The organism is Nonomuraea sp. NPDC052129, from assembly GCF_040680095.1.
Lineage (GTDB): Bacteria > Actinomycetota > Actinomycetes > Streptosporangiales > Streptosporangiaceae > Nonomuraea.
The window spans coordinates 112,959-170,629 of the sequence record NZ_JBFAVX010000020.1; the positions used below are offsets into that span (position 1 = coordinate 112,959).

Annotated in this window: 50 protein-coding genes and 1 pseudogene (1 of these 51 only partly in view); 41 read left to right on the forward strand and 10 right to left on the reverse strand. The window is 69.7% G+C overall.

Features of this window, described 5'->3' with window-relative positions; translation table 11 throughout:
• A protein-coding gene (locus AB0L53_RS35535) for a DUF2786 domain-containing protein (protein WP_364003558.1) crosses the window boundary here: on the forward strand, window positions 1-560 show its 3' portion. 124 nt of this gene lie to the left of the window's left edge; 560 of the gene's 684 nt are visible here — the last part of the coding sequence; its start codon lies beyond the left edge, outside the window; its stop codon occupies window positions 558-560.
• 18 nt (window positions 561-578) lie between these two features.
• On the opposite strand, the gene pgm is transcribed toward AB0L53_RS35535, so the two are convergent.
• Window positions 579-2,216: a phosphoglucomutase (alpha-D-glucose-1,6-bisphosphate-dependent) gene (pgm, locus tag AB0L53_RS35540; protein ID WP_364003561.1), complete on the reverse strand. Its 1,638-nt coding sequence runs from the start codon at window positions 2,214-2,216 to the stop codon at window positions 579-581.
• Between the two features lie 76 nt (window positions 2,217-2,292).
• On the opposite strand from pgm, the gene AB0L53_RS35545 reads away from it, so the two are divergent.
• The 4 genes from AB0L53_RS35545 (at window position 2,293) to AB0L53_RS35560 (ending at window position 7,268) form a co-directional block, all read left to right on the forward strand.
• Window positions 2,293-3,186, forward strand: coding sequence for an LLM class F420-dependent oxidoreductase (locus AB0L53_RS35545; protein ID WP_358435488.1), 894 nt, complete (start codon window positions 2,293-2,295; stop codon window positions 3,184-3,186).
• Window positions 3,187-3,276: 90 nt separating this feature from the next.
• The gene (locus AB0L53_RS35550; RefSeq protein WP_357955611.1) at window positions 3,277-3,882 is read left to right on the forward strand and encodes a glycoside hydrolase family 25 protein; all 606 of its coding nucleotides are present in this window, start codon (window positions 3,277-3,279) and stop codon (window positions 3,880-3,882) included.
• Window positions 3,883-3,903: 21 nt separating this feature from the next.
• Window positions 3,904-5,886 (forward strand): threonine--tRNA ligase, encoded by a 1,983-nt coding sequence (gene thrS, locus AB0L53_RS35555; RefSeq protein WP_364003565.1) that lies wholly within the window; start codon window positions 3,904-3,906, stop codon window positions 5,884-5,886.
• Between the two features lie 518 nt (window positions 5,887-6,404).
• Complete coding sequence (locus AB0L53_RS35560) at window positions 6,405-7,268, forward strand: LLM class flavin-dependent oxidoreductase (RefSeq protein WP_364003568.1); 864 nt, start codon at window positions 6,405-6,407, stop codon at window positions 7,266-7,268.
• Between the two features lie 206 nt (window positions 7,269-7,474).
• On the opposite strand, the gene AB0L53_RS35565 is transcribed toward AB0L53_RS35560, so the two are convergent.
• Window positions 7,475-7,864 carry an Asp23/Gls24 family envelope stress response protein gene (locus tag AB0L53_RS35565; RefSeq protein ID WP_364003571.1) on the reverse strand — a complete coding sequence of 130 codons (390 nt, stop codon included), beginning with the start codon at window positions 7,862-7,864 and terminating at the stop codon, window positions 7,475-7,477.
• 289 nt (window positions 7,865-8,153) lie between these two features.
• Between AB0L53_RS35565 and AB0L53_RS35570 the strand changes: the two genes are divergently transcribed.
• Window positions 8,154-8,690 (forward strand): hypothetical protein, encoded by a 537-nt coding sequence (locus AB0L53_RS35570; RefSeq protein WP_364003574.1) that lies wholly within the window; start codon window positions 8,154-8,156, stop codon window positions 8,688-8,690.
• Between the two features lie 59 nt (window positions 8,691-8,749).
• Window positions 8,750-9,280, forward strand: coding sequence for an HIT domain-containing protein (locus AB0L53_RS35575; protein WP_308016238.1), 531 nt, complete (start codon window positions 8,750-8,752; stop codon window positions 9,278-9,280).
• Here the strand turns inward: AB0L53_RS35575 and AB0L53_RS35580 are convergent.
• The 3 genes from AB0L53_RS35580 to AB0L53_RS35590 all read right to left on the reverse strand — a co-directional run bounded on the left by AB0L53_RS35580 (window position 9,236) and on the right by AB0L53_RS35590 (window position 15,279).
• Window positions 9,236-11,290 (reverse strand): hypothetical protein, encoded by a 2,055-nt coding sequence (locus AB0L53_RS35580; RefSeq protein WP_364003578.1) that lies wholly within the window; start codon window positions 11,288-11,290, stop codon window positions 9,236-9,238. The genes AB0L53_RS35575 and AB0L53_RS35580 overlap by 45 nt on opposite strands.
• Before the next feature lie 145 nt (window positions 11,291-11,435).
• Complete coding sequence (locus tag AB0L53_RS35585) at window positions 11,436-13,010, reverse strand: family 10 glycosylhydrolase (protein ID WP_364003581.1); 1,575 nt, start codon at window positions 13,008-13,010, stop codon at window positions 11,436-11,438.
• A 130-nt stretch (window positions 13,011-13,140) separates the two neighbouring features.
• Window positions 13,141-15,279 carry an elongation factor G-like protein EF-G2 gene (locus AB0L53_RS35590; protein WP_358545939.1) on the reverse strand — a complete coding sequence of 713 codons (2,139 nt, stop codon included), beginning with the start codon at window positions 15,277-15,279 and terminating at the stop codon, window positions 13,141-13,143.
• 165 nt (window positions 15,280-15,444) lie between these two features.
• On the opposite strand from AB0L53_RS35590, the gene pgsA reads away from it, so the two are divergent.
• From pgsA to AB0L53_RS35695, 21 genes are all read left to right on the forward strand, one after another.
• Window positions 15,445-16,056 (forward strand): phosphatidylinositol phosphate synthase, encoded by a 612-nt coding sequence (gene pgsA, locus AB0L53_RS35595; protein ID WP_357955595.1) that lies wholly within the window; start codon window positions 15,445-15,447, stop codon window positions 16,054-16,056.
• Complete coding sequence (locus AB0L53_RS35600; RefSeq protein ID WP_364003585.1) at window positions 16,053-16,961, forward strand: phosphatidylinositol mannoside acyltransferase; 909 nt, start codon at window positions 16,053-16,055, stop codon at window positions 16,959-16,961. Before pgsA ends, AB0L53_RS35600 begins: the two co-directional genes overlap by 4 nt.
• On the forward strand, window positions 16,958-18,088 hold the full coding sequence (locus AB0L53_RS35605; RefSeq protein WP_364003588.1) for a glycosyltransferase family 4 protein: 1,131 nt from the start codon (window positions 16,958-16,960) through the stop codon (window positions 18,086-18,088). Before AB0L53_RS35600 ends, AB0L53_RS35605 begins: the two co-directional genes overlap by 4 nt.
• 28 nt (window positions 18,089-18,116) lie before the next feature.
• On the forward strand, window positions 18,117-18,659 hold the full coding sequence (locus AB0L53_RS35610) for a hypothetical protein (RefSeq protein WP_357955589.1): 543 nt from the start codon (window positions 18,117-18,119) through the stop codon (window positions 18,657-18,659).
• A 77-nt stretch (window positions 18,660-18,736) separates the two neighbouring features.
• Window positions 18,737-19,744, forward strand: coding sequence for a DUF3048 domain-containing protein (locus AB0L53_RS35615; RefSeq protein ID WP_364003591.1), 1,008 nt, complete (start codon window positions 18,737-18,739; stop codon window positions 19,742-19,744).
• Between the two features lie 108 nt (window positions 19,745-19,852).
• Window positions 19,853-20,773, forward strand: coding sequence for a pyridoxal 5'-phosphate synthase lyase subunit PdxS (gene pdxS / locus AB0L53_RS35620; protein WP_357654753.1), 921 nt, complete (start codon window positions 19,853-19,855; stop codon window positions 20,771-20,773).
• 220 nt (window positions 20,774-20,993) lie between these two features.
• Complete coding sequence (locus tag AB0L53_RS35625) at window positions 20,994-22,676, forward strand: alkaline phosphatase D family protein (RefSeq protein WP_364003594.1); 1,683 nt, start codon at window positions 20,994-20,996, stop codon at window positions 22,674-22,676.
• Between the two features lie 84 nt (window positions 22,677-22,760).
• Entirely contained in the window at window positions 22,761-23,183 is a 423-nt protein-coding gene (locus tag AB0L53_RS35630) for a MarR family transcriptional regulator (RefSeq protein ID WP_364003597.1), read from the forward strand.
• A 43-nt stretch (window positions 23,184-23,226) separates the two neighbouring features.
• A complete protein-coding gene (locus AB0L53_RS35635) occupies window positions 23,227-24,390 on the forward strand; it encodes an MFS transporter (RefSeq protein WP_364003600.1) in 1,164 nt (387 codons plus the stop codon).
• Between the two features lie 78 nt (window positions 24,391-24,468).
• Complete coding sequence (pdxT, locus tag AB0L53_RS35640; protein ID WP_357955577.1) at window positions 24,469-25,047, forward strand: pyridoxal 5'-phosphate synthase glutaminase subunit PdxT; 579 nt, start codon at window positions 24,469-24,471, stop codon at window positions 25,045-25,047.
• Between the two features lie 3 nt (window positions 25,048-25,050).
• A complete protein-coding gene (locus tag AB0L53_RS35645) occupies window positions 25,051-25,803 on the forward strand; it encodes a YebC/PmpR family DNA-binding transcriptional regulator (RefSeq protein ID WP_357654744.1) in 753 nt (250 codons plus the stop codon).
• A gap of 41 nt (window positions 25,804-25,844) precedes the next feature.
• A complete protein-coding gene (locus AB0L53_RS35650) occupies window positions 25,845-27,479 on the forward strand; it encodes a hypothetical protein (RefSeq protein ID WP_364003604.1) in 1,635 nt (544 codons plus the stop codon).
• 11 nt (window positions 27,480-27,490) lie between these two features.
• On the forward strand, window positions 27,491-28,648 hold the full coding sequence (locus AB0L53_RS35655) for a GNAT family N-acetyltransferase (protein ID WP_364003607.1): 1,158 nt from the start codon (window positions 27,491-27,493) through the stop codon (window positions 28,646-28,648).
• Window positions 28,649-28,832: 184 nt separating this feature from the next.
• A complete protein-coding gene (ruvC, locus tag AB0L53_RS35660) occupies window positions 28,833-29,390 on the forward strand; it encodes a crossover junction endodeoxyribonuclease RuvC (protein ID WP_364003610.1) in 558 nt (185 codons plus the stop codon).
• Window positions 29,387-29,992, forward strand: a complete 606-nt coding sequence (gene ruvA, locus AB0L53_RS35665; protein ID WP_364003613.1) for a Holliday junction branch migration protein RuvA — start codon at window positions 29,387-29,389, stop codon at window positions 29,990-29,992. The genes ruvC and ruvA overlap by 4 nt, the downstream gene beginning before the upstream one ends.
• Window positions 29,993-30,008: 16 nt before the next feature.
• Entirely contained in the window at window positions 30,009-31,040 is a 1,032-nt protein-coding gene (ruvB, locus tag AB0L53_RS35670) for a Holliday junction branch migration DNA helicase RuvB (RefSeq protein ID WP_357955567.1), read from the forward strand.
• A gap of 218 nt (window positions 31,041-31,258) precedes the next feature.
• Window positions 31,259-31,696, forward strand: coding sequence for a preprotein translocase subunit YajC (gene yajC, locus AB0L53_RS35675; protein WP_364003617.1), 438 nt, complete (start codon window positions 31,259-31,261; stop codon window positions 31,694-31,696).
• Window positions 31,697-31,738: 42 nt separating this feature from the next.
• The gene (gene secD, locus AB0L53_RS35680) at window positions 31,739-33,556 is read left to right on the forward strand and encodes a protein translocase subunit SecD (RefSeq protein ID WP_364003620.1); all 1,818 of its coding nucleotides are present in this window, start codon (window positions 31,739-31,741) and stop codon (window positions 33,554-33,556) included.
• Between the two features lies 1 nt (window position 33,557).
• Window positions 33,558-34,547, forward strand: a complete 990-nt coding sequence (gene secF, locus AB0L53_RS35685; RefSeq protein ID WP_364003623.1) for a protein translocase subunit SecF — start codon at window positions 33,558-33,560, stop codon at window positions 34,545-34,547.
• A 227-nt stretch (window positions 34,548-34,774) separates the two neighbouring features.
• Window positions 34,775-35,293 carry an adenine phosphoribosyltransferase gene (locus AB0L53_RS35690; protein ID WP_357955560.1) on the forward strand — a complete coding sequence of 173 codons (519 nt, stop codon included), beginning with the start codon at window positions 34,775-34,777 and terminating at the stop codon, window positions 35,291-35,293.
• 175 nt (window positions 35,294-35,468) lie between these two features.
• Entirely contained in the window at window positions 35,469-37,658 is a 2,190-nt protein-coding gene (locus AB0L53_RS35695) for a bifunctional (p)ppGpp synthetase/guanosine-3',5'-bis(diphosphate) 3'-pyrophosphohydrolase (RefSeq protein ID WP_358545904.1), read from the forward strand.
• Window positions 37,659-37,663: 5 nt separating this feature from the next.
• Here AB0L53_RS35695 and AB0L53_RS35700 read toward each other — a convergent pair whose 3' ends face one another.
• From AB0L53_RS35700 to AB0L53_RS35710, 3 genes are all read right to left on the reverse strand, one after another.
• The gene (locus AB0L53_RS35700) at window positions 37,664-38,779 is read right to left on the reverse strand and encodes a cupin domain-containing protein (protein WP_364003627.1); all 1,116 of its coding nucleotides are present in this window, start codon (window positions 38,777-38,779) and stop codon (window positions 37,664-37,666) included.
• A 144-nt stretch (window positions 38,780-38,923) separates the two neighbouring features.
• Window positions 38,924-40,153: a DUF349 domain-containing protein gene (locus AB0L53_RS35705; RefSeq protein ID WP_364003630.1), complete on the reverse strand. Its 1,230-nt coding sequence runs from the start codon at window positions 40,151-40,153 to the stop codon at window positions 38,924-38,926.
• A 60-nt stretch (window positions 40,154-40,213) separates the two neighbouring features.
• On the reverse strand, window positions 40,214-41,107 hold the full coding sequence (locus AB0L53_RS35710; RefSeq protein WP_357955552.1) for a peptidylprolyl isomerase: 894 nt from the start codon (window positions 41,105-41,107) through the stop codon (window positions 40,214-40,216).
• A gap of 139 nt (window positions 41,108-41,246) precedes the next feature.
• On the opposite strand from AB0L53_RS35710, the gene AB0L53_RS35715 reads away from it, so the two are divergent.
• From AB0L53_RS35715 to aspS, 3 genes are read left to right on the forward strand one after another with little or no spacing between them, the layout of a single operon-like run.
• Window positions 41,247-41,927 carry an MBL fold metallo-hydrolase gene (locus AB0L53_RS35715; protein ID WP_364003633.1) on the forward strand — a complete coding sequence of 227 codons (681 nt, stop codon included), beginning with the start codon at window positions 41,247-41,249 and terminating at the stop codon, window positions 41,925-41,927.
• Window positions 41,928-41,937: 10 nt separating this feature from the next.
• Entirely contained in the window at window positions 41,938-43,197 is a 1,260-nt protein-coding gene (gene hisS, locus AB0L53_RS35720; protein WP_364003636.1) for a histidine--tRNA ligase, read from the forward strand.
• Window positions 43,194-44,930 (forward strand): aspartate--tRNA ligase, encoded by a 1,737-nt coding sequence (gene aspS / locus AB0L53_RS35725; protein ID WP_358187193.1) that lies wholly within the window; start codon window positions 43,194-43,196, stop codon window positions 44,928-44,930. The genes hisS and aspS overlap by 4 nt, the downstream gene beginning before the upstream one ends.
• A 66-nt stretch (window positions 44,931-44,996) precedes the next feature.
• On the opposite strand, the gene AB0L53_RS35730 is transcribed toward aspS, so the two are convergent.
• Entirely contained in the window at window positions 44,997-45,914 is a 918-nt protein-coding gene (locus tag AB0L53_RS35730) for a peptidylprolyl isomerase (protein ID WP_364003639.1), read from the reverse strand.
• A 152-nt stretch (window positions 45,915-46,066) separates the two neighbouring features.
• On the opposite strand from AB0L53_RS35730, the gene AB0L53_RS35735 reads away from it, so the two are divergent.
• From AB0L53_RS35735 to AB0L53_RS35775, 9 genes are all read left to right on the forward strand, one after another.
• On the forward strand, window positions 46,067-46,546 hold the full coding sequence (locus AB0L53_RS35735; protein ID WP_364003642.1) for a hypothetical protein: 480 nt from the start codon (window positions 46,067-46,069) through the stop codon (window positions 46,544-46,546).
• 150 nt (window positions 46,547-46,696) lie between these two features.
• Entirely contained in the window at window positions 46,697-47,998 is a 1,302-nt protein-coding gene (locus AB0L53_RS35740) for a replication-associated recombination protein A (RefSeq protein ID WP_364003645.1), read from the forward strand.
• A gap of 283 nt (window positions 47,999-48,281) precedes the next feature.
• On the forward strand, window positions 48,282-48,656 hold the full coding sequence (locus tag AB0L53_RS35745; protein WP_364003648.1) for a DUF948 domain-containing protein: 375 nt from the start codon (window positions 48,282-48,284) through the stop codon (window positions 48,654-48,656).
• Window positions 48,653-48,883: a hypothetical protein gene (locus tag AB0L53_RS35750; protein ID WP_225298225.1), complete on the forward strand. Its 231-nt coding sequence runs from the start codon at window positions 48,653-48,655 to the stop codon at window positions 48,881-48,883. The genes AB0L53_RS35745 and AB0L53_RS35750 overlap by 4 nt, the downstream gene beginning before the upstream one ends.
• Before the next feature lie 17 nt (window positions 48,884-48,900).
• Entirely contained in the window at window positions 48,901-51,573 is a 2,673-nt protein-coding gene (gene alaS / locus AB0L53_RS35755) for an alanine--tRNA ligase (RefSeq protein ID WP_364003651.1), read from the forward strand.
• A 1-nt stretch (window position 51,574) separates the two neighbouring features.
• On the forward strand, window positions 51,575-52,057 hold the full coding sequence (ruvX, locus tag AB0L53_RS35760; RefSeq protein WP_364003654.1) for a Holliday junction resolvase RuvX: 483 nt from the start codon (window positions 51,575-51,577) through the stop codon (window positions 52,055-52,057).
• A 508-nt stretch (window positions 52,058-52,565) separates the two neighbouring features.
• The gene (mltG, locus tag AB0L53_RS35765) at window positions 52,566-53,876 is read left to right on the forward strand and encodes an endolytic transglycosylase MltG (protein ID WP_364003657.1); all 1,311 of its coding nucleotides are present in this window, start codon (window positions 52,566-52,568) and stop codon (window positions 53,874-53,876) included.
• A 226-nt stretch (window positions 53,877-54,102) separates the two neighbouring features.
• Complete coding sequence (mltG, locus tag AB0L53_RS35770; protein WP_364003660.1) at window positions 54,103-55,257, forward strand: endolytic transglycosylase MltG; 1,155 nt, start codon at window positions 54,103-54,105, stop codon at window positions 55,255-55,257.
• A 222-nt stretch (window positions 55,258-55,479) separates the two neighbouring features.
• Entirely contained in the window at window positions 55,480-56,337 is an 858-nt protein-coding gene (locus tag AB0L53_RS35775; protein ID WP_364003663.1) for a shikimate dehydrogenase, read from the forward strand.
• Between the two features lie 45 nt (window positions 56,338-56,382).
• Here the strand turns inward: AB0L53_RS35775 and AB0L53_RS35780 are convergent.
• Window positions 56,383-56,604 (reverse strand): annotated as a pseudogene (locus AB0L53_RS35780) (type II toxin-antitoxin system prevent-host-death family antitoxin); the annotation flags it as partial.
• Between the two features lie 363 nt (window positions 56,605-56,967).
• Between AB0L53_RS35780 and infC the strand changes: the two are divergent.
• A complete protein-coding gene (infC, locus tag AB0L53_RS35785) occupies window positions 56,968-57,585 on the forward strand; it encodes a translation initiation factor IF-3 (RefSeq protein WP_357955860.1) in 618 nt (205 codons plus the stop codon).
• The last annotated feature ends 86 nt before the right edge of the window (window positions 57,586-57,671 follow it).

Consider the following 57,671-nt stretch of genomic DNA (forward strand, 5'->3'; position numbering starts at 1 on the left):
ACTCCCTCGACCCGGCCGACACCCGCCAGGCCCCGGGTGACCGGATCGTCACCCTGCCCAACCCGTGGGCCCGGGAGAAGGCGCGGCTCGTCAGCCTGGTCGCGCAGGCCCTGCGCTGCCGGCCGCTGCTCATCGGGCGCGGCGACGGCGGGCAGCGGGTGCACGTCTTCGGCTTCGCCGCCGACCTCGAACGGGCCGACGTGCTGGCCACCTCACTGCTGCTGCAGATGGCCACGGGACTGGCCCGGGTACGGCCGCCCGACACCGCGATCCGCGCCTACCGGCGATCGTGGCTGCTCGGGTTCACCGACGAGGTGTACCGGCTGCTGCGCGAGGCCGAGACGCGGGCCGAGGAGCGGGCCCCCGCCGCGAGCACCGCGCTCGTGCTGGCCGACCGGCGGGCGGAGGTGGAGCGGGTGGTGGCGGCGCACTACCCGCGCATCCGGCTCAGCGTGCCGCGTACGAGCGGCACCGGCTACCGCGCCGGCGTCGAGGCGGGCCGCCGCGCCGACCTGGGCCGTACCCGCGTGGACACCCAGCCCGGCCGCGAACTGACCTGACCCCAGCCCCGCCCGGCCTCAGCCCAGGGTGGCCGAGACCAGGGAGCGGGCCTCCTTCTGGACCTCGGCCAGGTGCTCGGGGCCCTGGAAGGACTCGGCGTAGATCTTGTACACATCCTCGGTCCCGGACGGCCGGGCCGCGAACCAGGCGCTCTCGGTCGACACCTTCACCCCGCCCAGCGCCGCCCCATTGCCGGGCGCCGCCGTCAGCACCGAGGTGATGGGCTCGCCGGCCAGCGACGTCGCCGTGACCTGGTCGGCCGACAGCTTGCCCAGCACCGCCTTCTCCTCCCGCGTCGCGGGCGCGTCCACCCGGGCGTACGCCGGCTCGCCGTACCGGGAGGTGAGCTCCTTGTAGTGCTCGCTCGGCGAGCGCCCCGTGACCGCGAGGATCTCCGACGCCAGCAGCGCCATGATCACGCCGTCCTTGTCCGTCGTCCACACCGACCCGTCGCGGCGCAGGAACGAGGCCCCGGCGCTCTCCTCGCCGCCGAACCCGAGCGAGCCGTCCAGCAGGCCCGGCACGAACCACTTGAAGCCCACAGGCACCTCGTAGAGCCGCCGCCCGAGCGACTCCGCCACGCGGTCGATGACGCTGCTGCTGACCATCGTCTTGCCGATCCCGGCGCCCGCGGGCCAGCCGTCGCGGTGCGCGTAGAGGTAGGCGATGGCCACGGCCAGGTAGTGGTTGGGGTTCATCAGCCCGCCATCGGGCGTGACGATGCCGTGCCGGTCGGCGTCGGCGTCGTTGCCGGTGGAGATCTGGTACTCGCCGCTGCTGGCGATGAGCGAGGCCATGGCGTACGGCGACGAGCAGTCCATCCGGATCTTGCCGTCCCAGTCGAGCGTCATGAACCGCCAGGTCGGGTCCACCAGCGGGTTGACCACGGTCAGGTCCAGCCGGTGCCGATCGGCGATCTCCCCCCAGTAGGCGACGCTGGCTCCGCCGAGGGGGTCCGCGCCGATGCGTACCCCCGCCGACCTGATCGCGTCGAGGTCGAGGACCGAGGGCAGGTCGCCGACGTAGGCGCCGACGAAGTCGTAGCGCCCCGTCGTGTCCGCACGCAGAGCCTTCGTGTACGGAACGCGGAGGATGTTCTTCATGCCCCCGGCCAGCAGGCGGTTGGCCCGGTCCTGGATCCAGGTCGTGGCGTCGGTGTCGGCCGGCCCGCCGTGCGGCGGGTTGTACTTGAAGCCGCCGTCGGGCGGCGGGTTGTGCGACGGCGTGATCACCACTCCGTCCGCCAGCCCGGTGGAGCGGCCGCGGTTGTAGGTGAGGATCGCGTGCGAGACAGCGGGCGTCGGTGTGTAGCCGTCGCGGCTGTCGATGAGGACTCGCACCCCGTTGGCCGCGAACACCTCCAGCGCCGACACCCGCGCGGGCTCCGAGAGCGCGTGGCTGTCGACGCCGAGGAACAGCGGCCCGTCCGTGCCCTGGGCGTGGCGGTACTCGCAGATCGCCTGGCTGGTGGCGAGGATGTGATCCTCGTTGAACGCCGTGTTCAGCGACGAGCCACGATGCCCGGAGGTGCCGAACGCCACCCGCTGCGCCACCTCGTCGGGATTGGGGTGGAGGGCGTAATAGGCGGTGACCAGCTTGGCCACGTCGACCAGGTCGGCGGGCTGGGCGGGCTGTCCGGCGCGTTCGTGGGTCATGAGGCCACTTTACGAGTGGCCGCCTGGCGAGGCTCGGCTAGACTCGCGTCAGTCACTAGAATGGAGTTCGGTTGCCATGCGTATCGGACTGCTCCTGAACGAATCTCAGGATCCGGACCCGCTGGGCGGGCTCCGCGACAAGCTCGCCAAGGCGGCGGACGACGGCTTCGCCTCCGCCTGGCTGTCCCACATCTTCGGCCTCGACGCCCTTACCACGCTGGCCGTGGCGGGCAGCCAGGTGCCCGGCATCGAGCTCGGCACCGCCGTGGTGCCGACCTTCCCGCGTCACCCCCTCGCGCTCGCCCAGCAGGCCATGACGGTCAACGCGGCGGTCCGCGGGCGGCTGTCGCTCGGCATCGGCCTGTCGCACCAGATGGTCATCGAGAACATGTTCGGCTACAGCTTCGAGCGGCCGGGCCGGCACATGAAGGAGTACCTGGAGATCCTCATGCCGGCCACGCGCGGCGAGCAGGTCGACTACGACGGCGAGACCCTCAAGGCCCACGCCCGGCTCACCACGCCGGGAGCAGGGGTGCGGGTGCTGATCGCGGCCCTGGGCCCGCGCATGCTCAAGCTGGCCGGCACCGTCGCCGACGGCACCGTGCTCTGGATGACCGGCCCCAAGACGGTCGCCGAGCACGTCGCGCCCACCATCACCGCCGCCGCGAGCGAAGCCGGGCGGCCCGCGCCGCGCGTGGTCTGCTCGCTGCCGATCAGCGTCACCGACGACGTCGAGGCCACCAGGGCCCGCGCCAACGAGATCTTCGCCATCTACGGCCAGCTGCCCTCCTACCGGGCCATGCTCGACCGGGAGGGCGCGGCCGATCCCGGCTCTGTGGCGATCGTCGGCGACGAGGACAGCGTGCGCGCCCAGCTCGACGGGCTGGCCAAGGCCGGGGTGACGGAGTTCGTGGCTTCCGAGTTCGCCCATCGGGAACGCACCAGGGCATTCCTCAAGACACTCCTCTGATCAGCGCTGATCTACTCTGATCTGCTCTGACCGGTGCTGATCGGCGCGTCGGTGGGGCGACCGGGAGGCATCCGAATAAACTCCCGCAAGGTGAAGCGCTTGCTGCATGGCATAGACGTGTCCAACTGGCAAGGTTCCGTCGACTGGACCGGCCACGCGGGAGCCGGGGTAGCGTTCGCCTTCGCCAAGGCCACCGAGGGCGGTGACTACACCGACGCGTACTTCGCCCGCAACTGGCAGGGCATGCGGGAGAGCTGGATCGTCTGCGGCGCCTACCACTACGCCCGCCCGAAGGGCGACCCCAACGAGCAGGCCCGCCACTTCCTGAACGCGGTGGGGGCGGCGGGCGGCTTTCGCCGCGGCGACCTGGTCGCGCTCGACCTGGAGAGCAACGACGGGATCCGGCCCGAGCAGGTCGCCCAGTATGCCCGCCGCTGGTGCCGCTACGTCGAGCGGCACGGCGGCGTGCGCCCATTCGTCTACACCTTCCCGTGGTTCGCCCGCGGAGGTCACTGCGCGGGACTCGGCGACTATCCGCTGTGGATCGCCAACCCGGAGAAACCCTGTGGCGAGCCGCTGGTGCCCGGTCCCTGGGGCGAGTGGACGATTCACCAATACGCCAACAGCCCGCTGGATCGCAACGTCTTCCGCGGGAGCCGAGAAGACCTGACAAGGCTGGGGTTTCACCCGCGATAGCATCGATGCTTACCACCAACAGTGCTATCCAAGGGAGTCACCGTGTCAGCCGAGCTACGCATCACCCTCGCCGGAGCCGAGCGTGTGGTCGCGGCCGGCACGACGGCCGGTGACGCGCTGGAGGCCGACGGCCGCACCGTCATCGCCGCCAGGGTCAACGGCGAGGCCCGCGACCTGGCCCACCTGGTCGCCGATGGCGACGTCGTCGAGCCGATCGAGGTCTCCAGCGACGAGGGCCGGGCCATCGTCCGCCACTCCACCGCCCATGTCATGGCGCAGGCGGTGCAGGAGCTGTTCCCGGGGGCCAAGCTGGGCATCGGGCCGCCCGTCGAAAACGGCTTCTACTACGACTTCGACGTCGAGCAGGCGTTCCACCCCGACGATCTCAAGCGCGTCGAGAAGCGCATGCGCGAGATCGTCAAGCAGGGGCAGCTGTTCTCCCGCCGGGCCGTCTCCGACGACGAGGCCCGCGAGGAGCTGGCCGGGGAGCCGTACAAACTCGAGCTCATCGGGCTCAAGGGCGGCTCGCTCGAGGAGGAGAGCGTCGAGGTCGGCGCGGGTCAGCTGACCATCTACGACAACCTCGACCCCAAGACCGGCGAGCTGTGCTGGAAGGACCTCTGCCGCGGCCCGCACGTGCCGTCCACCAGGTCCATCCCGGCCTTCAAGCTCATGCGCTCCGGCGGCGCCTACTGGCGGGGCAGCGAGAAGAACCCGCAGCTGCAGCGCATCTACGGCACCGCGTGGGAGTCGCGCGACAAGCAGGACGACTACCTCAAGATGCTGGAGGAGGCCGAGAAGCGCGACCACCGCAAGCTGGGCGCCGAGCTCGACCTGTTCTCCTTCCCCGACGAGCTGGGCTCCGGCCTGGCGGTCTTCCACCCCAAGGGCGGCGTGATGCGCCGGGTGATGGAGGACTACTCGCGGCGCAAGCACGTGGAGGCGGGCTACGAGTTCGTCAACACGCCGCACATCACCAAGGAGAAGCTGTACCAGGTCTCGGGTCACCTCGACTGGTATCGCGACGGGATGTTCCCGCCCATGGAGCTCGAGGGCTCGCGCTACTACCTCAAGCCGATGAACTGCCCGATGCACAACCTGATCTTCCGGGCGCGCGGGCGGTCCTACCGCGAGCTGCCGCTGCGGCTGTTCGAGTTCGGCACCGTCTACCGCTACGAGAAGTCGGGTGTCGTCCACGGCCTGACCCGGGTGCGCGGCATGACGCAGGACGACGCCCACATCTACTGCACCCGCGAGGAGATGCGCGACGAGCTGGCCTCGCTGCTGCGCTTCGTCCTCGACCTGCTGCGCGACTACGGCCTCGACGACTTCTACCTGGAGCTGTCCACCAAGGACCCGGAGAAGTTCGTCGGCTCCGACGACGCGTGGGAGGAGGCGACCGAGACGCTGCGTGAGGTCGCCGAGTCCGAAAACCTGGAGCTGGTGCTGGACCCGGGCGGCGCCGCCTTCTACGGGCCGAAGATCTCCGTGCAGATTCGTGACGCGATCGGCCGCACCTGGCAGATGTCGACGATCCAGCTCGACTTCAACCTGCCGGAGCTGTTCGAGCTCGAATACCAGGCGGCCGACGGCACCCGCAAGCAGCCCGTCATGATCCACCGCGCGCTGTTCGGGACGATCGAGCGCTTCTTCGGCGTGCTGGTCGAGCACTACGCGGGCGCCTTCCCTCCGTGGCTGGCCCCGGTGCAGGTCGCCGGCATCCCGATCGCCGACGCGCACATCCCCTACCTGCAGGACGTGGCCAAGAAGCTGCGCGAGCGCGGCATCAGGATCGAGGTCGACACGGCCGACGACCGGATGCAGAAGAAGATCCGCAACGCCCAGAAGTCGAAGGTCCCGTTCATGCTGCTGGCCGGTGACGACGACATCGCCAACGGGGCGGTCTCGTTCCGCTACCGCAATGGCGAGCAGAAGAACGGCGTGCCGGTGGAGGAGGCGATCGCCGAGATCGTCAACGCTGTGGAGCGTCGCATCCAGGTCTGACTTTCCAGCATTTATGAAGGGGTACGGCGGGAGTCCGCCGTACCCCTTCTTGCGTGCTGCGGCCTGACACATTCGTCGCGTCGCGGCTTGTGCGGCCTGACGCGTTGGTGCGCGCTGCAACCTGTGCGGCCTGACATATTCGTCCGTGTCGCGGCTGTCGTGTTTCGGCGACACATCAGCCGCACTTAACCCGCTATGCCACGCTTCGTCATTCCATTTCATGCTATGCGACGTTATTTAGCGCTATTTGACGTTATTTGGCTAGGGGCTGACCCTGCTTGTCGTTGAACTTCCCGACGAGGATCATGATGAAGTCGATCAGGCGGGGGTTAGGGAGTTAGAGTTGACGGGGCCTGAAGTTGCGGTGCGATGAGGATGCGGTAATCTGCCCGTACTCTGAAGATCACGCTTCCCAGAGATATGCCGCAGAGTGGAAGCAAGGCCCGCACATCGCGTGTGAGGACCCCGGAGGGGCGGTGCGATCTGTTCGCATGCCCTTTCGAAGGAGTGTTCTCCCGATGAACGTAGGTCTCGGCCTGCCCATCAATGACCCCGCCCAGCTGCTGACCTGGGCCCGCCGCGCCGACACTGGCCCCTTCAGCGCACTCGGCCTGCTCGACCGGCTCGTCTACGACAACCCCGAGCCACTGGTCGCCCTCGCTGTCCTGGCCGGTGCCACCTCGCGCGTCCGCCTCCAGACCGAGGTGCTGATCGCGCCCCTGCACAACACCGCGATCCTGGCCAAGCAGGCCGCCACGCTCGACCGCCTCTCCGGCGGCCGGTTCACACTCGGCATCGGCACGGCAGGGCGCGAGGACGACTACCTGGCAGCCGGTGTCGACGTCCACCGCCGAGGGCGCCGCCTCGACGAACAACTCACCTGCCTGCGACGCGCATGGTCCGGCGAGCCGTACGGGGTCGGTGGTGGCGATGGCGTGGGTCCGATCGGTCCCGCGCCTGTGCGGCGGGGCGGCCCCGAGGTGCTGTTCGGCGGCTTCGTTCCGGCGGTGTTCGAGCGGGTCGCCCGATGGGGTGATGGCTTCCTGGGTGCCGGGCTCGGGCCCCAGTGGATGGACACGGCCTTCCGCGACGTGGAGCGGCGATGGGAGCTTGCCGGTCGCGAGGGCCGTCCCCGCCTGGTGGCCCAGGTCAACGTCGCCCTCGGTCCGGAGCCGGTGCTGGCGGAGGCCAGGAAGGAGATGGGCGATTACTACGCCTTCACCGGGCGCCCCGAGCACATGCTGGCCGGGCTGCTCACCACGCCCGCCGCGATCCGGGACGCGGTCACGGCGTTCACCGGCATCGGCGCGGACGAGGTGATGCTCTACTGCTGGGCCTCCGCCCCGGACCAGATCGACCGCCTGGCCGACGCGGTGGCCTGACCCGCCTCCCGGCGGTACGTGCCACCGGACCACTACCCTGCGTCGCTCCGGCCCGCTGCGTCGCTCCGGCCCGCTGCGTCGCTCCGGACCGTTGTTCTGCACCGGGCCGGTGCTCAGGTGCTCTCCACCGGTCCGGTGTTCGGGTGCCCTGCTTGGGGGGTGCTCTGGAGTCGTGTCCAGGGGCGGTGGGCTGGTTGGGATCTTGGTCAGAAGGGGTCTGATTCCGAGGGCTCTTCGGTGGGTCTGGGCTCGCCAGGGAGGCGGACGTCGTCGACCGTGACGTTCACCTCGGTGACCCGCAGGCCGAGCATGCGGCTTACGCTGCGGGCCACATTGGTCTTGACGGCGGCGGCGACCTCCATCACCACGTGGCCGTACTCGACCACGATCGTCAGGCTCACCGCCACCTGGCGATCCTGAATCTGGGCGCTCACGCCCTGATTGCCGCGCTGGGAGCCGATGCCGATGCGGTCGCGGACCGACTCGAAGGCCCGGGCGAGGTCGCCGCCCATGTCCGCGACGCCTGACACCTCCATTGTCGCGAGATAGGCCACCTTCTCTACCACCTCGTCGGCGACCTTGATCTGCCCCTTCACCACGGCCGCGGTGGCCGTCGACCGGTCCCCAGGGAACGCCGGCGCGGCCGCCTCTCCGTACGGCGCCGCACCGGATCCGGCAGCGGGAGTCGCGGCGGATCCGAGCCCGGCGGATCCAAGCCCCGTGGGTCCAGGGCTGGCGGGTCCGAGCCCTGTGGGTCCAGGGCTGGCAGGTCCAGGGCTGGTGTGGCGAAGTTCGGCGATGCCTGGTCCGGAGGGGCCAAGTTCGGAGACGCCAGGGTCAGGGAAGCCAGGGCTGTCCGGGCTGGGCTCTGGGGTGGCGGGGGCGATGCCGCGGACTCCGACGCGGCTGGAGTCGGCGCCGCTTCTGCGGGATCCGCCACTGCCACTGCCACTGTCACTGCCGATGCTCCGGGCGCTGACGACGCTGGAGTCGGCACCGGTGCCACGGATCCCGGCATCACCAGAGATGGAGCCGATGGAGTGGACTCCTACGTCGTCGGAGTCCAAGCTGGAGCTGGAGTGGGAGCCCAGGCTGGAGCCGGAATCCGAGCCGGAGCTGGGCCCCGAGCCGGAACCTGAGCTGGAGCTGGGTCCCAAGCCGGAATCCGAGCTGGAGCCCATGCCGGTACTCCAGCCGGAACCGGAGTCCGCGTCAATGCTGGAGCTGGGGCCGATGGAGCGGAGCGGGCCGCCGCCGTACGGTTCAGGGACTCGTTCTGTGGTGCCGGTGCCGGTATCGCCATATCCCATGGCGAGATATGCAGGGGGTTCGTATCCCGTGCTGTTCGTCCCCGTGGTGCCCGGGTTGGTGGTGTCGTCGCCTAATGCGTCGGTCATCGCGGCCTCCTCTGGGCGGTCTTGAGGATTGTCCCGGAAGCTTGTGCCGTTTGTCCCAAGACCTGGGGCCCTATGCTGCTAGATATGCACGATCAGGCAGGGGCCGGGGCACCAGACAACTTCCAGCGGCTGTGGACCCCGCATCGGATGGCCTACATCAAGGGCGAGGGCAAGCCGACGGGGACGGGCGCCGACGACGGGTGTCCGTTCGACGCCATCCCCAAGATGAGCGACGAGGAGGGGCTGATCGTGGCCAGGGGGGAGGTCGTGTACGCGGTGCTCAACCTCTACCCCTACAACTCCGGCCACCTCATGATCGTGCCCTATCGGCACGTACCCGACTATGACCTGCTTGATGGCGCCGAGCTGGTGGAGCTGGCGGAGTTCACGCAGCGGGCGGTGCGCGCGCTGCGCAAGGCGAGTGGGGCCCAGGGGTTCAACGTCGGCATGAACCTCGGTCAGGTGGCGGGGGCGGGCATCGCCGCCCACCTGCACCAGCATGTGGTGCCGAGGTGGGGCGGCGACACCAACTTCATGCCGGTCGTCGCGCAGACCAAGGTGTTGCCGCAGCTACTTCGTGACACGCGCGAGCTGCTCGCCGACGCTTGGGACTGACGGTCGCGGCAGCGCGGAGATGCCTGCCGACAGCAGCAGCGGGATCGCCAGGGCCAGCGCCATCGACAGTACGGCCGCGCCGGAGTCGTTGACCAGCATCCCGAGGACGCCGCTCACGAGGGTGCCGATCAGCCCGGCGCGCAGCGCGGGGGAGTAGGTGAAGGCGGCGGGCACCACTCCGGCGGAGGCCTGCTCGGGCCGCAGGATCGCGTAGACGAGGAACGCGGTGGCGGCGATCACGATCGGCATCAGGTTGGGGCTGAGCAGCGTGGCGAGCATGGCGCTGAGCTTGCGCAGGATGACCTCGAGCGCCTCGCCGCTGAGCACCTGTCCGACGAAGCGGCCCAGGTGGGTCTGCTTGTCGGGCGGCTGCAGGTAGTTGATGACCGCGAACGTCATCACGATCACCGCCCCCGCCACGCAGAACGCGCCCAGCTTCACGATCGACACCCGCTTGCCCGCTATGAGCAGCGCGGTCACCGCGATGCCCGGGACGAACGCGATCACGCCGCCGAAGTCGCTGCCCATGCCCGAGCCGCCGAGCACCATCGCGAACGCCCCCAGCACCGCCACCGCCGCCACGCCCACCTTGCCGGGGAAGTGGTGGGCGATGGTCGTGGTCGCCAGCAGGGTGCCGGTGGCCAGCAGCGCGAACGGGATGTTGCCCAGGCCGTAGTAGCGGGCGCCCACCTCGGCGCTGTAGCCCATGATGCTGTTGAGCTGCAGGGTCGTGCCGGTCAGCAGGTCGCCGGCGAGCGTGAGCGCGGTGATGCCCGCCACGACCGTGAGCGGGCCGAGCGGGCTGCGCCGCCACGGCCCCGCGCAGGCGAGGAGGGTGATGGCCGCCGTCCAGCCGAGCGCGCCGCCGATCAGGCCCGGCAGGGTGGACCACGGCAGCAGGTTGACCAGGTAGCTGGAGACGGGCAGCGAGGCCAGGGCGACCGCCGCCAGGCGTACCCAGGGCAGGCCCTTGCGGCGGCGCAGCAGCAGGAACGCGATCAGGTAGAACAGGACCTGCAGCACGGCGACGACCGTGAAGTAGATGCCTTTGACCGAGCGGATCGTCTGCGCGGTGGCGTCGGCGCGGCGCAGCCGGTCGATCGTCGCGCTCTGCGTGCTCACCTGGAGCGGCACGCCCACGACCGTGTCGGGCACCGGCACGCCGACCGTGGTCAGCGCGGTGGCGGTCAGGTCGGGCAGGATCGAGATGTCGTCGCGGTGCGTGGAGGCGGCGCCGAGCAGGCGGCCCTGCGCGCCGGGCTGGCGCAGCATCGCCACCCGCAGGTGCGGTACGGAGCCGTGGTCGGACAGGCCGGCCAGGATGACGGTGGCGTCGGCGGGCAGGGCCGACAGCAGGGCGCCCGCCTTCGCGTCGGCCTGCCGCAGCGCGGCCCGGCGCTCGGGGGCGCCGAGCTGGTCGGGCACGCGGGGCAGCTTGCCGGAGGCCAGGTAGGGGCGGATGAGGTCGTCGACCTCGGCCGCGACCATCCGGCACTGCGTCAGGTCGGCGGCCGTGACCTGATCGGGGGAGGCGAGGTAGCGGGACACCGCGCCGCTGCGGTCGGCCAGCGCCAGCGCGGCGCCGGGGCCGACGGCGACCGAGCACTGGCCCGCGGCCTTCAGCGCCTCGCCGAGCGTGCCCGCGTTGCGCTGGCCCGCCACGTCGATGAGGTAGCGGTAGTCGGGGATGACGGCGCCCTGGCCGCTCGCCTCCGGCGCCGGCGGCGCGCCGCAGCTGTAGCCGGAGGCCGACCTGGTGCCCGCCGACACGGTGAGCCACCCGTCGTAGGGGCAGGTCAGGCTGCCCACAGTGCGTACGGACAGCGATCCGATCGCACTGGCACCCGCGAGCCGCGACAGATTGGGCGTGTCGTTCGGGGTGATGTCGTTCCAGTGGAGCCCCGGCACACCGATGAGCGCGACCCGCCCACCACCGTCGTCGGCCTGCCCCGCCTGGGCGAACCCCCCGACGAACAGGAGAACCGCCATCACGACCAGCACGCGCCTCACGGGAATGTCCCCCTACGATCTACGGCTACCGTCCGCAGCATCGTCTCACCTCGCCGTGGGTGGCGAGACCGTTCAACCCCAGGGTCCCAGGTCAGCCCCAGGGCCGTCAGGTCAGCCCCAGGGCCGTCAGGTCGGCTCCAAGGCCTCAAGCCGGAGCGACCGTCACCTTGGCGGGCTTGCTCTCGTTCTGCAGGCGGTCGAGGGAGGTCACCAGGTAGGTGCCCGGCGCGCCGGCGGTGTACGTGGGTGTGGTGACCACGGCCACCAGGTTGCGGGCGTCCACGGCCTGGCAGTCCTGCCCCGACTTCGGGACCTCGTAGACCGCGTACGAGCGGGCGCCCTCGCTCGCGTTCCACGAGATGACCTGGCCGGCCGCCTTGACCGCCGCGGGTTTGGCCGGGGCCTCGCCGCCGCGGTCCTTGATGAGCGGCAGCAGCGCCGGGCGGCTGTAGTGCTCCTTGGACAGGCGGTCGACGGCGCCCAGCGGGTTGCTGAGCAGTTGCGCGGCGCTGAAGTAGACGTCGCCGCCGATCTGCCGGTATTCGCGGTTGAGCGTCAGATGGGCGGACAACTCGCCCGGCTTGGTCCACGCCTTGTCGTCCCTGGTGCCCACCCGGTAGAGGGCCTGGCCGATGTAGAGGTCGACGTCGGTGCCCTTGACCTCGTTGGCCCACCAGGGCGCCAGGGCCCGGTAGTCGGCCGCCTTGAAGCCGCGCGACCAGTAGAGCTGCGGCATCACGTAGTCGACTGTGCCCGCCTTGATCCAGTGCCGCGCATCCGCATAAATCGAGTCATAGGCCGACATGCCGGAGGTCTTGGAGCCCGTCGGATCCTCCGCCTTGTTGCGCCAGATGCCGAACGGGCTGACGCCGAACTTGACGTACTTCTTGGTCGCGTGCACGGCCTCGTCGACCTGGGCGATCAGCTTGTCGACGTTGTCCCGCCGCCAGTCGGCCAGGTTCTTGCCCTTGCCATACTTTGTAAAGGCGGCCGCATCGTTGAACGTGCCGCCCTCGCCCGGATACGGGTAGAAGTAGTCGTCGAAGTGCACCCCGTCGACGTCATAGCGCCGGGTCACGTCGGTGACGACCTTGGTGACGTGCTCGCGGACCGCCGGCAGACCGGGGTTGTAGTAGAGGCGCCCGTCGTACTTGACGGTCCAGCCCGGATGCTGGCGGGCCGGGTGGTTGGCGGGCAGGTCGGCCACGTCGCCGTCGTAGGAGGCGCGATAGGGGTTGAACCAGGCGTGAAACTCCAGGCCTCGCTTGTGCGCCTCGGCGATGAGGAACGGCAGCGGGTCCCAGCCCGGGTCCTTTCCGGCGGTGCCGGTCAGATATTGCGTCCACGGCTCGATCGAGGACTTGTAGAGCGCGTCGGAGGCCGGCCGCACCTGTACGAACACCGCGTTGAAGCGGCGTTTGACCGCCGCGTCCAGGATCTTGAGGTATTCGGCCTGCTGCTTGGCGACGGACAGGCCGGTGCGTGAGGGCCAGTCGATGTTCTTGACCGTGGCGATCCAGATGCCGCGCAGCTGACGCTTGGGGTAGCGGACGTCGGCGGTGCAGGCGGCCCCGTCTCGAGTTGCGGCCGTCTTCTTCGCGGCGGTGGTCGAGGCGGTCACCGCGGGTGTCTGCTTGGCTCCCGGTCCGAAGAGGTAGGCGGCGCCGACGGTGACGGTGGCGAGGGCGGCAGCGGCGATGAGAGGGCGTCCGGTTCGCATGATGTTCCAGTCTGGCATTGGCTCCGACGTGCGCAGGCCGGAAAAAAGAAATCGTTTCGTGATGTTCGAGTGGCCAGAGTAATGGATGTGCCGGGAGGGACGGCGCCCCTCCCGGCCTCGGTCCCGTACGTCAGTCCGTGACGGCGACCTTCTCCGCCACGTGCGTCGGCAGCGGCTCGTAGCGCAAGAACGCCCGCTGGAAGGTCCCGGTGCCGTGCGACATGGACCGCAGGTCGATCGCGTAGCGGGTGATCTCCAGTTCGGGCACCTCGGCCTTGACCAGGGTGCGTCCGGTGCCCACAGGCTCGGTGCCGAGCACCCGGCCGCGCCGCGACGACAGGTCCGACATCACCGAGCCCACGTAGTCGTCGGCCACCAGCACCGACAGCTCGTCGACCGGCTCCAGCAGCAGCGTCGGCACCTTGGACGCGGCCTCCTTGAGCGCCAGCTGCCCGGCGATCTGGAAGGCCATGTCGGAGGAGTCGACCGAGTGCGCCTTGCCGTCGTACAGCGTGACCCGCACGTCCACCATCGGGTAGCCGGCGACGACGCCCCGCTCCATCTGCGCGCGTACGCCCTTCTCGACCGACGGGATGAACTGCCGGGGCACCACACCGCCGACGATCTTGTCCACGAACTCGAACCCGCCGCCGGACGGCAGGGGCTCCACTTCCAGATGGCAGATCGCGAACTGGCCGTGACCGCCCGTCTGCTTGACGTTGCGGCCCATCGCCTGGCACTTGCCGCCGAACGTCTCGCGCAGCGGCACCCGCAGGTCGATGCGCTCGACCTCGACGCCGTGCCGCTTGGACAGCCGGTCGAGGAGCACATCGGTGTGGGCCTCGCCCATGCACCAGAGCACGAGCTGCCTGGTCTCGGCGTTGTTCTCCAGCCGGAGCGTCGGGTCCTCGGCCACCAGGCGGCCCAGCGCCTGCGACAGCTTGTCCTCGTCGGCCTTGGACTTGGCCTGGATGGCGACCGGGAGCAGCGGCTCCGGCGTCTCCCACGCCGTCATGAGCAGGGGCTTGTCCACCTCCGACAGCGTGTCGCCCGTCTCGGCCCGGGAGAGCTTGGCCACCGCGATGATGTCGCCCGCCACCCCCTTCGGCGCGCCGCGCTGCTGCTTGCCCAGCGGGCAGGTGAGGGTCCCGATGCGCTCGTCCACGTCGTGGTCCTCGTGCCCGCGCTCGGCCAGGCCGTGCCCTGACACGTGCACGGTCATGTCGGGGCGCAGGGAGCCGGAGAAGACGCGTACCAGGCTGATGCGGCCCACGTACGGGTCGCTGGTGGTCTTGACGACCTCGGCGACCAGCGGGCCGTCGGGGTCGCAGGTGATGCCCTGGACGGGCTTGCCGTCGAGGGAGGTGATCTCCGGCATCGGGTGTTCGAGCGGGGAGGGGAAGCCCTGCGTCATGAGTTCGAGCACCTCTTGGGCGCCCACGCCGATGCCGCTGCACAGCACGGGGAAGAAGCTGCCCCGCGCGACGGCCTTCTCGAGGTCCTCGATGAGGACCTTGGTGTCGATCGGCTCGCCCTCCAGGTAGCGCTCCATGAGCGACTCGTCTTCGCTCTCCTGGATGATGCCCTCGATCAGGACGCCGCGGTGCTCCTCGATCTGCGACTCGTACTCGGCGCCCGGGTCCTTCTCGGTGCGCGTGCCCGTGGCGTAGTTGTAGAACTTCTGCGACAGCAGGCCGATCAGGCCGTTCACGTGCCCGTTGGTGATCACCGGCAGGTAGAGGGGGGCCACGCCGTCGCCGAAGACGTCCTGGCAGGTGGCGAGGACCTCGTCGAAGTCGGCCCGCTGGTGGTCGATCTTGGTGATCACGACGGCTCTGGGCATGCCGACCTGGCTGCACTCCTCCCAGAGCATCTGGGTCAGCCCGTCGATGCCCTCCGAGGCCGACACGACGAACAGGGCGGCGTCGGCCGCGCGCAGTCCGGCGCGCAGGTCGCCCACGAAGTCGGCGTAACCGGGGGTGTCCAGAAGATTGATCTTGATGCTGTTGTGCACCAGCGGCGCCAGTGACAGGTTCACCGAACGCTGCTGACGTACCTCCACCTCGTCGAAGTCGCTGACCGTATTGCCGTCCTCCACCCGGCCGGCCCGCTGAACGGTGCCCGTCGCGGCCAGCAGCTGCTCCACGAGGGTCGTCTTACCCGCCCCTGAATGGCCGACCAGCACGACATTGCGTATCGCATCCGCCCTGTCGGCCGCTGGTGCCCTGCCCGCGGCTCCCATGGCATGACCAGGGTTCTTCTCTGCCACATTCGCCTCCCGCGTCGTCGGTTGACGTGCCAACGCCGCGCCCGAGCGAGGGGACAGAAACCGCATGGACGCGGTGTGTTCACCAAATACCCCTGTGGCGGATATCACAAGGGGGGTGGGGCAAAGAAAGTCGTCGGCTCGTAAATGGCCTACGATCAGACCGCGATGCTGAAACTCCTGCGCCCGGCCATGACCCGGATACTCACCCCGCTGGGCAGGGCTCTGGCCGCCCGCGGGATCGGGCCGAACGTCGTCACGGCGATCGGCACGATCGGCACCGTCGTCTGCGCCCTGCTCTTCTTCCCGCTGGGTCAGCTGTCCTGGGGCGCCCTGCTGATCACGGTGTTCGTGCTGTTCGACCTGCTCGACGGCCTGGTGGCCCGGCTCGGCGGCAAGGGCGGCAGCACCTGGGGGGCCTTCCTCGACTCGACCCTCGACAGGGTGGCCGACGCGGCCATATTTTCCGGGCTGATTCTTTACTTCATCTCGAAGGACGACGCGCTGATGGCCGCGGTGACGCTGGCCTGCCTGGTCGCCGGGACGCTGGTGTCCTACGCCAAGGCCAGGGCGGAGGGCCTCGGGCTCACCTGTGACGTGGGGCTGGCCGAGCGGCCGGAGCGGCTGGTCGTCGCGCTGGTGGCCACCTTCTTCGCCGGGCTCGGCGTACCGTACGTCCTGCCCGCGGGGATGTGGCTGCTGGCGCTGGCCAGCGCGGTCACGGTGGTGCAGCGGGTGGTCCACGTCCACTCACAGACGCGGCAGACGAGGGAGCGATGAGCCAGAAGATCTCGGTCACCGATCGGGTCGTCGCCGCGGGGTTCGCGGCCGGCTGGAAGCTCGTCCCGCTGCTGCCCCAGCGCGCGACCGCGGGGGCGTTCCGGCTGCTGGCCGACCGGGTGTGGCGCAAGCGCGGCAGGTCGGTGCGCCGCCTGGAGTCCAACCTGGCCAGGGTGACCGGGCTCGATCCCGGCAGCGGCGAGCTGCGCGAGCTGAGCCGGGCCGGCATGCGCTCCTACTTCCGCTATTTCCACGAGGTGTTCCGGCTGCCGTCGATGCGCCGCGAGGACATCGTCCGCCGCACGCACGTGACCGGCGCCGAGCACATTCACGACACGGTGGCCGCCGGGCGCGGGGTGGTGCTGGCGCTGCCGCACATGGGCAACTGGGACCAGGCCGGCGCGTGGCTGGTGGGCGTGGGCCACCCGTTCGCGACCGTCGCGGAGCGGCTCAAGCCCGAGTCGCTGTTCCGCCGCTATGTCGCCTTCCGCGAGGGTCTGGGCATGGAGGTGCTGCCGCTCACGGGCGGTGACGGCCACAACTTCGGGACACTGGCCACGCGCGTACGCCGGGGCGGCGTCGTCTGCCTGCCCGCCGAGCGCGACCTGACCAAGAGCGGCATCGAGGTGCGCTTCTTCGGCTCGGCCACCAAGGTGCCCGCGGGCCCGCCGCTGCTGGCCGTCCAGACGGGCGCGGCGCTGCTGCCCGCCACCGTCTACTTCCACGGCGACGACTGGGGGATCGACATCCACGAGGAGATCCCCGTGCCCGAGGAGGGCACCAGGCAGGAGAAGGTCGCCATCGTGGCGCAGCGGCTGACGGACGTCTTCGAGAAGGGCATCGCCGAGCACCCGGAGGACTGGCACATGCTGCAGCGGCTCTGGCTGGAGGACCTGGCGAGATGAAGGTGGGCATCGTCTGTCCCTATTCCTGGGACATGCCCGGCGGGGTCAAACAGCACATCGACGACCTGGCCCAGGCGCTCATCGCGCAGGAGCACGAGGTCTCGGTCATCGCGCCGGCCGCCGACGACGAGGAGTTGCCGCCGTACGTGACGGGCGCGGGCCGGGCCATCCCGGTGCCCTACAACGGGTCGGTGGCCAGGATGTCGTTCGGCTTCATCTCGGCGGCCCGGGTCCGGCGCTGGGTGCGCGACGGCCACTTCGACGTGCTGCACATCCACGAGCCGCTGGTGCCGAGCCTGGGCGTGCTGGCCTGCTGGGCGGCCAAGGGGCCGATCGTGGCCACCTTCCACGCCTCCTGGACGCGCTCGCGGGCCATCGCGGTGGCCGAGCCGCTGCTGCGCAGCGCGCTGGAGAAGCTCAGCGGGCGCATCGCGGTCTCCGACGCGGCCCGTAAGAGCCTGGTCGAGCAGTTCGGCGGCGACACCGTGCTGATCCCCAACGGGGTGACCGTCAGCCGCTACGCCCACGCCGAGCCGCTCGACGGCTGGGGGCCAGACGGCGCCACGCTCGGCTTCCTCGGCCGGATGGACGAGGAGCGCAAGGGCCTGCCGATCCTGCTGGACGCCTTCAAGCCGCTGGCGGCCGAACGTCCGGAGCTCAAGCTGCTCATCGCCGGGCCGGGCGACGCCAAGGACGTCTACGACCGGGTGCCCAAGGAGCTGCACAACCGGGTCACCGTGCTCGGCATGGTCAGCGAGGCCGACAAGATCCGCGCCTACCACTCGGTCGACGTGTTCTGCGCGCCCAATACCCGGGGCGAGAGCTTCGGCATCGTGCTGGCCGAGGCCATGGCCTCCGGCGCGACCGTGCTGGCCAGCGACATTCCGGCCTTCCGCAAGGTGCTGGGCGAGGGGCAGGCGGGCGCGCTGTTCGCCAACGGCGACCCGGCCTCGCTGGCCCGCGAGGCGGCGGCGCTGCTCGACGCCCCGGAGCGCCGCGCGAAGCTGGCCGAGGAGGCGCTGGTCGCGGTCGGCAAGTACGACTGGTCGACGGTCGCCCGTGACGTCGTCCGGGTCTATGAGACGGTGACGGCCAGTGGCGCGGGCGGCGTGGAGGAAGACCTGTGACCTCGGTCAGCGACGTGGGGGATGAGCTGTGACGTCGACCATGATCGTGCTGATCGCGGGCATCGTCGTGGTGCTCACGGCCGTCTACATCTCCTGGCGGGCGGGCCGCCTCGACCGGTTGCACATCCGGCTGGAGCTGGCCCGCGAGGCGCTCGACGCCGCGCTCATGCGGCGCCGGGCCGTGGTGCTGGAGCTGGCCGGCTCCCGGCTGCTCGATCCGGCGACCTCGCTGGTGCTGGCCGCGGCGGCGCACGAGGCCAGGATGGCCGGGCCGGACGATCGCGAGCACGCCGAGAGCGACCTGTCGGGCGCGCTGCGCGCCGTGGTCGAGCAGGAGCGCTTCACCGAGAAGCTGTCGGAGTCGCCGGGCGGGCAGGCGCTGCTCGAAGAGCTCGGCGCGGCCGTGGCCAAGGTCGTCTATTCGCGCCGTTTCTACAACAGCGCCGTGGGTGTCACGCGAACGGCTCAGCGGCGCTGGCTCGCCAGAGTCCTTCGCCTGGCCGGACATACCGAATACCCCCAATTCTTCGAAATAGATGACAATCCGCCGGCGACTATGGCAACTGAATGACCCGATTTGGAGAGCGCCGGTAGGCTTCTTCCGTTTCTTGGCCCATGCGGAGGAGTACACAGGTGCGGCTACCTCGGATGATTACCGTGACGCTGGCCGGAGCGGCGGTTCTGCTGCCGGTCGCGGCCTGCTCGTCGAACGAGCCCGCGGCGGGCAAGGCCCCGCAGGCGACCACGGCGTCCCCGACCGAGGAGCCCGCGGCCGAGCCCGGCAAGACCCACCCGTTCACCGGACTGCCGATGGAGGGCGCCGCCAAGCCGGTGCTCGCCGTGAAGATCGAGAACACCGCCGCCGGCAAGCCCCAGCTCGGGCTCAAGAGCGCGGACATCGTCTACATCGAGCAGGTCGAGGCCGGTCTGACCCGTCTGATGGCGGTCTTCTCCTCCAAGCTGCCGGCCAAGGTGGGGCCCGTACGTAGTGCCCGCATCTCTGACCTGCACATCGTGCCGCAGTTCGGCAAGCCCGCCTTCGCCTACTCGGGCGTGCAGTCGCTGATGCTGCCGTTCATGGCCAAGGCGTCGCTGTACGACGTCGGCGACACCCGTAACCCGGGCGCCTTCTTCCGCCAGCCGGGCCGCTTCGCCCCTTACAACCTGTTCGCCAACACCAAGAAGCTGCTGTCGCGGGCCCCGGGCGCCGACAAGGCCAAGGACATCGGCTTCACCTTCGGCGACGCTCCGGCCGACGGCGGCGTGGACAAGAAGACCTACAGCGTCAAGTGGCCCGGCGCCCGCTTCACCTTCGGCTGGTCCGAGACGGACAAGAAGTGGATGATCTGGCAGGACGGCAAGAAGGACATGGCGGCGGAGGGCGGCCAGCTCGGCGCGCCCACGATCGTCGTCCAGTACACCAAGACCGAGCGCTCCCAGTTCCACGACAAGAACCAGAGCTACACGCCCCTGGTGCACAGCGTCGGCGAGGGCTCGGCGGTGGTGCTGCGCGACGGCAAGGCGTACAAGGCCAAGTGGGAGCGCAAGTCGGAGGAGAGCGGCACGACCTTCACCACGGAGAGTGGCGAGCCGATGAACTTCGCGCCCGGCCAGGTCTGGGTCGCGCTCGCCAGTCGCAAGCCCGTCATCCCGTGAAATGCGCACCTAGATGTACAAGAGGGCTGATAAATCCTGACATGGTGGCGTGTCAGGAGAGAGGCCCTCAGGACCTACCATGGGTTTGATAACTTACCGTTCGCTTTTGTGAGGAAGACCGTCGTGTCCAGCACGCCCGAAAACACCCCCGTCACCGGCACCGCGCGCGTCAAGCGTGGCATGGCCGAGATGCTCAAGGGCGGCGTCATCATGGACGTCGTCACCCCCGAGCAGGCGAAGATCGCCGAAGACGCCGGCGCCGTCGCCGTGATGGCCCTGGAGCGCGTGCCCGCCGACATCCGCGCGCAGGGCGGCGTGTCCCGGATGAGCGATCCCGACATGATCGACGGCATCATCGCCGCCGTGTCGATCCCGGTCATGGCCAAGGCCCGCATCGGCCACTTCACCGAGGCCCGCGTGCTGCAGGCCCTGGGCGTCGACTACGTCGACGAGTCCGAGGTGCTGACCCCGGCCGACTACGCCAACCACATCGACAAGTGGCAGTTCACCGTGCCCTTCGTGTGCGGCGCGACGAACCTGGGCGAGGCCCTGCGCCGCATCACCGAGGGCGCGGCCATGATCCGTTCCAAGGGTGAGGCCGGCACCGGCGACGTCTCCAACGCGGTCACTCACATGCGGACGATCCGTGGTGAGCTCAAGCGGCTCAGCTCGCTGCCCGAGGACGAGCTCTACGTCGCGGCCAAGGAGCTGCAGGCGCCGTACGAGCTGGTCGCCGAGGTGGCCCGCACCGGCAAGCTGCCCGTCGTGCTGTTCACCGCGGGCGGCATCGCCACCCCGGCCGACGCGGCGATGATGATGCAACTCGGGGCCGAGGGCGTGTTCGTCGGCTCCGGCATCTTCAAGTCGGGCGACCCGGCCAAGCGCGCCGCCGCCATCGTCAAGGCCACCACGTTCTACGACGACCCCGACGTGATCGCCAAGGTCTCGCGCGGGCTGGGCGAGGCGATGGTCGGCATCAACGTCGACGACATCCCCCAGCCGCACCGCCTCGCCGAGCGCGGTTGGTGACATCGGCCGCGGTGCGGCGTGTCGCCGCAGGTCACGCACGACTCGGAATGAAATGATCTAGTACGCCGGGCACACCGCCACGACGACGGAAATTTCCGAAAAGGGCGATATCCGTGAAGGATGTCGCCTTTTTCGTGTTAGGTGGTGTTCACCCGGGCGTCACGATTCTGAGTCAGGCTACGGGACGCCCCCTCCCCATTGATCGTCCCAGGAGCGCCCCGTGTCCAAGCTCAACCGCCGGCACTTCCTCGTCGCCGGGTTAACCGCGGGTGCCGCCGCGGCTCTCCCGGCCACCGCCGCCCACGCCGACCCCACCCCGGACCCCGCCGCCGAGACCGCCCAGAGTCTGGCCTCGCGGGGCCTTACCACCGACCCGTTCACGCTCGGCGTCGCGAGCGGCGACCCCGACCACGAGGGCTTCGTGCTGTGGACCCGGCTGGCCCAGCAGCCGCTGGCCGAGGACGGTTTCGGCGGCATGCCGCAGCGGCCGTTCCCGGTGCTGTGGCAGATCTACTCCGACGAGCGTTGCCGTCGCGTGGTCCGCAGCGGCGTCACCGTGGCCGCCCCCGAATGGGGCCACAGCGTGCACGTCGAGGTCGACAGTCTCGGCTCCGACCGTGAGTTCTGGTACCGCTTCCGCGTCGGCCCGTACGTCTCGCCCGTCGGCCGGGCCAGGACTGCTCCGCACCCGCTGTCGTACGGCGGCGCCCTGTCGATGGCCTTCGTCTCCTGCGCCCAGTACGAGCACGGCTACTTCACCTCCTACCGGAGGCTGGCCGAGGAGCACCCGGACCTCATCCTGCACCTGGGCGACTACCAGTACGAATACACCAAGAACACCTACAACATCCCCGGCGGCAACGTACGAAACCACGAGGGCCCCGAGACCGTCACGCTGGCCAACTACCGCCAGCGCCACGCCCAGTACAAGGCCGACCCCGACCTTCAGGCCGCCCACGCCGCCGCCCCCTGGCTCGTCGTCTTCGACGACCACGAGGTGGACAACAACTGGGCCGACGAGGTCCCGGAGCACGCCGAGGACCAGCCGACCTTCCTGCAGCGCCGCGAGGCCGCCTTCCGGGCCTACTACGAGAACATGCCGCTGCGCCGCACCTCCATCCCGCGCGGCATCGACATGCAGCTCTACCGGCGCGTGCGCTGGGGCCGGATGGCCAGCTTCCACATGCTCGACACCCGCCAGTACCGCGACGACCAGGGCTGCGGCGACGGCTACAAGGACTGCCCGGCCGCAGTGGACCCGGCGAGGTCGATCACCGGCGCGGCGCAGGAGGAGTGGCTGGTCGACGGCTTCCACAAGTCGCGGGCGCAGTGGGACATCATCGGCCAGCAGGTGTTCTTCGCCCAGCGTGACAACAACGCCGGCCCGGCCAAGGTGACCAGCATGGACGCCTGGGACGGGTACGTCGCCTCCCGCCAGCGGATCACGCAGGGCTGGGTCGACGCCAAGGTCCGCAACCCCGTCGTGCTGACCGGCGACGTGCACGCGCACTGGGCCAGTGACCTGAAGCTGAACTACGACGACCCGACCGGCCCGAGCGTGGGCTCCGAACTGGTGGCCAGCTCGATCTCCACCGGCGGCGACGGCGCGGACTCCGACCCGGCCACGCACCCGTTCCTGGCCATCAACCCGCACCTGAAGTTCTACAACAACCAGCGCGGCTACGTGGTGACGAAGATCGAGCGCGACGCGCTCACCGCGGACTTCAAGGTGGTGCCCCACCTGCGGGAGCCCGGCGCGGAGGCGTACACGAGGGCGACGTTCGTGGTCGAGGACCGTGTCCCCGGGGTGCAGCAGACGTACCTGCGGCCGCTCGACCCGTCCGTGCTCGCGCGGCGCGTCACGGTGGACGAGACCGTCCGCCTGGAGACCGAACGCCCGTAATTTCCGGCGAGGCGGCGTCCGACAGGGCGCCGCCTTTTCCATGCCTGGAATATTAGCCAGGCTAAGTTAGTTAGGCTAAGTATTATGAGGGACGATCCCACCGAGCTGGCCGAACAGGTCTCCGCGGTGCTCCGCCACCTGGTGCTGCTGCTCAGGCGCACGGTGGCGGGCCAGCCGGTCACCAGCCAGCAGTACGCCGTCCTCGGCTCCCTGGAGCCCGGCCCGCGCCGGATGACGGAGCTGGCCGAGGAGCACGCCGTACAACTGCCCACCATGTCCGTGCAGATCAACCGCCTGGAAGAGGCGGGACTGGTGGCCAGAGGCTCTGACCCGGCCGACGCCCGCGTCAGGACGGTCGAGCTCACCGACGAAGGCCGCGTCCGGCTGCGGGCCGTACGCCAGGCCAGGATCGCCCACCTCAGCCGGGAACTGGCGGCGCTCAGCGATGACGAGCGAGCCGCCCTGGCGGTCGCCTTGCCCACATTGGCGAAGCTCGGCCGCACATGAGAGGAGCACTATGCAGTCCGGTGGCGGAATCCTTCGTCAGCCGATGTCCGTCTGGGCCACCGCCTTCGCCGCGGTGGTCGCCTTCATGGGCATCGGTCTCGTCGACCCCATCCTGCCGTCCATCGCCCAAGGTCTGAAGGCCACGCCCAGCCAGGTGTCACTGCTGTTCACCAGCTACTTCCTGGTGACCGCCGTCGCCATGCTGCTGACCGGCTGGGTCTCCAGCCGCATCGGCGGCAAGCGCACCCTGCTGGCCGGGCTCGCGCTGGTCATCGTCTTCGCCGCGCTCGCGGGCACCTCCACCAGCGTCGCCGAGCTCGTCGGCTTCCGCGCCGGCTGGGGCCTGGGCAACGCGCTGTTCGTGGCCACCGCGCTCGCCGTCATCGTCGGCGCGGCCAGCGGCGGCGGCGCCGCGGCCATCATCCTGTACGAGGCCGCGCTCGGCCTGGGCATCTCCGCGGGCCCGCTGGCCGGCGCGCTGCTCGGCGACTGGAACTGGCGAGCCCCCTTCTTCGGCACCGCCACGCTGATGGCCGCCGGGTTCGTGCTGATCGCCACGCTGCTGGAGAAGACGCCCAAGCCCGCCGTCAGGACCAAGCTGAGCGCGCCCCTGCGGGCCCTGGCCCATGGCGGCCTGTCCACCACGGCCTTCACCGCGCTGTTCTACAACTTCGCCTTCTTCACGATCCTCGCCTTCACCCCGTTCATCCTGCACATGACCGCCTACGGCATCGGCGCGGTGTTCTTCGGCTGGGGCGTGTGCGTGGCGCTCGCCTCGGTGTTCGGCGCGCCGCCGCTGCAGCGCCGGATCGGCTCGGTGAACGTCCTGCACCTGGCCCTGGCCGTGCTGGCCGTCCTCCAGGTCGGCATCGCCGTGTCGGGGCACGCCGGGATCATCGTCTGCACGATCCTGTCCGGCATCCCGATCGGCCTGAACAACACCGTCTTCACCGAGTCGGCCATGGAGGTCTCCGACGCGCCCCGGCCCGTCGCCTCCGCCGGTTACAACTTCGTCCGCTGGATGGGCGGTGCCCTCGCCCCCTTCATCGCCACCAAGCTGGGCGAGGAACTCGGCGCCCCGGTCCCGTACGCGCTGGGCGCCCTGTGCTGCCTGATCGGCATGGCCATCCTGTACGCCCGGCGCCACCACCTGAGCGCCCTGTCCCGCGTGGACGTCGTGGCCCAGGAGGCCGCCGCGGCGGCGTGATCGCCCACCCCTAGGAAGATCCCAGGCCGTCCTAGTGTTGAATTATCCGAAACCCGTAAGCCGGACGGAAGGATCACCGTGCCCACGATCGGTGTACTCGCTCTCCAAGGGAGCGTGCGCGAGCATGTGCGCATGCTCCAGGAGGCCGGCGCGTCGGCCATCGCCGTACGCCGGCCCGCCGAGCTGGACACGGTCGACGGCCTGGTCATCCCCGGCGGCGAATCGACCACGATGTGGAAGCTCGCCGACACCTTCGACCTGCTCGAACCCCTGCGGATGCGGATCAAGGACGGCATGCCCGCCTATGGCTCCTGCGCCGGCATGATCATGCTGGCCGACCGGATCGAGGACGGCGCCGAGGGACAGCAGACCATCGGCGGCATCGACATGGTCGTCAGGCGCAACGCCTTCGGCCGCCAGATCGACTCCTTCGAGTCCGATCTGGACTTCGCCGGCGAGCGGGTGCACGCCATCTTCATCCGCGCCCCATGGGTCGAATCGGTCGGCACGGACGTCGAAGTGCTGGGCATCGCCGAGCCTGGGGATAGGATCGTCGCGGTCCGCCAAGGACCGCTGCTCGCGACCTCGTTCCACCCTGAGCTGACGGGTGACACGCGCGTGCACCGATACTTCGTAGACATGCTGAGGGAGCTCTAGGTAATGTCCGGCCACTCCAAATGGGCGACGACGAAGCACAAGAAGGCCGCGCTCGACGCCAAGCGCGGCAAGCTGTTCGCGAAGCTCATCAAGAACATCGAGGTGGCGGCCCGGACCGGCGGCCCCGATCCGGACGCCAACCCGACGCTCTTCGACGCCATCTTCAAGGCCAAGAAGAACTCGGTGCCCAACGACAACATCGAGCGGGCCCGTAAGCGCGGCGGCGGCCTGGAGGCGGGCGGCGCCGACTGGCAGACCATCATGTACGAGGGCTACGCGCCCGGCGGCGTCGCGGTGCTCATCGAGTGCCTCACCGACAACCGCAACCGCGCGGCCTCCGAGGTGCGTGTCGCGCTCACCCGCAACGGCGGCTCGCTGGCCGACCCCAACTCGGTGTCCTACATGTTCCACCGCAAGGGCGTCGTGCTCGTGCCCAAGCAGGGGCTCGACGAGGACGACGTGCTGACGGCCGTGCTGGAGGCGGGCGCCGAGGAGGTCAACGACCTGGGCGACTCCTTCGAGGTCGTCTCCGAGGCCGGCGACCTGGTGCCGGTGCGCAAGGCGCTCCAGGAGGCGGGCATCGACTACGACTCCGCCGAGTCGAGCTTCCTGCCCACGATGAGCGTGCCGCTCGACGAGGACGGCGCCAAGAAGGTGTTCCGCCTCATCGACGCGCTCGAGGACAGCGACGACGTGCAGAACGTCTTCGCCAACTTCGACGTCTCCGACGAGATCATGGAGAAGCTGGAAGCGTGATGGCGCACGCCTGATCTGAGTCCGCTGTAAGGTCGGGCGTCGTGACCTCCCCCCGTACCTCTACCGACATCTCGCCCGCCTTCGCGTCTCCGGCTCTCGGCTGGCTGCTCCTGCTGCCGGCCCTGCTGGGCACGTTGATCACCTTGCTCCTGCCCACCGTCCAGACGATCCTGCTCAGCCTCCAGTCGGCCGGGCTCACCGGACCGAGCGTCTTCGTGGGACTGGCCAACTACGGCCAGGTGCTGGGTCAAGGGGCGTTCTGGAAGGCACTGGTCTTCACGCTGTCCATAACGGTCATCCCGCTGCTGGTGGCCGTGGTGGTGGGACCGCTGCTCGCGCTGGCGCTCGACTGGTCGGGCGCGTGGCCGAGGCGCGCCGGGCGGATCGTACTGTCGCTCGCCCTGGTGGCGTTCTCGCCGGTGGCCGTGGCGATCTCCTGGATGCGCGGGCAGATGCCCGACGCGTCCGGCCTGGCCACGATGGCCGAGGGCCTGCGCGACCCCGCCACGGCTCCGGGAACGCTCCAGCTCATCATGGCCGCCGCCACCTTCGGCGTGGTCTGCGCGCTGGCGACGATGGCGTTCCTGCCCGCGCTGCGCGGCGGCACGGTGTCACCGGCCATGCTGGCCGTGGGCGGGCTCGTCGCCCTGGCGATGGTCGCCGCCGGGCTGCAGACGTTCGCGATCGGGCTGACCATGACGCACGGCGGCCCCAACGGGTCCACACAGACGCTGAGTCTCGTCCAGTACACCTACACCTTCATGGTGGGCAGGGTCGGGCTGGGCGCCACGGTGGCGACCGTCATGGGGCTGGTCCTGGGTGTCCTGGGGATCGGCGCGGTCTGCGTGGCGGCGGCGAGCGGCATGCGCATCACGATCGAGCCCCGCGGGGCGACCCCGGATCAGGCCGTCGTACGAGCCGGCTCCGGGGCCAAGGTGATCGTCGGCGTGGTGGCGCTGGTGGTCGTCGCCGCCGTCGGGCTCGCCTTGACCTGGCCGTGGCTGTCGGCGCTGCTGGCGCCCGCCCAGCCGGCAGCCGCGGCCCCGTCCGGGTGGCGCACGGTCGTCAACACCTGGGCGCCCGCACTGATCGGCGCGCTGGTGTCGGTGGGCGTCGCCTACCTCGGGGCGCTCGGCATCGGCGGGCTGCGGCCGCTGGGCCGCAGGAGCGAGTGGCTGCTGCTGGTATTCGCCCCCTGGCTGTTCGTCGGGATGGGCCCGCTGAGCCTGGCCGGCTGGCGCACCGTCCGCGGCATGAGCCTGATCGACTCCTTCATCGCCCTCGTCCAGCCGGTGCTGGTCAGCGTGCCCGCCCTGCTGATCCTGACGCTGCTGTGCAAGGGACTGGCCGCGCGGACCGGCAAGGACTTCCTGGGCGGCGTGGTCCTGCCCTCGCTGCCCATGGCCGGCATCCTCGTCCTGGCCGTCACACTCGTGAACGGCCAGGAACTCCTGTGGCCCCTGCTTGTCGCCCAGGACCCCGGCCTGGCCACCGCGCCGGTCCAGCTGCTCACCCGGACCAGCGGCTACACCTCGGCCCCGCCCGAGGTCGGCCTGGCCACGCCGCTGGCCGTTGTCGCGATCGCCCTGATCGGGATCGTCGCCGCGCAGCTGCTCTACCTCGACCGGCTCGCCATCACCGTGGGCCGTTCGCGGGCGGACGCCTCACCTGCGTAAATTGTGGGACCGTGGACATCCGTGATGTGACCTCCGACGACCTTGACGCCGTTCTCGACCTCCGCCAGCGCTCCTTCGGCCTGGTTCCGGCCGCCGAGCGGGAGCGCTGGCGCCAGGCGGCGCTGCCGGCGCTGGCCGAGGGCCGCTACCTGGGCATGTTCGACGGGCCCAGGCTGGTCGCGACCTCGCGGCTGCGCCCGTTCACCCAGTGGTGGCACGGCAAGCCGCAGCCCTTGGCCGGGGTCGCGGCCGTCACCGTCAGCCCGGAGGATCGCGGCAAGGGGGTCGGCGGCCGGCTCATGCAGGCCACCGTGGAGCGGGCCGTGGCGTTCGGCGATGCCGTGTCCGCGCTCTATCCGGCCACCACGCCGCTCTACCGCTCGGCCGGCTACGAGCACGCGGGGGCGCAGCACCGCGTCACGCTCCCGGCCGAGTCGCTGCGGACGATCCCGCCGAGCGGCCGGGTCGAGCTGCGCAGGATGGGTCCCGGCGACGCGGCCGAGGTGGTCTCGGTGCTGCGGCGGGCGCACGGCGCCGCGCGCGCCTCCGGCCCCGTCTCATGGGACGAACGCACCTGGGCGCTGTGGCTCGGCCAGGAGGACGACTTCCTCTATCTGGCGCAGGACGGCTATGTCGTCTACCGCTGGGCCGGCCCGGACATCGAGGTCGACAACCTCGTCGCCGAGTCCGAGGAGACCGCCAGGGCGCTGTGGTCGCTGGTGGGCAGCGCGTCGTCGATGGCCGCGCACGTCACCGCCAATGTCGCGCCCGACGACCCGGTGCTGTGGCTGCTGCGTGAGCGGTCCACGGAGACCATCAAGCAGGTGCGGTGGATGTTCCGCGTCCTCGACGTGGCGGCGGCCGTGGAGCGCAGGGGATACCCGGCCGCCGTCGCGGGCGAGGCGGTCGTCGAGGTGACCGACCGGCTGCGGGCGGGCAACACGGGGCGCTGGCGGCTGGAGTTCTCCGGCGGCGCCGGGGCCGCCACCCCGCTCGGGGACTCGGGGGAGTCCGGGGCGGTGCTGTCGATCAACGGCCTCTCCGCCCTGTACGCGGGGATCCCGGCGGCCACGCTGCGGCGCGGCGGCCTCATGTCCGGGCACGAGCGCTACGACGAACTGCTGGACACTGTCTTCGCCGCCAAGCCGTACATGCTGGACTACTTCTGACCGCCCCAGCCACGTCCGCTCTCCGGCGGCCCTACGGTCTCGGGCGTTCCGGAGGGCTGGCGCACGGTCGCGGGCGTTCCCGGCGGACGGCCCATGCTCGCGGGCGTTTCCCGATGCGCGGGCACGTCAGCCGGGGTAGAGTCTCGTGCCGAACAGATGTTCGGCGGCGCGGGGAGGCAGGCCGGTGCGGGTGATGGGCGTCGATCCGGGGCTGACCCGGTGCGGCCTTGGCGCGGTCGAGGGGCGGCCGGGCGCGCCGCTGACCTTGGTGGCCGTCGGCGTGGTGCGCACCGGCGCCGACGAGGAGCTGGGCACCCGGCTGGTCGGCATCGAGGCCGGGATCGAGCAGTGGCTCGACGACGTGCGTCCCGACGCGGTGGCGGTCGAGCGGGTGTTCAGCCAGCACAACGTCCGCACGGTCATGGGCACCGCCCAGGCGGCGGGCATCGCGGTCCTGTGCGCGGCCAGGCGCGGCCTGCCCGTCGCGCTCCACACCCCGTCCGAGGTCAAGGCGGCCATCACCGGCAGCGGCACCGCCGACAAGAAGCAGATCGGCGCCATGGTGACCCGCCTGCTGCGGCTCAGCGAGATGCCCAAGCCCGCCGACGCCGCCGACGCGCTCGCCCTGGCCATCTGCCACGTGTGGCGCGGCGGCGCCCAGCACAAGCTGGCCCAGGCCGTGGCCAGGGCCCAGAGCCGCACGGCCCAGGGCCGTACGACAGGGAAGGGCGTGGCGCTGTGATCGCGTCCGTGGCCGGGCAGGTGACGGCGATCACCCCCTACGGCGCGGTGATCGAGGTCGGCGGGGTCGGCATCCTCACCCACTGCACACCCGCCACCCTCGCCGCGCTCAGGGTGGGCGAGGAGGCGCGGCTGGCCACGTCGCTGGTGGTGCGTGAGGAGTCGCTCACCCTCTTCGGCTTCGCCACCGCCGACGAGCGCACCGTCTTCGAGCTGCTCCAGACGGCCAGCGGCGTCGGCCCCAAGGTGGCGCTGGCCATGCTCGCCGTCCACACGCCCAACGCGCTGCGCGTCGCCGTGGCCTCCGCCGACCTCAAGGCGCTCACCAAGGTGCCGGGCATCGGCCCCAAGGGCGCCCAGCGCATCGTGCTGGAGCTCAAGGACCGGCTCGGCACGCCCGACGAGGCGCTCGACGCGGCCCTCAACGGCGACCGGCGGGCGGCGGCCTGGCGCGACCAGGTCCACTCGGGGCTGGTCGGGCTGGGCTACTCCGCCAAGGACGCCGACGAGGCCATCGCCGCGGTCGAGCCGCAGGCGGGCGACGACCCGCAGATCGCCGTCCTGCTCAAGGCCGCCCTGCGAACGCTGAGCAGCGCGCGATGAGCGGGGAGGTCCAGGCGTGAGCCTTGAACGTGATCTCGTCTCGCCCGACGCCGAGGGCGACGAGCTGCAGATCGAGGCGGCACTGCGGCCCAAGCGGCTGAGCGAGTTCATCGGCCAGGCGCGGGTGCGGGAGCAGCTGTCGCTGGTGCTGGAGAGCGCCATGCGGCGCAATCGGCCGCCGGATCATGTGCTGATGAGTGGTTCGCCGGGTCTGGGCAAGACGACACTGGCTATGATCATCGCAGCCGAGTTGAGCGCTCCGCTCCGCATCACCTCAGGGCCGGCCCTGGAGCGGGCCGGTGACCTCGCGGCCATCCTGTCGACGCTGGCCGAGGGCGAGGTGCTGTTCATCGACGAGATCCACCGAATGGCCCGCCCGGCGGAGGAGATGCTCTACCTCGCGATGGAGGACTTCCGGGTCGACATCATCGTCGGTAAGGGCCCCGGGGCCACCGCGATCCCGCTCGACATCGCGCCGTTCACCCTGGTCGGCGCCACCACCAGGGCCGGTCTGCTGCCCGCGCCGCTGCGCGACCGGTTCGGCTTCACCGCGCACATGGACTTCTACGAGGTCGAGGAGCTGGAGCGGGTCCTCTACCGCTCGGCCAGGCTGCTCGAGGTGACGCTGCCGGGCGAGGGGGCGCACGAGATCGCCAGGCGCTCGCGCGGCACGCCCCGCATCGCCAACCGCCTGCTGCGCCGGGTCCGCGACTTCGCCGACGTGCGCACGGAAGGCGTCATCGACCGCGACATCGCCTCCGCGGCCCTCAACTTGTACGAAGTCGACCCCGAAGGGCTCGACCGGCTCGACCGCGCGGTGCTCGGGGTGCTGCTGCGCAAGTTCGGCGGCGGCCCCGTCGGCCTGTCCACGCTCGCCGTGGCCGTCGGCGAGGAGCCGGAGACGGTCGAAGTGGTGGCCGAACCCTTCCTCGTACGCCAAGGACTGCTGGCCAGGACCCCGCGCGGCCGGGTCGCCACCGCCGCGGCGTGGCACCACCTCGGGATGACACCGCCACCCGACGCATTCGGAGCGACACTTTTCGACTGATCACAGAACGGTTGCAACCGTTTCAATATGGGAACTTCCCCGCGCGCCGAAACGCTGCTTCGTTGCCGCGTTTCGCAACAAGCGCCTACACTCCGTGGCTTGGCTGGCTGTGTAGGCTGACGGGCTGAGCGGCGCGGCCCCGAGGCTACGCACGGAATTTCCGGCGCGAGGCCGGTGTCAACTTCTTGTACGACAATGGAAGGTCGCCCCTTATGAACATGGGACAACTCGGAAGCATCCTGCCGCTGATCCTTCTGGTGGTGGTGTTCTACTTCTTGCTGATCCGCCCCCAGCGCAAGCGCCAGCAAGAAGCGACCGCCATGCAGAACTCATTGGCTCCGGGTGCCCGTGTCATGACCACCACCGGCCTGTTCGGAACGGTGGTCGCGGTGGACAATGAGGACGTGATTCTCGAGGTCGCCCCCGGGATCGAGACCCGTTGGGTGAAGGCCGCCATCGGGCGTGTCGTCACTCCCGGAGACGCTCCGGCCGACGAGCCTCTCGCCGACGAGCCCGTGGTGGACGACGTCGTCACGGACGACACGGCCGATCACGAGGTCGTCAAGGGCGACGATAAGGACAACACTCCCCGTGAGGAGACCGAGACGACCGTGGAGCGCAACGGCGGCAAGGACTCCAGCACCAAGCAGTCCTGACTAGGCTCTGCCTCAAACCCCTATCTGAAAGACTGACGACCAGTGGCCCGACCGACCAGCCGCCACAGCCGACCGGGGCGAACGCTCCTGGTGCTGCTGGCGCTCATCATCGCCCTCGGTGGGACGATGTTCCTGCAGAAGGCGTTCACGCCCAAGCTGGCACTCGACCTCGCCGGCGGCACGACGGTGACTCTGTCTCCCGTGACCCTGAACGGCGCCGCCCCGCCTGAGGAGATCCTGGACCGCGCGGTGAACATCATCCGCGACCGGGTCAACGGCACCGGCCTGTCCGACGCGGAGGTCGCCAAGTCAGGCGACAACATCATCATCTCCGTTCCGGGCGCGGGTCAGGAGGAGGTCATCAAGCTGGTCGGCACCACGGCGGAGCTCCGCTTCCGCCAGGTGCTCGCCATGGCGGCCACGCAGACTCCGCAGGAGCTCGCCACCGAGGCCCCCAAGCCGGGCACGTCGCCGTCCGCCGCCCCGTCCAGCACGGCAACCTCCAAGCCGTCGGCCAAGCCGTCCTCGTCGGCGGGAGCCCCCAAGCCCAGCACGTCGCCCACGGGCAAGGCCCTGTCCTCGGCGCTCGTCGCGCCGACGGCCACCCCGTCGGCCAGTGCCCCGGCGACCGCGGCGCCCAAGGCCCAGGAGACGCCGAAGGCTCAGGACACCAAGAAGGGCCAGAAGGACGCCAAGGCCACCCCGGCGCCCACCCCGACGTCGAGCGGCCAGCCGCCCACCCAGGACCCCAACGCGGGGATCAACACCCAGGGCATCGACCCGGCCGTGCTCGCGCAGTTCAACAAGCTCGACTGCAGCGACCCGAAGAACCGCGGCAAGGGCGTCCAGGACGACCCGGCCAAGCAGTTCGCCGCGTGTGAGTCCGACGGCAGCCTCAAGTACGTCCTCGACGTGGCCAAGGTCGTCGGCACCGACATCTCCTCGGCCAGCGCCGGCGTCCAGCAGGGCAGCACGCAGTGGCTCGTCCAGCTCGACTTCAAGAGCAGCGGCGCGAGTGAGTGGAGCAAGCTCACCTCGACCGCGTACAACTCGCAGGACCCGCGCAACAAGGTCGCCGTCGTGCTCGACGGCGTCGTGATCACCGCGCCCAACATCATCGGCCCGATCCCGGGCGGCCGCGCCGAGATCACCGGCGGCTTCACCCAGAAGACCGCCACCGACCTGGCCGACCAGCTCAAGTACGGCGCGCTGCCGCTGAAGTTCAACCCCAGCTCGATCGACACCGTGTCCTCGACGCTCGGCCAGGACCAGCTCATGGGCGGCCTGATCTCCGGCGCCTTCGGCCTGGCCCTCGTGGTGCTCTACTCGCTGTTCTACTACCGCGGCCTGGGCATCGTCGCCGTCCTCAGCCTCGGGGTCGCCACGATCATCACGTACACGGCGGTGGTCGTGCTCGGCCACAACGCCGGGTTCCGGCTGTCGCTGCCGCACATCATCGGCCTGGTGGTCTCGATCGGCATCACCGCCGACTCCTTCATCGTCTACTTCGAACGCATACGAGATGAGATGAAGGAAGGGCGGCGGACGCTTCGCGCGGCCGTCGAGGTGGCCTGGGTGCGTGCGCGGCGCACGATCCTGATCGCCGACGCCGTCATGTTCATCGCCGCGATCGTGCTCTATCTGCTGGCCGTGGGCGGTGTGGCCGGGTTCGCGTTCGCGATGGGCCTGACCACGCTGATCGACATCGTGGTGGTGTTCCTGTTCACCAAGCCGCTCATCGCGGTGCTGGCCAAGCTCAAGTTCTTCGCCAAGGGTCACCCGCTGTCCGGCCTCGACTCCGAGCGTATGAGCCAGGACCTTGGCACCACCGGCCGTACGACCACCCCGCAGGAGGCCTGAGATGGGACTGGGGCGTCGCCTCTACCGCGGCGAGATCGACGTTGACTTCGTCGGCCGCTGGAAGCTCTGGTACAGCCTTTCCGGCTTCCTGCTGATCGTCTCCCTCGCCGGGCTGCTCTTCAACGGGCTCAACCTGGGCGTGGAGTTCAAGGGCGGGTCGGTCTTCTCCTTCAAGGCGCAGACCGCCACCATCCAGCAGGTCCGCTCCTCCTTCCTCGACGAGGGCGTGCACCAGCCGATCGTGCAGACGGCCGGCGACCGCTGGCGGGTCACCACCGAGGCCCTTGACACGGCGGCGGTGACCAAGGTCCAGAACGGCATCGCGAAGGACTTCAGCGTCCCGGTCAAGGACGTCGACATCCAGTCGATCGGCGCGTCCTGGGGCGGTGAGGTCTCCAACAAGGCATGGATCGGCCTGGGCGTCTTCATGCTGGCGATCATTCTCTACCTGTCCATGGCGTTCGAGCCGAAGATGGCGCTGGCCGCCATCGTCGCGCTCATCCACGACCTCGTCATCACGGCGGGCGTCTACGCCTGGTCGGGCTTCGAGGTGACGCCCGCGACGCTGCTCGGCTTCCTGACCATCCTCGGTTATTCGCTCTACGACGCGGTCGTGGTGTTCGACATGATCAAGGAAGTCACGGCCAAGCTGGGCACCACGTCGAAGCAGACCTACTCGATGGCGGCCAACAACGCCCTCAACCACACGCTGATCCGATCACTGAACACCTCGCTGGTCGCGATCCTGCCGGTGGCGGCGATCCTGTTCATCGGCACCACGCTGCTCGGCGCGGGCACGCTGAAGGACCTGTCGCTGGCACTGTTCGTCGGCATGATCGTCGGCACCTACTCCTCACTGTGCGTGGCCACGCCGCTGCTGGTCACGCTGAAGGAGCGGGAGCCGAAATACCAGGCCATCGCCAGGCGGCTCGCCTCCACCGGCACCAAGGGTGGCAAGGGCGCCAAGAGCGCGGCGACGGCCAAGGGCTAGCCCGGCTCGGCCCACACGGGCCCGCACGCGCACGAACGACGCCTCCGCCCGGATGGGCGGGGGCGTCGGCTTGTAGAAGCCCTGAGGGCCCTCACAGGGCCGGACATAACCGGGTGAATGCCACTTACCACCCCCCGGTAGGCGACGGTGGTCCGCCGGATGGGCCATCATGGAGGCCGTCAGTCGTGGGAGAGGACCGCCAGGCGGTCAACCGAAGGAGTGCCGTCATGAGCGACCTGAGCTCGTTGATCTGCGACCGGATCAGGGACGTTCCCGACTATCCCCAGGCGGGGGTCATGTTCAAGGACATCACCCCGCTGCTGGCCGACCCGGTGGCCTTCACGGCCGTGGTCGACGAACTGGCCGGCGCGTTCGACGTGGACAAGATCGTCGGGATCGAGGCGCGGGGCTTCATTCTGGCCGCTCCGGTGGCCTACCGGGCGGGGGCTGGATTCGTGCCCATCAGAAAAAAGGGCAAACTCCCCTCCGAAACCCTGGAAGAGTCCTACGATCTCGAGTACGGATCCGCGACCATCGAGGTGCACCGCGACGCCTTCGCCGAAGGTGACCGGGTGCTCATCGTCGATGACGTGCTCGCCACCGGCGGCACGGCGGAGGCCACCGTACAACTGGTGCGCAGGGCCGGTGCCGAGGTCGTCGGCGTCGCCGTACTGATGGAGCTGGCCTTTCTCAAGGGACGCGAGCGTCTCGCGGGAGTGGATTTGCGCTCCCTTGTGATCGTCTGAGCCCGCCCCGAGAGAGGCCAGGTTTCTCACCTGGATACACTGGGGGGCCTGGACTCGATGGTAAGGAGTCTGTGTGCCCCGTGATGTGGTCGTGCCCGACGTAACCGACGCTGGGAGTGCCGAGACGGCGCCCGGTGTCCCGGCGGTGCGTCGACGGCGATTTGGGGGTGGGGCCATGAATCCGGTGCTGGAGCCGCTGTTCAGGACGGTTCGCGCCACCCACCCCAAGGCCGACCTGCGCCTGATCGAGCACGCCTACGATGTCGCCGCCTACCATCACCGCGACCAGAAGCGGAAGAGCGGCGACCCGTACATCACCCACCCGCTGGCCGTGGCCACCATCCTGGCCGAGCTGGGCACCGACGACGAGACGCTGTGCGCGGCCCTGCTGCACGACACCGTCGAGGACACCGCCTACGGCCTCGACGAGCTGCGCGGCGACTTCGGCGAGACGATCTCGTCGCTGGTCGACGGCGTCACCAAGCTCGACAAGGTCAAGTTCGGCGACGCCGCGCAGGCCGAGACCGTGCGCAAGATGGTCGTGGCGATGTCGCGCGACATCCGGGTGCTGATCATCAAGCTGGCCGACCGGCTGCACAACATGCGCACGATGCGCTACCTGCCCGAGCACAAGCGCCACCAGAAGTCCCGCGAGACCCTGGAGATCTTCGCCCCGCTGGCCCACCGCCTGGGCATGAACACCATCAAGTGGGAGCTCGAGGACCTCGCCTTCGCCATGCTCTACCCCAAGCGCTACGACGAGATCGCGCGCATGGTGTCGGAGCGGGCCCCGCGCAGGGACCTGTTCCTGCAGGAGGTCATCGAGAAGGTCTCCGGCGACCTGCGCGACGCCAAGATTCGCGCGCTGGTCAAGGGCCGGCCCAAGCACTACTACTCGGTCTACCAGAAGATGATCGCCAGGGACGTGGCCTTCGACGACATCTACGACCTGGTGGGCATCAGAGTCCTCGTCGACAGCGTGCGCGACTGCTATGCGGCCCTCGGGACGATCCACGCACGCTGGAACCCGGTCCCCGGCCGGTTCAAGGACTACATCGCGATGCCCAAGTTCAACATGTACCAATCGCTGCACACCACGGTGATCGGTCCCGAGGGCAAGCCCGTCGAGCTGCAGATCCGCACGCACGCCATGCACCACAGGGCCGAATACGGCGTGGCCGCCCACTGGAAGTACAAAGAGGAGGTCGGCGCCCCGGGCCCCGCCGGCAAGGTCAAGCCGGGCAGCGACATGGCCTGGCTGCGCCAGCTCCTCGACTGGCAGAAGGAGACCTCCGACCCGGGCGAGTTCCTGGAGTCGCTCCGCTTCGACCTGTCGGTCTCCGAGGTCTACGTCTTCACCCCGCGCGGCCAGGTGGTGGCGCTGCCGGAGGGGGCGACCCCGGTCGACTTCGCCTACGCGGTCCACACCGAGGTCGGTCACCGCTGCATCGGCGCCCGCGTGAACGGCCGCCTGGTGCCGCTGGAGTCGCGGCTGGGCAACGGCGACACGGTCGAGATCTTCACCTCGAAGTCGCCCGACGCCGGTCCGTCGCGCGACTGGCTCAAGTTCGTCAAGTCCGGCCGCGCCCGCAACAAGATCCGCCAGTGGTTCTCCAAGGAGCGCCGCGAGACCGCGATCGAGGCGGGCAAGGAGGCCATCGGCCGGGCCATGCGCAAGCAGGGGCTGCCGCTGCAACGCCTGATGTCCGGCGAGTCACTGCTGGCTCTGGCCCGTGACCTGCGCTATCCCGACGTGTCCGCGCTCTACGCGGCCGTGGGGGAGGGGCACGTCGCCGCGCAGACGGTCGTGCAGAAGCTCGTGGCCTCCATCGGCGGCGTCGACAGCGCCGAGGAGGACATCGCCGAGACCTCGCTCCCGACGCGCCTGCGTGGCCGTCCCCGGGGCGGCGGCGCGGGCGTGGTCGTCGCGGGCGACTCCGATGTCTGGGTACGCCTGTCGAAGTGCTGCACCCCGGTGCCCGGCGACGAGATCGTCGGCTTCGTCACCCGGGGGCACGGCGTGTCGGTGCACCGCGCCGACTGCACCAACATCGTGCAGCTCAAGTCGCAGCCCGACCGCCTGGTGGAGGTGAGCTGGTCGCCGGGCGACGACTCGGTCTTCCTGGTGGCCATCCAGGTCGAGGCCCTCGACCGGCCCCGCCTGCTGTCCGACGTCACCCGGACCCTGTCCGACCAGCACGTCAACATCCTCAGCGCCTCGGTGACCACGTCGCGAGACCGGGTGGCGGTCAGCAAGTTCACCTTCGAGATGGGCGATCCCAAACATCTCGGTCATGTGCTGAAGGCCGTCCGCAACATTCAGGGCGTTTTCGACGTCTACCGGGTCAGCGGCGCCAGCACGTAGCCGGATCAGGCGCCGGGTCGGCGGCCCAGGTGTGTGGACAGATCGGGCAGGTTGACCACGATCGCGTCCTGCGTGCTGCGGGCGATGACGACCACGGCCTCCTGCTCCGGGTCGGGGTTTTCTTCGCGATGCGGGACATAGGGCGGGACGAAAATGTAATCACCGGGCTTCGTCTCCAGCCGCGTCTCGCGTGCGTCCTGGGGGTCGAGGAACACGAACGACGGTGTGCCGCTGACCACGTAGATGGCCGTCTCCGACTCCCCGTGGTGGTGATCGGCCGAGCGCGTCGACGGGGCGACGTGGGTCTGGCCCATCCACAGCTTGCCGGAGCCGGCCGTACGCCCGCTGACGGCGGCCAGGCGGTGCATGCCGGAGCTCTGGGCCGTCTCGGACGTCAGATCGCCTGAGGCGATGTGGCGCAGCCGCTGGTGGAACGGGTCCCCATCGGCCCGGTAACCCTCCCACAGGCGCCCTCCGGCCCGCTCCAGCACGCCTCCTGCCGTGGCGGCCAGGCGTACCGGATCGTCGTGGGCGGACAGCAGCTCGTCGGCGAGCGCGGCGTCGTACGCGCGCAGCTCGCGCAGCAGCCATTTGCCCGAGCCGTGCCAGCGGCCCGCGGACGTCAGCGCCAGCCGGGCCGACTCCTCCACGACCTGCCAGCGGATGAACGCCAGCTCGCCCGGATCCGTCGCGCCCGCCAGGTCGTCGAGCAGGTCCGACAGGACGTAGCGAGCCCGGTCCAGCATCCGGGGCGCGGCGGGGCCGGGACCGGCGGAGAGGCGTTCGCGCATGACCGCCTGGACTTCGGCGGCGCGGCCCGCCCGGTCGGTGAGCACCACGCCCTCGGCGCAAAGACGCGGCAGGGTCGGCCGGCGGGCGGCCAGATCGCGGTCGGCCCAGCCGGTCAGGCTCAACTCGGTGTGCACCAGCAGGTCGACCGGCCAGTCATGCCACCGCAGCGACTCGCGATAGGGCATGGCCAGGCCGTCCAGCACCACGACCACGTCGAGATCGGACCGGCTCGTGCGGTGGCCGGTCAGCGCGCTGCCGCCCAGGAAGGCGTAGAGCGCGTCCGGGAACAGCTCGGCGACCAGGGCACGCGCGGCGGGCACAGGTTCCATGCCCAACACCCTAGAACTCCCCGAGCCGGCCGGGCATCCCCCGACGCCGGACATCCCTGATGACAGGACATGCCGAGCGCCGGGTACGCAGGCGACCCCCTTCGCCCGCGGATTGGCGCGAACCTCAGTGAATCGGCGCGAACCTCAGCTGAACTCGGCCAGCGTCCGCTCGGCCTCCTCCAGCCACGAGCGGCGGGCCGTGATGGCCTCCTCGGCCTCCTTCACGTCCTTGGCGCGTCCGGCCGTCTGAGCCTTGGCCAGCCGCTTCTCCAGCTGCTCGATCGAGGTGCGCAGCTGGTCGACCGCGTTCTGGGCGCGGGCCCTGGCCTCGGGGTTGGACCGCTTCCACTCGGCGTCCTCGGCCTTGCGCACGGCGTCGTCCACCTTGCGCAGGCCGCCTTCGAGGCGGTCGCGCTGCTCGCGCGGCACCGGACCGGCCGCCTCCCAGCGCTCCAGGATGTGGCGCAGCGCCGCCCTGGCCGTGCGGACGTCGGTGACCGGAAGGATCTTCTCGGCCTCCGTCAGCAGCACCTCCTTGAGCTCGGCGTTGGCCGCCAGGGACGCGTCGCGCTCGGCGAAGACCGCCGAGCGGGCCTGGAAGAACAGGTCCTGGGCGCCCTTGAACCGCGCCCACAGCTCGTCCTCGGCCTCCCGCGACGCCCGGCCCGCGCTCTTCCAGCGCTGCATCAGGTCGCGGTAGACGGCCGCCGTCGTGCCCCAGTCGGTGGAGTCGGCGATCGCCTCCGCCTCGGCGACGATGCGCTCCTTCTCGGCGCGTACGCCCTCGCGCTGCTCGTCGAGCCCCGCGAAGTACGCCTTGCGTCGCTTGGCGAAGGCGGTGCGGGCGGCCGACAGCCGCTTCCACAGCGCGGCCTCGGTCACGCGGTCGATGCGGTCGGCCGCCTTCCACTCCTCGACCAGTTGGCGCAGCCGCTCACCACCCGACTTCCAGTGGGTGGTCTCGTCGGCGATGCGCTCGGCCTCGTCGACGATGCGTTCCTTGACCGTCCTGGCCTCGGCGCGCGCGTGCTCACGCGCGGCCTTGACCTCCTCGCGCCGCTGCGCGACCGCCTCCGTCAGGCCGTCGAGACGGGCCGTCAGCGCGGCGAGGTCGCCGATGGCGTGCGCGTCGGCGACCGCTTCGCGGAGCTTGACGATGCTGGCCTCGGCCTGCGCCGGGGCCAGGTCGGTGCCTTTCAGCCGCTGCTCCAGCAGCGTGACCTGGCCGGCCAGCTCGTCGTACTTGCGATGGAAGTAGGCCAGTGCCTCGTCCGGTTCACCGGCCTGCCAGGACCCGACGGCTCGCTCTCCCTCAGCCGTACGCACGTAGACGGTGCCGTCGTCGTCTACCCGGCCCCACGGGTCGGTGCTCACCGTGTCCTCCCGCACTATCCATCAGACCCTTCGGGACTACTGTCCCTAGTTTGTATTACGTCAGCTCTTGCCAGAGAATGTCACGCTTTTGATTTCGACGGTTTCCTTAGGTGCGCCAGTACCATCCTGCATGGGAGTGATGACACCTGCTTTGTTCACCTTGTCTAGGATGTCCAGACCCTTGGTGATCGTACCCACCGGCGTGTAATCCGGGGTGAGCCCGAGGTCGCCGAAGACCAGGAAGAACTGGCTCCCGGTGCTGCCCGGCGCCTGCGTCTTGGCCATGGCCATCACGCCGCGCTTGTAGGTGGCGCCCTTGAGGTTCTCCTCGGCCATGACGTAGCCGGGGCCGCCCGCGCCGTCCGACTCGCCCTTGCCGTCGGCCTTGGCCTGCGGGTCCCCGCACTGCAGCATCGGGAACTGGGCGCTGCCGAGCCGATGGCACTTGCTGCCGTCGTAGAACTTCTTCTCCGCCAGGTAGGCCAGCGAGTTGACCGTGCACGGCGCCTTGGCGTTGTCGAGCTGCACCTCGATGTCGCCCAGGTTGGTGTTGAGCGTCATCGTCTTGGTCGCCGGCTTGAGTTTCACCTTCTTCGGCGGTAGTCCGACGTCCTTGACCACGCCGCCGCCCTTCTCGGCGACGTAGTCGCAGGTGCCGGTCTTGGCGTCGAACGGCTTGGGCCCCGCGGCGGCCGAAGCCGAGGCCGTGGGCGCCGCCGTATCCTGGGCGGAGGTCGAGGGCTGCGCCGTCGCGGCGGCGTCGGTCTTCGAGTCATCGCCGCCGCCCAGCAACGCGACCGCCGCCACGATGCCCCCCACCACGACGACCACGCCTACCGTGGAGCCGATGATCGCCGTGCGCTTGGCGCGCTGCTCGCGTTCGAGACGGCGTGCCAGCTGCCGCTCGTGGTGCTCGCGTGCCAGCTGTTTCTGCCGGTCCTTCCCCGTGGCCACCGCTTTGCCTCCCATAGTCAATCAACTGAGGTGGGCGAATCGTATCGGCCAACAGGTAATGATTCGCAGCCCGGCGACCCGCACCGGTACCCTTCGGTTACATTCCCATTGGCTTTTTTGACGAGATCAGCTGAGGCAGATGCTCATCGCAGGCTTCCCCGCAGGGGCCTTCCAGACCAATTGTTACGTCGTCGCGCCCGCAGCGGGCGAGGAGTGCGTGATCGTCGATCCAGGTCAGGACGCGGTCGACGGGGTCGAGGAGCTGCTGAGAGAGCACCGGCTCAAGCCGGTGGCGGTGCTGCTCACCCACGGACACCTCGACCACGTCTGGTCGGTGGCCCCGGTCTGCGGCGCGCGCGACGTGCCCGCCTGGATCCATCCCGACGATCGCCACCTGCTGAGCGATCCGGCCGCGGGCTGGTCGCCGTCGAGCTCGGCGATGTTCGGCGGCATCACGCTGAGCGAGCCCGACGACGTACGAGAGCTGTCCGACGGCGCCGTGCTGCCGCTGGCCGGGCTGGAGCTCGTGGTCGACCACACTCCCGGCCATACCAGGGGGTCGGTGAGCTTCCGGCTGCCCGATGACGACGTCCTTTTCTCGGGTGACCTGCTGTTCGCCGGCTCCATCGGCCGCACCGACCTGCCGGGCGGCGACTATCCGACCATCCTGCGCAGCCTGGCCGACAAGTGCCTGCCGCTGCCTGACGATACGGTCGTCCTGCCGGGCCACGGACCACAGACCACGATCGGCCACGAGCGCGCCAGCAATCCATATCTGAAGGAAGCCGCGCCGCACGCCGGTCCCACACGAGGCATCTAACAGGGATCTCATGAGTTTCCAAGCGCCAAAGGGCACCTTCGACTGGCTGCCGCCCCGCTCCGAGCAGGTCCTCGCCGTGCGCGAGGCCCTGGTCGCGCCCGCGCGGCTGGCCGGCTACGGCTACATCGAGACGCCGGTGTTCGAGGACACCCAGCTGTTCGCCAGGGGCGTGGGTGAGTCGACCGACATCGTGTCCAAGGAGATGTACACCTTTCCCGACAAGGCGGGCCGCTCCCTGACGCTGCGTCCAGAGGGCACCGCGTCGGTCGTACGCGCCGTCCTGCAGCACGGCCTGCACAACGGCCAGCTCCCGGTCAAGCTGTGGTACTCCGGCAGTCAGTTCCGCTACGAACGCTCCCAGAAGGGCCGCTACCGGCACTTCTGGCAGGTCGGCGCCGAGGCGCTCGGCGCCGAGGATCCCGCGCTCGACGCCGAGATCATCGTGCTGGGCGCCCAGGGCTTCGCCGCGCTCGGCCTGACGGGCGTCCGGCTGCTGATCAACTCGCTGGGCGACAAGACCTGCCGGCCGGCCTACCGGGCCGCGCTGCAGGAGTTCCTGCGCGGGCTCGACCTCGACGCCGACACCAGGGCCCGGATCGAGATCAATCCGTTGCGGGTGCTCGACGACAAGCGGCCCGAGGTGCAGGCGCAGCTGACCGGCGCGCCCCTGGTCGTCGACCATCTGTGCGCCGCCTGCAAGTCCTACCACGAGGAGGTCCGCGGGCTGCTGAGCGCCGCGGGCGTGGCCTACGAGGACGATCCGCGGCTGGTGCGCGGGCTCGACTACTACACGCGCACCACGTTCGAGTTCGTGCACGACGGGCTCGGCTCGCAGTCCGCGGTCGGCGGCGGCGGACGCTACGACGGGCTGAGCGAGATGCTCGGCGGGCCGCCCCTGCCCAGCGTCGGCTGGGCACTGGGCGTCGATCGCACGTTCCTCGCCATGGAGGCCGAGGGGTTGATCGGCGAGGCCGCACCGGGACGCGTCCAGGTGTACGGTGTCCCGCTGGGTGACGAAGCCCGCCGCCGGATGTTCCTGCTCGTGACCGAGCTGCGCCAGGCGGGCGTCAGCGCCGACCTGGCTTACGGCGGCAAGGGGCTCAAGGGCGCGATGAAGGGCGCCGACCGCTCGGGTGCCCGGTTCGCGCTGATCCTGGGCGAGCGTGACCTGGCCGCGCAGGCCGTACAACTGAAGGACCTGACCACCGCTGAGCAGACCGAGGTGCCGCTGGCCCAGGTCGTCGATGTCTTGAAGGGGAAAGTGCAGTGATGCGCACGCATACCGCCGGGTCGCTCCGAGAGGAGCACGCCGGGCAGCAGGTGACGCTGGCAGGATGGGTGGCCAGGCGCCGTGATCACGGCGGTGTGGTCTTCATCGACCTGCGCGATGCCTCCGGCTCGGCGCAGGTGGTCTTCCGCGAGGAGGATCACGCCCACGACCTGCGCGCCGAATACTGCGTGCAGGTGGTCGGCCAGGTCCGGGTCAGGCCGGAGGGCAACGAGAACCCCGAGCTGCCCACCGGGGCGATCGAGGTCGTCGCCGAGCGGGTCGAGGTGCTCAGTGAGTCCGCCCCGCTGCCCTTCCCGATCGAGGGCAGCGCGGGTGTCTCCGAGGAGGCCCGCCTCAAATACCGCTATCTCGACATTCGCCGCCCACAGGTGGCCAATGCCCTGCGAGTCCGCTCGAAGGCCACCTACCTGGCCAACGAGGTCATGCACGAGCTGGGCTTCGTCTACGTCGAGACGCCGACGCTGACCAGGTCCACGCCCGAGGGCGCGCGCGACTTCCTGGTGCCGGTCCGGCTCCAGCCGGGCAACTGGTACGCGCTGCCGCAGTCGCCGCAGCTGTTCAAGCAGCTGCTCCAGGTGGGCGGGCTCGAGCGCTACTACCAGCTCGCCAAGTGCTACCGCGACGAGGACCTGCGGGCCGACCGGCAGCCGGAGTTCACCCAGATCGACGTCGAGATGTCGTTCGTCGACCAGGAAGACGTCATCGCGGTCGGCGAGAAGCTCATCGGCCGCGTGTGGCGGGAGACGGTCGGCTACGAGATCCCGACCCCGCTGCCCCGCATGACCTACGCCGACGCGATGGCCCGCTACGGCTCCGACAAGCCCGACCTGCGCTTCGGCCAGGAGCTCGTTGAGATGACCGACTACTTCGCCGGCACCTCCTTCCGCGTCTTCCAGGCCGACTACGTGGGCGCGGTCGTCATGCCGGGCGGCGGCTCGCAGACCCGCAAGGAGCTCGACGGCTGGCAGGACTGGGCGCGCTCGCGCGGCGCCAAGGGCCTGGCGTACGTGCTCGTCCAGGAGGACGGCACGCTCGGCGGCCCCGTGGCGAAGAACCTTTCAGAAGAGGAAATTTCCGGACTCGCGGCGAAGGTCGGCGCCCAGCCGGGCGACGCGGTCTTCTTCGCGGCCGGCGCGCGCAACGCGGCGCGCGACCTGCTGGGCGCGGCCCGGCTGGAGATCGGCCGCCGCTGCGGCCTCATCGACGAGTCGCTGTGGTCGTTCCTGTGGGTCGTCGACGCGCCCATGTTCGAGGAGGACGGCGAGGGCGGCTGGACGGCCGTGCACCACCCGTTCACCGGCCCCAAGCCCGAATGGGCGGACAACTTCCAGGACCACCCCGGCGAGGCCCTGGCCTACGCCTACGACATGGTCTGCAACGGCATGGAGATCGGCGGTGGCTCCATCCGTATCCACCGGGCGGAGATGCAGCAGCGGGTCTTCGACGTGCTCGGCATCTCCAAGGAGGAGGCCGAGAACAAGTTCGGCTTCCTGCTGGAGGCGTTCAAGTACGGCCCGCCCCCGCACGGAGGCATCGCCTACGGCTGGGACCGCATCTGCATGCTGCTGTCCGGCGGTGAGTCGATTCGCGACGTGATCGCCTTCCCGAAGACCGCCTCGGGCTTCGACCCGCTCACCGGCGCGCCCACGCCCATCACGGTGGACCAGCGCAAGGAGGCGGGCGTCGACGCCAAGCCCAAGAACGAAGGCTGACCCACGACGAAAGAGGGCGCCCCGCCTCTCCACTTCAGGAGAGGCGGGGCGCCCTTTCGCGTCCGGCTAGCGGACCGTGACCTTCTCGATGATGATCGGGTTCTTCGGGGCGGTCGAGCCGCCGTCGCCGACGATGTCCTGATCGTTGACGATGACGCCGTCCTTGGCGACCTTCTCGATGATCTCCAGGCCCGAGCGGACCATGCCGAGCACAGAGTACTGGCCCTCGATCTGCGAGTTCTCGTCCGACAGCGAGATGGCGAACTGGCTGCTGTTCTGTCCGGCCGCGTCCTGCGGCTGGGTGAGGAACACCACGCCGCGGGTGTACGGAATCGCGCCGACGGCCTCGTCCTGGTAGACGTAGCCCGCCGTGCCCTGGCCGTCCGTCGGGTTCTTGCCGTCGGCCTTGGCCTTGGGGTCGCCGCACTGCAGCAGGAACAGCCCCGCCGTCTCCGGCGTCACCAGGCGGTGGCACTTGGTGTTGTTGTAGAAGTTCTTCTTGGCCAGGAAGTCCATCGAGTTGACCGAGCACGGGGTCGCGGCCGGGTCGACGTCGATGACGATCTTGCCATGGTTGGTGAAGACGGTCATCGTCTTCAGCTTCATGTTCGGGCGGCTGCCGGGCATGCCCACGTACTTGTTCGGTGCGCCTGAGGTGTCCTTCTTGTACGTGCAGGACACCTTGCCGGTCTTCTTCGGTATCGAGGACAGCGACGGCGTCGGCGAGGGCGCGGCGCTGGGCGGCGTGGAGGCCGACGGAGTGCTCTCGGCCGAGACCTTCTTGCCGGCGTCGTCCTTGTTGACCAGCGTGGTCGCGGCGAAGATGCCGCCCGCCACCACGACGACGGCCAAGCCCGCGCCGATGAAGACGTTCCGCTTCCCCTTGGCGCTGTCCGCCGCCGCGCGCTGCTCCTGCCGCTCCTTGTGTTCCCGAGCCAACTGGCTCTGGCGGTCGTCCTCGCCGCTCACCGGTATGTCCTCCACTTTTGCCAGTACATGACCAAACAACTCCGGGAATGCTACCGGCCCTGCGATGTGCCGGACGTAAGAGGAGGAAACCACTCGTAGTGACGGGATGGACCGCGAACCATATCGTGTCGCCATTCGTAGTTGAAATGAGAACTAGGAGTGCAGACATGTTCGACGAGATCTTCGGCTTGCCCGCCCATCCGCTGATCATCCACTTCGCCGTGGTGCTGACCCCGCTCCTCGCGGCCGCCTCCGTGGCGTACACGGTCCTGCACCGCTGGCGGCCGCTGCTGGCCTGGGCGGTGGTCCTGCTCTCCTTGGGGGCGCCCGTGGCCGTCTTCGCGGCCAAGGAGAGCGGCGAGAGCCTCAAGGCGGCCCGCTTCGCCTCGGTCGACGGCACTCTGGGCCAGCGGATCGAGACCCACGAGAGCTTCGCCAACCCGTTGCTCCTGTCGACGGCCGGCCTCGGGGTCGCCGCGTTGCTGCTCGTCTACGCCACGAGCCCGAGCCGCGGCTCGCTCGGCGACAGGTTCGGCCGCCCGGTCACCCTCGTGCTGTCCGGCGTGACGGTGCTGCTGGCCGTGGTGGTCGGCTACTTCGTCTTCCGCGCCGGTGACTCGGGCGCGAGAGCCGTCTGGGGCGCGTAGCCCGCTCCCTGATGGTGGAAGAGCCGTCTGGTGAATATCTGGCCCGCTCCCCGGTGGTGGACCGAAGCAGGTGTGCCTGATGGTGGACGACCGAAGCCCGCTTGCCTGATGGTGGACCGCTGGACGCGGTCCACCCCGTAAACTCGCGTTGTGGAGAGTCTGTTCGATTCGGCGGCTGAGGAGGCCACGCCGCAGCCCCTCGCGGTCCGGATGCGGCCGCGCACGCTCGACGAGGTGATCGGTCAGCGTCACCTGCTCGGCGCGGGCACCCCGCTGCGCAGGCTCGTCGAGAGCGAGGCGCCGATGTCGCTCTTCCTCTGGGGGCCGCCCGGCACCGGCAAGACGACGCTCGCCTACGTCGTCTCCAACGTCACCAAGCGGCGCTTCGTCGAGGTCTCCGCCGTCTCGGCCGGGGTCAAGGACGTACGCGCCGCCATCGACGTCGCCAAGCGCGAGCTGGGCATGAGCGGCCGGCAGACCGTGCTCTTCGTCGACGAGGTCCACCGCTTCAACAAGGCCCAGCAGGACGCCCTACTGCCCGCCGTTGAGAACCGCTGGGTCACCTTCATCGGCGCCACCACCGAAAACCCCTTCTTCTCGGTCATCTCCCCCCTGCTGTCGCGCTCGTTGCTGCTCACGCTCGAGTCCTTGACCGACGACGACATCCGCGCGGTCCTGGAGCGGGCGGTGGCCGACGAACGCGGCCTCGGCGGCCGCGCCACCGTCGCCCCCGAGGCCGTCGACCATCTCGTACGCCTGGCCGGCGGCGACGCCCGCCGCTCCCTGACCTACCTCGAAGCCGCCGCGCTGCTGTCCGACGACATCACGGTCGAGGTCGTGGAGAAGGCCGTCGACAAGGCGGCCGTACGCTACGACCGGCAGGGCGACCAGCACTACGACGTCATCAGCGCCTTCATCAAGTCGATGCGCGGCTCCGACGCCGACGCCGCGCTCCACTACCTGGCCCGCATGATCGAGGCGGGCGAGGACCCGCGCTTCATCGCCCGCCGCATCGTCATCTTCGCCTCGGAGGACGTCGGCCTGGCCGACCCGACCTGCCTGCAGACCGCGGTCGCCGCGGCCCAGGCCGTGCAGCTCATCGGCCTGCCGGAGGGCCAGATCAACCTTGCCCACGCGGTCCTGCACTGCGCGCTGGCGCCCAAGTCCAATGCCGTCGTGAAGGCCATCGGAGCGGCGATCGGCGACGTACGCCGCGGTCTGATCGGCCAGGTGCCCGGCCACCTGCGCGACGCCCACTATCCGGGTGCCGCCAAGCTGGGCCACGGCGACGGCTACAAGTACCCGCACGACTTCGATCACGGGCTGGTCCGCCAGGACTACGCGCCCGAGCAGGTGCGCGACAAGCGCTACTACGAGCCCACCAAGCATGGTGGGGAGGGCGTGCTGGCCGAGCGGTGGGCTCGGATACGTGACTTCCTGCGGGGCTCTTGACGGCCGCTGGGTGAGCTCCTGGGCGGGCCGTTGACGGTCTCCTGGCCTGGCTCTGGGCAAGCCGCTGACAGGTTCCTGGCAGGCTCTTGACGGACTTCTGGCCGTCCGGGGTTCGGCTGGTCGGCCTCGGGGTCGGTGCCGCTCGCGGGCCGGTCCGTTCGAGCGGGGAAACGGGGGCCTCCGACGTGGCGGCCTGATGGAGCCGGGCGTCGCCAGTAATCTGGGCCGTCGAACGCGATAGGGTTCTTGCCGTTCCGGCCCAGCGTACGAGGGAGATGAGCGGATGCTTACCGCTGGAGAGGTCGCCGGGCTGATCGCCGCCACGGGCTGGATCGTCTTGGTCTGCGTGCTCGTCATGGTGCTGGTCAAGCTCACCCGGCTGATCACCGCGACCAGCAGAGCGGTGGCCGACCTGAGCGCCCGCATGGCGCCGCTGCTCGATGACATGAGCCTGACGGTCAACGAGACCAACCGGCAGCTGGTGGCCGTCGAGGCCATCGCCAAGGACGTCAAGCAGGTGAGCTCCCACGCCGCCAAGCTCAGCGCCGTCACCCAGACCGTCTTCACCGGACCGCTGATCAAGGTCTCCTCCATCGGCTACGGTGTGCGCAGGGCCATCGAGGTCCGCAGGCCGCGCAAGGCGGGCCGACGGCGATGATCAGACGGCTGTTCTACCTGTCGCTCGGCGCGCTGCTGACCCTCTGGGTGATGCGCAGGCTGCAGGCGCTCCACCCCAACCACGTGGCCCGCAGGACCGTCGGCGGCGCCGCGAGCATGCTCGGACGGGTGAGAGACTTTACTTCTGACGCGCTCGGCGAGGCCGCGGAGCGCGAAATCGAGTTGCGGGCCCGTTTCGGACTCGACAACCCTGAAAGCAACGACTAACGCAAAGGATGGCCACCATGGAGTCGGCAGAGATCGCGCGCCGCTTCCTGCGCTTCTTCGAGGAGCGTGGGCACAAGGTAGTGCCCTCGGCCAGCCTGATCGCTGAGGACCCGACGCTTCTCCTGGTCAACGCGGGTATGGTGCCCTTCAAGCCGTACTTCCTGGGGCAGCGCAAGCCTCCGGCGGACCGGCTGGCCACCGCGCAGAAATGCGTGCGCACCCCCGACATCGACGAGGTCGGCAAGACCACCCGGCACGCGACGTTCTTCCAGATGCTGGGCAACTTCTCCATCGGCGACTACTTCAAGGCCGAAGTGATCCCGTTCGCCTGGGAGCTGCTGACCAAGCCGGAGTCCGAGGGCGGCTTCGGCTTCCCGCCCGACCGCCTGTGGGCGACCGTCTACCTCGACGACGACGAGGCGCTCGACATCTGGCACAACAAGGTCGGGCTGCCCCTCGAGCGCATCCAGCGCCGCGGCCTCGAAGACAACTACTGGCACATGGGCGTGCCGGGCCCTGGCGGACCGTGCTCGGAGATCTACTACGACCGCGGCGCCGAATACGGCCGCGAGGGCGGCCCCATCGCCGACGAGAACCGCTACCTCGAAGTCTGGAACCTCGTCTTCATGCAGGACCAGCTGGGCGAGGTCCGCAGCAAGGTCGACTTCGACATCATCGGCGAGCTGCCCGCCAAGAACATCGACACCGGCATGGGCCTGGAGCGCATGGCGGCGATCCTGCAGGGCGTCGACAACATTTACGAGATCGACACCACCTACAAGATCCTCGACAAGGCCGCCGAGCTCACCAAGACCCGCTACGGCCGCGACCACCGCTCCGACGTCAGCCTGCGAGTGATCGCCGACCACGTCCGCACCGGCACCATGCTGGTCGCCGACGGCGTCATGCCCGGCAACGAGGGCCGCGGCTACGTGCTGCGCCGCATCCTGCGCCGCTCGGTCCGCAACCTGCGCCTGCTCGGCTCCGGCGACGAGCGCTACATGCACGCGCTGACCGAGGTCGCGATCGAGGTCATGGGCGAGCAATACCCGCAGCTGAAGGCGGACGCGCCGCAGATCCACGGGGTCATCGACGCCGAGGAGGCGTCCTTCCTCGGCACGCTGCGCACCGGCACCGCCATGTTCGACGTCACGGTGGAGGAGACCAAGCGCAAGTCCGGCTCGATGCTCTCCGGCGAGCAGGCGTTCCAGCTGCACGACACCTACGGCTTCCCGATCGACCTCACGCTCGAAATGGCGTCCGAGCACGGGCTCCAGGTCGACGAAGAGGGCTTCCGCCGCCTGATGAAGGAGCAGCGCGACCGCGCCAAGGCCGACGCGGCGGCGAAGAAGACCGGCAACGCCGACATCTCCGTCTTCGGGCAGCTGCTGGAGAAGGCGGGCCGGGTCGAGTTCCTCGGCTACGACCAGACCGAGGCCGACACCAGCATCGTCGGCATCCTGGTCGACGGCGGCGCGGTTCCCGCGGCGGGCGCGGGCACCGACGTGGAGGTCGTGCTCTCCCGCACCCCCTTCTACGCCGAAGGCGGCGGTCAGCTCGCCGACCAGGGCGTGATCCGCACCGGCGGCGCCGAGGTGGAGATCCGCGACGTGCAGACGCCGCTCGCGGGCCTCGTCGTGCACCGCGGCCGGATCCGCAAGGGCGAGCTCAAGGTCGGCGACGAGGCCCAGGCGGAGATCGACATCGAGCGGCGCCGCGCGATCTCGCGCAGCCACAGCGCCACCCACCTCGTCCACCGCGGCTTCAAGAACGCGCTGGGCGAGACGGCGGCGCAGGCCGGCTCGGAAAACTCGCCCGGCCGCTTCCGCTTCGACTTCACCGCGGCGGGCGCGGTGCCGCCGAGCGTGCTGCGCGACGTCGAGGACGAGGTCAACGCGGTCCTCGTCAACGACCTCAAGGTCAACGCCTTCTACACCTCCCAGACGGAGGCCAGGGCGATGGGCGCGCTGGCGATGTTCGGCGAGAAGTACGGCGACGAGGTCCGCGTCGTGGAGATCGGCGACTACTCGCGCGAGCTCTGCGGCGGCACCCACGTGCACAGCTCCGGCCAGCTCGGCCTGGTCAAGGTGCTCGGCGAGCAGTCGGTCGGCGCTGGTGTGCGCCGCGTCGAGGCGCTCGTCGGCATCGACGCCTTCCGCTTCCTGGCGCGCGAGAGCGTGCTGGTCGCCCAGCTCACCGAGCAGCTCAAGGCGCGCCGCGAGGAGCTGCCCGAGCGCGTCGAGGGCATCGTCACCCGCCTGCGCACCGCCGAGAAGGAGCTGGAGCGGCTCCGGTCCGCGCAGGTGCTCCAGGTGGCGGGCGAGCTGGCTGCGCAGGCCCGTGACCTGGACGGAGTCTTCGTGGTGACGCACCGCGCGCCTGACGGCACCGGGGCCGATGACCTGCGTAAGCTCGCGCTTGATGTGCGTGGCAGATTCCCGGCCGACCGACCGGCGGTCATCGTGATCGCGGGTGTCCCCTCCGACCGGCCCGTGGTCGTTGCCGCGGTCAACGAGGCGGGACGTGAGCGCCAGCTCAAGGCCGGGCGACTGGTCGGCGTCGCCGCCAAGGCGCTTGGGGGTGGCGGTGGCGGCAAGGACGATGTCGCGCAAGGCGGCGGCACACGACCGGAGGCGGTCGGCGACGCGCTGCGACTGGTCGAGCAGGCCATCGCGGAGCAGCTCGGCTGACATGCGGTTCGGTTCACGGATCGGCGTGGACGTCGGGTCCGTACGCATCGGCGTGGCCCGCAGTGACCCCTCGGGCCTGCTGGCCACTCCGGTGGAGACCGTCAGGCGAGGCCAGGGCGACCTCGACCGCATCGCCGCGATCGCCGACGAACACTCGGCGATCGAAGTCGTGGTCGGGCTGCCCACCTCGCTGTCGGGCCGCGAAGGGCAGGCCGCCGCGCTGGCCCGCGAATTCGCCACAGCGCTGGCCCGGCGACTTGCGCCCACGCCCGTCCGCCTCTTCGACGAACGGCTGACCACGGTCGCGGCGCAGCAAGGACTACGGGCCAGCGGCGTGCGGGCCAAGAAGCAGCGCGCGGTCGTGGACCAGGCGGCGGCGGTCGTGCTGCTGCAGGACGCGCTCGACGTCGAGAGAGCCACGGACAGACCACCCGGCAGGCCCGTCGATCCGCCCTCCGGGGTGGACGGCGGACCCGCCTCATGACCGGGCGTCTTACCGGGGGCGGCGGGGAACGGGCGGGGATGGCCGCATGAGCGGGTCACCTCCGGACGAGGATGACGACCTGATCCCGTTCGTCCCGGAACCCTTCTTCCCGTCCTCGGACACAGCACCGTCTTCGGACGTCGAGGTGCCTTCGGATGCCAAAACGCTTTCGGACTCCGCGACGCCCTCAGACACCGATATGTCCTCTAGCGCCGACGTGTCCTCGGGAACCGGTGTGTCTTCGGACTCCGACGGTCCCTTGGGACCGGACGCGTCAGAGGCTCCGGACGTGCCGGTGACGGAGGAGTACGCAGCGGACGGACGAGAGTGTCGCGCGGACGACCTGGGCGCGATCGCCCCGGCGGACGGCGGGCGGCTTCCTCGTGGTGCGTCATCGGAGGGTGGTGCGCCGTTCGACGGCGGCTTGCCCGACGACGGGAGGCTCGCCGGTGGTGCTCCATCCGAGGGTGGCGCGCCTTCCTATGGCGGGCGGCTTTCGGATGGTGGCATGTCCCACAGCGGCGCGCCTTCGGACGGCCGCACCTCCGACGGTGGCGTCTCCGGCGCGGATCCGGGCGAATCGCCGGGCGTCGGTGGCCTCGCACCTGGGGCGGCCCGGGTCAGTGGCGGTGGCGTGTCCGAGGCCGGAACCGGGGCCGGGACCGGAGGCGGAGCCGGAACCGAAGCCATGGGCGGAGCCGAGGCCGGAGCTGGAACTGGGGGCCGTACCCAGGGCAGAGCTGGAGTCGGCGGTGGGGACGTTCGTGGGGTTCGGCGGCGGGAGAAGCGGTCGGCCGTGCGTACGGTGGCGCTGCTGGGCGTGGTGGTGTCCGCGTCGATCGCCGCGCTCGGCGTAGGCGTGTACGTGGCGCTCAAGCCGTACCTGACCCCCGACGACTTCGAGGGCACCGGTGGCGGCCCCGTGACCGTGCGGATCCCGCCCGGTGCCAACGCGGGTGACGTCGGCGCGGTGCTGGCCGAGGCCGGGGTGGTGGCCAGCGCGCGGTCGTTCGTGAACGCGGCCGAGGACCGCGCCGTGGCGGGACGCCTGCGGCCGGGGCACTATCGGCTGCGCAAGGGCATGGCCGCGGGCGCCGCGCTCGACCTGCTGCTCGCGCCCGCCTCCAGGATGGTCAGGCGGGTCACCGTGCCCGAGGGCATGCGGGCGTCCGAGACGCTCGTCCGGCTGGCCGCTCAGTCCGGGCTGGCTCTTAAAGAGTTGCAGGCGGTCGACGCGGCTCTGGTCGGGCTGCCCAAATACGCCAAGGGCCTCGAAGGGTTCCTGTTTCCGGCCACGTACGAGGTCGAGCCCGGGGACAAGGCCGTTGACCTGCTGACCGCGATGGTGGAGCGGTTCGGCGCGGCGGCGAAGCAGGTGGAGCTGGTGAAGAAGGCCCCGCACGTGCATCTGAGCCCGCTGGAGGCCGTCACGGTGGCCAGCATGATCCAGGCCGAGGGCGGCAGGGACGAGGACTATCCCAAGATCGCCAGAGTGATCTACAACAGGCTCAAGCGCGACATGCGGCTCCAGATCGACAGCACCGTCCTGTACGCCCTGGGCAAGCGGACCCTGAAGGTCACCGAGAGCGACACCAAGGTCCAATCGCCGTACAACACCTACCGGCACATCGGACTGCCTCCGGGGCCCATCGCCAATCCCGGAGAGAAGGCGCTGATCGCGGCCTTGCATCCGGCGAGCGGTGATTGGCGCTGGTTTGTGACGACGGATCCGGCGCATAGAATCACCAAATTCACCGACAAAGAGAGCGAGTTCGTGAGATACCGGGAAGAGTTGCACCGAAACCTCGGGACGAAATGATGCTTGCCGGGACCCCCCTCTTCCCGCGAGAGATCTTCGAAATCCCCGAGCGGAGCCCCCGAGAGAGGGCCCGCGCGCTCTTCTTGTCCTCTAGCATGGCTACCCAGAGTGATATTCGCCGGTCGTGGGTGCACGGTCGGCGAACCCCCCGCTCGGTGACCCCCAACGGTTCGGCAGTGCCACTTGACGCCGGGCCGTACGTACCGGGAGATTGGCCTGCGCACCTATGAACGATCTCGACATGGATTTCCTGCTCGGCGCCGAGGACGACGAAGGCTCCTCCCGGCGCCGCGGCCGAGCCAACGGTAAAGGCGGCAGCCGCAGGCGTCGCAGGCGCCGTAACCGTGGCGGCTTCATCGCGCCCCTCCTGGCCTTCATCGTCCTGGCGGGCATCCTTGGTGGCGGCGGCTACTTCGGCTACCAGTGGATCAGCGGCGCTCTGGTGCCCGACGACTTCACCGGCCAGGGCAAGGGCGACGTGACCATCGAGATCAAGGACGGCCAGACCGCCTCCGACGTGGCGGTGGAGCTGGAGCGGCAGGGGGTCGTCGCCAGCGCCAGGGCGTTCACCAACGCGATCGCCAACGCCAACAAGAGCGGCGCGCTCCAGCCGGGCCAATACACCCTGCGCAAGGGGATGTCCGCCGCCAACGCGGTGACGATGCTCGGCTCGGCCAACAAGCTGATCGTCAGGATCCCGTTCGAGGAGGGGCTGCGCCTTTCCGACGTCCTCGCCCGGCTCGCCGACAAGACCGACAAGCCGCTGAAGGACTTCGTCGCCGCCGCCAAGGACACCAGCGAGATGGAGCTGCCGTCCTACGCGAAGGGCAGGCTGGAGGGCTACGCCTTCCCCGCCACGTACGAGTTCCAGCCGAAGTCCACGCCGGCCGACATGCTGTCGCAGATGGTCGAGCGGTTCAACCAGGCGGCGGAGAAGGCCGACCTCGTGGGCGGCGCAAAGGCCCTGCGGCGCACGCCGGCCGAGATCATCACGATCGCCAGCATCATCCAGGCCGAGGCCGGCCGGCACGAGGACATGCCGAAGATCGCCCGCGTCATCTACAACCGGCTCGACCATGAGCCGGAGATGCAGCTGAAGATGGACAGCACGGTGATGTACGCGACGAACAAGAAGGGCACGTCCGCGACGCACGCGCAGCTGCAGAGCACCTCCAAGTACAACACCTACAAATACTTGGGTCTCCCGCCCGGCCCCATCTCCAACCCGGGCGACGCCGCGATCGAGGCGGCTCTCAACCCGGCCAAGGGTCCCTGGCTCTACTTCGTCGCCACCGACCCCAAGAGCCACATCACCAAGTTCGCCGTCACGGACGCGGAATTCCAGGTATTGCTCAACGAATACCGCCGAAACGGTGGCTGACGCCGTCGGGTGAGCGGCGGAAGCAGGCCACGCCACCGGTCTCACCGTCTCGTAACCGCGCTCGGCCATGTGCGGGCTCAGCTGGAGGCCCTGAGCCCTGTACGGCGACTGGGGTCGGCCGGGCATGCCGTACCCGCAGACAGGGATGCTGTACAAAAGCGGCTGCACAGAAGACAGGCCGCGCAAAATCAGCAGGCAGTAAGGCATGGAGAGGAGAACCGCGTGCGGGCAGGGGTGCTGGGGTCGCCGATCGCGCATTCGCTGTCGCCCTACCTGCATCGGGCGGCCTATCAGGCGATGGGGCTCGACGGGTGGAGCTACGAGGTCCGCGAGTGTGACGAGGCCCGGCTGCCCGGGCTGCTGCGGGAGCTCAAGCCGCGCCGCGGTGAGGTGCCGGGGGACGAGGGGGCCTGGGCGGGGTTGTCGCTGACCATGCCGCTCAAGCGGGCCGTGCTGCCGCTGCTCGACAGCGTCTCCGACCTGGCCGTCGAGGTGGGCGGGGCCAATACCGTGGTGTTCCGCGACGGCGCGAGCCATGGGGACAACACCGACGTCTACGGCATCGAGCGGGCGCTGGCCGAGGCGGGGGTGCCGGTACCGAGGTCGGCGACCGTGCTGGGCGGGGGCGCCACCGCCGCTTCGACGCTGGCGGCGCTGCGCAACCTGGGGCTGCACTCCGCGACCCTGCTGGTACGCGATCCCGCCAGGGCGGGGGACACGGCCGGGGTGGCCGAGCGGCTCGGGATGGCGCTGGCGATCGAGACGTTCGACAAGCTCGACGTTTCGACGCGGGTGGATCTGGTGGTGTCCACGCTGCCGAGCGGGGCGGCCGACGCCTTCGCGGCGCGGCTGGCGCGGGTTCCCGCGCTCTTCGACGTGGTCTACTCGCCCTGGCCGACCAGCGCGGCGGCGGCGGTCCAGGCTGGGGGCGGCACCGTGGTCGGCGGGTTCGGGATGCTGCTGCACCAGGCGGTGCGGCAGGTGGAGCTGATGACCGGCCGGACGGATGTGCCGGTGAAGGCGATGCGCGCGGCCGGCGAGGCGGAGATCCTCAGACGGTCGGCCAGTCGTACGGGTTGATCAACCGAACGGCCAGGATCAACCAGGTGGTGTCGAGAACGTAGCTCACTCGATGCCCTCAAGGTCGACATCTCGCATCATGCTGCTCCTGTCGCGAGTGAGGTCGAGTGCGCTCAGATCGGGCCCCGAGAGCAGGAATTCCTTGAACTGGCGGTATTCCTCCATGTCCAGGATGGCCGCCACGTCCTGCCCGTGCCTGGTGACGATCTGCGGTCCCTCGTCATGGGCCCTGCGGACGGTCTCGCTGAAGCGCTGTTCGGCCTCCTGCTGCTGCCATTTGCTCTCTTCGAGATCGGTCGCATGCCCTCCTTCTGGCTAATTTTCTGGACAGAATTTACCGCTCAGACCCCTGGCCAGCGGGGATGATTCGAAGAAGTCTCGTTGTTGTGGTAATGTAGCTCACTGATCGGTCCGGCATGCCTTGCTGGACGCGCAAGCGGAGGTCTCCCTCCCACCTGAGTCGCCGAGAGGTGGCCGGGTCCAGGATCACGCCGGACTTACTCCGGGGAGCTTACGGCCACGATGCCAAAGAGCTCAGTGGCCCCGCATGCGCGACGTGCGGGGCTTTTCGCGTTTGCGCGGAGTTCCTCGGCACCGAGCACGTACGGGAACGCAAACCTAGGAGGCCCCATCAGCACTGAGCCCCGCATCAACGAGCGTATCCGAGTTCCCGAGGTTCGCCTCGTGGGCCCGAACGGCGAGCAGGTAGGCATCGTCTCCATTCACGATGCCCTCAAGCTCGCTCAGGAGGCCGACCTAGACCTCGTCGAGGTCGCGGCCACGGCTCGACCGCCCGTGTGCAAGCTCATGGACTACGGCAAATTCAAGTACGAGTCCGCGATGAAGGCGCGCGAGGCGCGCAAGAATCAGGCGCACACGATCATCAAGGAGATCAAGCTCCGGCCGAAGATCGACCCGCACGACTACGAGACCAAGAAGGGTCACGTGGTGCGGTTCCTCAAGGCGGGGGACAAGGTCAAAGTCACGATCATGTTCCGTGGTCGCGAGCAGTCCCGGCCGGAGCTCGGCTTCCGACTGCTGCAGCGGCTCGCGGACGACGTCCAGGAGCTGGGATTCGTCGAGTCCCACGCGAAGCAGGACGGTCGTAACATGATCATGGTGATCGGTCCGCACAAGAAGAAGGCTGAGGCGAAGGCCGAAAAGGCCGCAGCCAAGGCACAGCGTGGCGGCGAGGAGCCTTCCGAGCTGGAGACTTCCGAGCAGGAAGCTCCCATACAGGAAGCGTGACCCGCGGTTGGGGTTAGCCTTAACAGCACACCCCGACAGCCACCCCGCCAGACGAAGACGCCGCGACCGGGTCGGCCAGCACCGGC

Bases quoted from the DNA above. Each gene is read 5' to 3' on its own strand.
- pgm (WP_364003561.1), bottom strand. From the start codon at position 2,216: ATGACCCACGAACGCGCCGGACAGCCCGCCCAGCCCGCCGACCTGGTC.
- AB0L53_RS35545 (WP_358435488.1), top strand. From the start codon at position 2,293: ATGCGTATCGGACTGCTCCTGAACGAATCTCAGGATCCGGACCCGCTG.
- AB0L53_RS35560 (WP_364003568.1), top strand. From the start codon at position 6,405: ATGAACGTAGGTCTCGGCCTGCCCATCAATGACCCCGCCCAGCTGCTG.
- AB0L53_RS35570 (WP_364003574.1), top strand. From the start codon at position 8,154: ATGCCGCGGACTCCGACGCGGCTGGAGTCGGCGCCGCTTCTGCGGGAT.
- AB0L53_RS35575 (WP_308016238.1), top strand. From the start codon at position 8,750: ATGCACGATCAGGCAGGGGCCGGGGCACCAGACAACTTCCAGCGGCTG.
- AB0L53_RS35585 (WP_364003581.1), bottom strand. From the start codon at position 13,010: ATGCGAACCGGACGCCCTCTCATCGCCGCTGCCGCCCTCGCCACCGTC.
- pgsA (WP_357955595.1), top strand. From the start codon at position 15,445: ATGCTGAAACTCCTGCGCCCGGCCATGACCCGGATACTCACCCCGCTG.
- AB0L53_RS35600 (WP_364003585.1), top strand. From the start codon at position 16,053: ATGAGCCAGAAGATCTCGGTCACCGATCGGGTCGTCGCCGCGGGGTTC.
- AB0L53_RS35605 (WP_364003588.1), top strand. From the start codon at position 16,958: ATGAAGGTGGGCATCGTCTGTCCCTATTCCTGGGACATGCCCGGCGGG.
- AB0L53_RS35615 (WP_364003591.1), top strand. From the start codon at position 18,737: ATGATTACCGTGACGCTGGCCGGAGCGGCGGTTCTGCTGCCGGTCGCG.
- AB0L53_RS35630 (WP_364003597.1), top strand. From the start codon at position 22,761: ATGAGGGACGATCCCACCGAGCTGGCCGAACAGGTCTCCGCGGTGCTC.
- AB0L53_RS35635 (WP_364003600.1), top strand. From the start codon at position 23,227: ATGTCCGTCTGGGCCACCGCCTTCGCCGCGGTGGTCGCCTTCATGGGC.
- AB0L53_RS35645 (WP_357654744.1), top strand. From the start codon at position 25,051: ATGTCCGGCCACTCCAAATGGGCGACGACGAAGCACAAGAAGGCCGCG.
- yajC (WP_364003617.1), top strand. From the start codon at position 31,259: ATGGGACAACTCGGAAGCATCCTGCCGCTGATCCTTCTGGTGGTGGTG.
- secF (WP_364003623.1), top strand. From the start codon at position 33,558: ATGGGACTGGGGCGTCGCCTCTACCGCGGCGAGATCGACGTTGACTTC.
- AB0L53_RS35690 (WP_357955560.1), top strand. From the start codon at position 34,775: ATGAGCGACCTGAGCTCGTTGATCTGCGACCGGATCAGGGACGTTCCC.
- AB0L53_RS35695 (WP_358545904.1), top strand. From the start codon at position 35,469: ATGAATCCGGTGCTGGAGCCGCTGTTCAGGACGGTTCGCGCCACCCAC.
- AB0L53_RS35700 (WP_364003627.1), bottom strand. From the start codon at position 38,779: ATGGAACCTGTGCCCGCCGCGCGTGCCCTGGTCGCCGAGCTGTTCCCG.
- AB0L53_RS35715 (WP_364003633.1), top strand. From the start codon at position 41,247: ATGCTCATCGCAGGCTTCCCCGCAGGGGCCTTCCAGACCAATTGTTAC.
- hisS (WP_364003636.1), top strand. From the start codon at position 41,938: ATGAGTTTCCAAGCGCCAAAGGGCACCTTCGACTGGCTGCCGCCCCGC.
- AB0L53_RS35735 (WP_364003642.1), top strand. From the start codon at position 46,067: ATGTTCGACGAGATCTTCGGCTTGCCCGCCCATCCGCTGATCATCCAC.
- AB0L53_RS35745 (WP_364003648.1), top strand. From the start codon at position 48,282: ATGCTTACCGCTGGAGAGGTCGCCGGGCTGATCGCCGCCACGGGCTGG.
- AB0L53_RS35750 (WP_225298225.1), top strand. From the start codon at position 48,653: ATGATCAGACGGCTGTTCTACCTGTCGCTCGGCGCGCTGCTGACCCTC.
- alaS (WP_364003651.1), top strand. From the start codon at position 48,901: ATGGAGTCGGCAGAGATCGCGCGCCGCTTCCTGCGCTTCTTCGAGGAG.
- ruvX (WP_364003654.1), top strand. From the start codon at position 51,575: ATGCGGTTCGGTTCACGGATCGGCGTGGACGTCGGGTCCGTACGCATC.
- mltG (WP_364003657.1), top strand. From the start codon at position 52,566: ATGTCCCACAGCGGCGCGCCTTCGGACGGCCGCACCTCCGACGGTGGC.
- mltG (WP_364003660.1), top strand. From the start codon at position 54,103: ATGAACGATCTCGACATGGATTTCCTGCTCGGCGCCGAGGACGACGAA.